The following is a 57,671-nucleotide window of genomic DNA, read 5'->3' on the forward strand; positions in this document are numbered from 1 at the left end:
GGGAGCGTTCAGCGTATTTAGGAGCGATGAGGATGCCAAGGAGTTCATTTGCAGATTTCTAAGTGATATGGCAGTCGTGTACCGGGAGTTAGTCAAGGAGGAATTTATAGACTTAACATATTGTAAGCAAGCTAAAGGCACTTAAATCACTACCACTGAGTACGGCCTATATATCCAGTGGAAATCACGGTTCAGGCTCTCGATTAATTAATCAATAAATAAATTATTTATTTAGTCCTGCAATTATACATATAGTATTTACATCGAGAGCTAGTGCGCGCGCTGGCACCCACTCACCCAGGGCATTATTTCAATTACACATAGAAGGAATACGCGCGTTACAGTGATTATTTTCATGTTTATGCCTTTTGCAGTGCCATTAATGTCTAACTATTAATGAGAAAAGGTTATAAATAGTATGATTTTAATTTCGTTCGTGCTTAAGCCTTATGTTTATATACTTATTGCCCTAATAATTATTGCCGCGGTGATTATTTATTTAAGCCCATTAATTATTAACTGTAAGGCTTCACAATATCAAGTCATTATTTCCGTTATTAGTCCGTATAGGTTGGTAGTAAAGCCCGTACTATACACCTATACGGCGAGAATTAATAGCATTGCATTCTTCCTGAATTTAACGAATCCAAATAATAGGCCTATGAATGTGACGATCAACGTATATTTTGGATACAAATCCTTTGTACCTAATACTTTAGTTCTTTTACCACCCAATACCTCTGTCTTATTTCCTGTGATGCTTGCATTATTTGACTCCTCACATATATATTATGCAAGCTACGGCATGGGCAACTTCCCATCCACCGGCACTTATTCCATGCGCGAGTTTACGCATATGAATGTTACACTCACAATGACCGTCAATGGACTCACTAACACTACATACGGTACCTCAATAATTAAGGCGGAACCCATGAAGAAGCCCATGGGTTTTGCACTGCACTGGCAAGGCTTATTCTTTGATTTAATTCTCGAGAATCCTTTGCCTACTGCCCTAACCATTAATGGTTATGTACTGTACTCCCACAATGGTTCATTGCTAGCTTCATGTATATTAAGTAGCCCATTAATTGTTAATTCAACAAGTATAATAATGGCATTATTACCAACAGGAAATTATAGTCTGTCTATACCGTGGACGTACATCATCATGTCATTAAGCTTCTCTCAAGAGTCGCAGATACCGTCATCTTCGATAGCCTGCGCCATGAACTATACATTCCCATTCTCAATCGCTAAATTACCCTATGGATATGTCGTATTAATAACGAATATCGGAAACATAACAATACCATTAGTACCTGGTGAACTGTGGTGGCGCAGCTAATACAAACAAAGGGTAATACCTTAAGCCGTTCCTCATTATTACGTAACACGTAAACCACGATAGACAAATAGATACTATAATCATTAATGACAATGACTATGTCGCTAGGCTAACGATGCTTAAAAAGGTAATAATCGGTGCTGCATTACTAACTACTAAGATTAGGCGCCCATGATTATTGCCCTTGCCCTGTCATGCCCTCTGGCGTTATTATCTTTATACCCATCCTCTCGGCCATTACCTTGACGTAGTCCGGATTCTTATCGCTTATGAATGGTGTTATCGCCAGTACCTTATCGATGGGTCTTCCCGTGACCCTGGCATAGAGTTCGGCTTTGCAGTGTATGGCGATTATGTCAGTCCTCCTTATTGTCGATGCAATCTCCACGATCATGGTAATGCCGTCCTTAACAACTATGTCCAGCTCAATCTCGCTTGGGTATCCATAGACGTAGCCATAAGCATCATAGTACAACCACCTCTCCACTGTGTAGCCCGTATTCCTGAGGATCTCCCTAACACAATCCCTAAAGGCATCCTCGGTGACCACGCCCTAACGAGCGCCCAATGCGTCTAACTTGATTGATAGGAGCTTGATCTCTCTATCGACGTATTTCCTTAATTCCTCGACATCCCTCCTCAGGTCTTCGACGTCCCTGCCAACTATATATTCAGCACCACTTAATTTAAATCTATGGCTTAACCCAAACCGCAAATTATTCAGTCAGGTCGCACTTAATCCTGATCAACTCCACATTACCTAACCCATCAATCATTATTGCCGTATCTGTGGCATTCACAAACCTATCTATCCAGGAACCAGTATTGACAATGCGTAACCCCCTATTTATACCAGGTACATGTGTATGCCCAATCACGATCCAGTCAATGGCCTTTGCGCCGGTCTTTACACTGACTGTGAACCTAACTAGCTTATCGTATGTTCCGTTAAGTAGTTTATTCATTAACGATGCAATTAACCCATTCTTAACTACGTAATCACCGTGTAAAAACCAGTAAGTGTTATTACCCATGACTACCCTCAATACTCCATGAACCGCCCTGATATTCACGCCGTCAATTTCATAACGAACCTCACCATAATTAACCCTTGGGTCGTGGTCGTACATTGCCATTACATAAATCACCTCTCTCAAACTACCTATACTAGTTAGGTTCAGGCGATGTATTAATTCATGTATATGTGATTGACTTAGTGACTGCCCATGCGCTCTGTCGAATAGGTCTCCGTTGATTATTAAGTAAATATTACTATCTTGATTAAGACTCCTTAGATAATTGCTAATGCAGCTGAGGTCTCTCGTATTAGATTCTAGGTGGAGATCCGAGACGGTTATTATTAGCGAGTCATCGTTTAACTTTACTGTCGCTACATATGCGTTATCGTATATGAATGGCATCTCGTAAATTGCAAGTATAATGATCAATCCTAGTATTAATGACGCTGCGATTATTGCCTGATTCATGACGCGTCGCCTTAGCGTGTATTGTTAAGGTATTTAAGTGGTTCAGTACTCCGCCGTTTGTCGTCATCGTTCATAGCTCTTGAACCTCATCACCATTAATTGTTTAAAGGAGCCCTGGTTTTAAGGTTTTAGTGATGAGATCCTAGCCGTCGGATTTGATGATGTGGATCACTTGGCTGACATATCCATATTATCTATAGCCAACGCAATGCTTATAAATAGGTGTTGTGGCCTGGTCTATTGGGTGGTTTTATTGCCAGGTACGCAATAATAGGGCTTGGTAAAATAGGCACTGCCATAGCCAAGTCCCTGATAAAGTCTGGTGTTGATCCTGGCAGTATAAGCGGTAGTGTTAGGAGAGTTGAGAGTGTTAATAGGGTTAGGCGTGAATTGCCCGGTGTCTTTGTCTCTACGAATAATGCGGAGGTTGTTAAGGATGCTGATGTCGTGATACTTGCCGTTAAGCCTTACCAAGTTCTCGATGCGTTGATGCCGATACGTAATATCCTCGGTAATGAGCAGCTCCTCATTTCTGTTGTGGCTGGTGTGACTACGGGAATTATTGAGGAGCTTGTGCCGTCAAAGGTCATTAGGGCTATGCCCAATATTGGCATTGTGATAGAGAGGGGTGTGACGGCAATAGCGCCTGGCTCTAGGGTTTCTGAGGATGATGTTAGGAGGGCTTGCAATATATTTGGTTCAATGGGTAGGTGCGTCGTTGTTAATGAGCGATATATGGATGCCATAACAGCCATCAGTGGCTCTGGCCCTGCCTTTATGGCTTTGATACTTGAGGCTATTTGGGAGGCTGGGTTGTTGCTTGGCATACCGACCGATATTTCCTGGGAGTTGGCCGTAGGAACTCTGGAGACTAGTGCTGAGTTGCTTAGGTTTAAGAGACCGTGGGAGGTTGTTGAGGAGGTTACGACGCCTGGAGGGGTCACGATTAGAGGTATTAAGGTTGCTGAGGAGGGTAGTTTGAGGGGTTTGATAATGAGGATGATTGAGGAGACGGCCAGGAGGGGTCGCGAGATTAGTCAGGAGATTGAGGCTAGCATTAGGTCAAAAGTCAGTGGTTAGGGACGCAATACTTAACTACTAGCCTTAAAACCATGGGTTTCGTGGGTAAGGGCACGAAGAGTGTGCGTGGTGGTGTTAGGCATACTAGTGATGATATTGGTTCTGTGATTGAGCCCATATACCAAACGGCATTGTTTGATTTTAGGGAGCCCGAGAGGAAGCCGTCACTGCACGATGTCGTTCCACTTAAGTACTCTAGGGAGGATAATCCGACGGTTCATTCCGTTGAGAGTAAGATGGCTGAGCTCGAGCATGGTGCTGATGCCGTGGGTACCTCAAGCGGTATGGCTGCCATAACGACGTTGCTGATGGCGTTGCTTAAACCCGGCATGCAGGTCTTGATACCGCTGGATGTCTACGGCTCCACACTGGTGCTGCTTGAGAGGTTGAGTAAGTTTGGGGTTAGGGTTGTAATTACGGATCCAGGTAATGATGGTGTGATTAAATCGCTCGTTAAGGGTATTGACCTGGTCTTCATAGAGTCTGTGTCAAACCCACTGCTTCGGGTTTACAACATACCTGAGATTGTGAAGCTTGCCCGTGATGTTGGTGCTAAGGTCATTGTTGATAATACGTTGGCTACACCTATTGGTATCACGCCAATTGAGTATGGGGCCGACTTCGTAATTCACAGCGCCACTAAGTACCTAAGTGGCCATAATGATGTCGTTGCTGGCTTCGTGATTGGCAGTGACGCTGAGACTATGAAGAGTGTTTGGGAGTGGAGGAGGTTCATTGGCACCGTGATGGAGCCATTCACGGCATTCCTAGTAGATAGGGGATTAAAGACCCTTCACATTAGGATGAGGAAGCACGAGGAGAATGCAAGGGCTGTTGCTGAGTTCCTGATGGATCATCCGAAGGTTGAGAGGGTTTATTATCCGTGCCTAGATGGCCATGAGTCGTACGAGCTGGCTAAGAAGCTCCTTAATAACTGTGGTGGAATTGTGAGCTTCGAGGTTAAGGGCGGTTTAAGGGAGACCTTGGCTGTTTATAAGCATGTGAAGATGATAATCCCGAGCGTGAGCTTTGGTGGTACCGAGAGTATAATAACCCATCCGGCCAGTACGACACACGTTCATTGGAGCCCTGAGGATAGGGCTAGGGCTGGCATTAGGGATAACCTACTTAGGCTTAGTGTTGGTCTTGAGGATGTCGAGGACATAATCAGCGACCTTGACCAAGCACTTAATTACGCCTAGGTATGCTGAATTGCTTAAAAGCTAATCAATGCATTATCATTAATGCAGGCGCAGAGACTGCAGAGGCTTTCAGACAATGTATATGTAGTACCTGGTAGGACAAATGCTGGCGTGTTGGTGATAGATAATAATGAGTGCGTGATAGTTGATACGGGAATCGATGAGGACTCGGGACGTAGAATACTCAATGCCATTAAGCCCCTAAACCTGATGGTTCGGGCCATAATCAATACGCACCACCACGCAGACCACATCGGTGGTAATGCACTAATTATGAAGAGGAGCGGTGCCGCCGTCTACGCAACACCTGAGGATAAAACCTTCATAGAGAGACCCGTGCTTGAGCCACTCTACCTCTTCGGTTCGTTCCCACCCAAGTTACTTAGGACTAAGCTTCTTGAGGCCGAGGGCGTGCCGGTTAGGGATTTGGATGACCTACGTAGGGAGGTGGGATTTGAGGTAATGCCGCTGCCGGGACATACAATGGGCATGGTCGGTATATCCTACGGTAATGTATTGTTCACGGCTGACTCGTTCTTCCCAGTAGACGTTATTCGAAAGTACGGAGCGCCATACCACTTAAATGCAGGGCTTGCGCTTGAAAGTCTTAGGAAGCTCTCTGAGGGTGTGAGTAGGTATGGGTATGTCGTGCCTGCCCACGGCAATATACTGAAACCTCCGGATTCCATTAACGTTATTAACGAGAATATGAACGCAATAAATAGGCTTAGGGATTTTGTGCTTAATAACATTAATGATTCCATAGTACTTGAGGAGTTGGTCATGAAAATCCTCTCATCACTTGGCATAAGCATTGATTCACCGCATAATTACCTATTGAATCGCTCGGCCCTTCTATCATACATTACCTGGCTCTCCGATGATGGTCTATTAACAATAAATGCCGTGGGCAATAAACTGCTTATCTCTAGGTTAAAGGCATGAATGAATTGAATGAAGTATTATCAGCTTCTCAGTATCATTAATGATCTTAGGGCCTCCATTAAGTCTCCTACCTTTCTTAACGTTAACCCCTTCAATCCTTAAGACTCACTTTCCCATAAACGGCGTTTAGCATTGAGAATACTATTACGCCCGTTATCATCGCTAGCAATAAAGCCTCAGGTGCACCTATGGCGGTGCCTATGAAGGCCCAGACAATAGCGCTCAAAACCTGTACTGCCGTGAACACTATGAACATTGATGAATAGACAATGCCGAACTCCTCACGTGGTGCTACGTAAATAAACGCACTCTGCATGCCTGTGAAGAACATGGTATTAAATAGGTTATATGCTAAGCTTAATGCGAAGAGTATTGGCACGGCTATTGCCATACCCCTAATAGTTATGGGAATTACACCAAAGCCAAGGCCAATAATTAGGGCCATGACCATGAAGGTATTAACAATACCTAACCTATTGACACTGAACTTGGGTGTAAGTATGGAACCAATCGCTGCACCAATGTAATCAAACACACTTCCTATACCGGCGAGTAGGGCGACGTTGTAATACATCGAGAGTATACTGTACCAAAATACGTCAAGTGAAACGATGATTAGGTAAGTAACCACCATTATTACGATCACAGCCCTAAAACCATCATTACTCCTAAATAACTCACTGAACCTGGCCAATCCCTTCTTAACAGCCTGGACATTAGGCTTATCAACAACTCTGCCCTCATGCTTAATTAGAATCAGCGGGATTATTGATGCAATTGAAAGTAATGCAGAAACCAGGAATAGGTACTTGGCGATCCCAATACTTAGGTATAGCAAGTAGCCAGAGACTACGGTTGAGAGTAGGGAAACGATCGATATTAACGTATTATTAAGTGATGTGTATAGTGTTATCTTTTCATCATCATTACTGAGTAACTCCTTAACCAGGACGTTCTTAACAACATTAATGGCTGAGAACATACCTAAAGCGGTCATAACGATTATAAGTACTATGACCAGGCCCAGGCTATTAGCACCAATCACGGCCAATACCAGGAATGCGGCCATAAAGAGCGATGCTATTAGAGCACTACCCATTATTAATGCCCGTCTTTCACGACCAAGTATGTCAATTAACGCACCACTGAATAACCTCATTACCGACGATAATGCTAAGGTCACATAGACCAGGGCAACGCCAAAGATCCTCATGGTGTCGAAGCCCAGGATAAATGGAACAAACAGTTCATCATCTCTCAACATATCAGCGAATTTCTTAAGCAGAGACTTAACGCTCTCCATATTATCCCTGTGCAGGTGAATCCTAATAACCATTTCAAAGTCTAGGCTAGAGTTATGTGCATTAATTACGTTATTCCATATCGTCTCAAAGGTCGGTAACCCCTTTATCCTGATCCTCACCTTATCGTGAAAATCCTTATCACCGTCAAACGTAACTTGGTAATACTTAACCTTTAATTTCGCTAGCTCTCTTAACCTATCAATTGTTAATAAATAACCATTAGTAGTGACCTCACCCTCAATTATTAAGTCAGGGTTAGCTTTTTGCGAGTAATCATTCACGAATTTCATAACATCAACAATAATATTGTATGCTATTAGAGGCTCACCACCAAACCAGCCAATTTTCAGTCTCTTCAACTCCCCAATCCTGACTGCCAAGAAACGCTTAATTGCCTCAACAATGCCCTGGCCCATCAAACCTGGCCTAAACTTCTCATAACAATATATGCACTTAAAATTACAAGCCTCAGTAGGCAAAATTATTAAATATAAAAACTTATTAGAGAGATATGGATAAAACTTAGGATTAATTTTAAAATAAAAATTCATAATTAACCCTTTGTTAGCAACCTAACCCGCAAATGATATTCTTTGGCCCCATAGTTTCTGTAGATTCAAAGGATAATTCTTCTACTAGCGTTATTCTTATCCTTCCATAACTCATCTATTATTGCTCTTCTCATCTCCATACCAAGAGTTATCGCTGCATTTAACTTAAACATTGTTGTCTATTATTAAGCAAAAATAATGATAAATAATCCTAAATATTACCATCTCAATAAAATATTGCCACTAATATTTTTATACCGAATATTGACATTGAGGCGTTTTGCATCGTTATTTTAACCATAATCAGGTTCACTAAACCCATGATTTTAAGTACAGCCTTTTGTAATTTAAATGAACTAGGCACCCCTTTCTAAATGCCATTGACTTAAAGTTTTGCTTTATATTCACGTGGCTTAGCCATGCCTTGATGGGTATGACTCGTAAAAAGGTGGTTATAATTGGTGGTGGGGTTGCTGGGTTGACGGTAGCTAATACACTGATTGAGAGAGCTAAGGACTTGGTAGAGGTTACGGTGATAACGAGGGATAGGCATTATGTTGGTGGTCCTACGAGACCGTTGTTATTAACTAATGAGGAGGAGTATGGCAGGATTATTAGGGGTTATGAGGAGGTTGGTTTGAAGGGCGTTAATGTGGTTACCGGTAACGTGGTCAGTATAGATCCAGGTAACAGAGTTGTTAATTACACCGAGACCTTGCTCGGGAATAACGTGAAGAGCCTAAACTATGACTACCTGGTACTTGCGCCTGGTGTGGTCTTTGACGGTTCATCAATAAACGGCTATGAGAAGTACTGGTACATGAACGCGAACGTTTACGACCCAGGCAGAGTTCATGTGCTCAAGAATAGGGTGTGGAGCATGAATGAGGGCACTGTAGTTGTGTATGCACCAAAGGCGCCTTACAGATGTGCCCCTGCACCAACCGAGACAGCACTGCTTATTCATACAATCCTTAAGTATAGGGGTGTTAGGGATAAGGTCAGTGTAATACACATAGACGCAAATGATAAGACGCAGCCGCCCGTAATTGCTGATGTTGTTAAGACGATTTATGATAAGGCGGGCATCGAATTAGTCACGAACCAGGAAATAATTGAAATGAACGATAGGGAAGTCATTACGAAGAGTGGTGAGAGGTATAGGTACGACCTACTGGCAATGCTTGAACCTAACAGGGTTCCGTCATTCATTAGGGATGCTGGCCTAGGCACTGATTGGGTTGAGATTAGGTCACCAACAGACCTGAGAAGTCCTAAGTTTGATGATGTACTTGCCGCCGGCGATACGGCGAAACTGCCATATCCAAAGAACCAGGAGATCGCCCTAGAGAGCGCATTATTCGCCACCAATAAGATCCTAGAGGACCTCGGCAGCAATGAGAGGGTGTCTGTGCAGTATGCATTCGTTGGTTGGGCTTATGTCGGTAATATTGAGGGTAAGTTGGAGACCATAAGTGTTCAATTCGGCTTTGACTACACACAACAGCCACCAAAACCGAGTAAGGACCCTGAGCCAAAGAGGGATTACACGGTGCAGAAGGATCGTTGGATGCAGACGTACTTAAGAAGATTGTTTGGCTACTGAGCAGCATTTACTTATTAATGCCTTAAATTTATCATTCTCGAGCATCATCAAGTAAGCATCCTCACCGTCATTGTAATAGCTCCTTAATACGTCACGCACGTCGAAGCCAAGCTTCCTGTAAAGGGTTATGGCCGGTGTGTTTGATACCCTAACCTCGAGTATCACGTGATCAATGCCCTTCTCAGCCATTGAGCATATTGACTGGCACATTAATGTGTTACCGATGCCCATCCTCCTATAGTTCCTGAGGACTCCAACGGATATCACGTGACCCCTACCAAGGCCCTCTATGCATGATATTATGTAGCCCACGGGCTTACCATCCATGAATGCTATGTAGGAGTAATTTGTGCAGTTTCTGCACAACCAATTAATGAAACCTAGGGTATACTGCTCACTTGGCTTGAATATCTCTCTCTCAAGACTTACTATTATGTCCATGTCATCGTCTGGATCACACCTCCGTAGTTCAAAGCCACCTTTCATTTAATCATAAACCTGGAAAAGTAATTTAATAATATGCTTTACCACCTATTAAATGGTCGCTAGGATACTCGCCACAGCAGACATTCACTCGCCAAAGTACTTCCCAAGGTTTAGGGAGTCTATTAAGGATATTGGCAGGTTCGATGCCGTGCTCATAGCAGGTGACCTAATGGAGGAGGGGAAGATTGAGGGATTGAAAATATTAATCAACGAACTAAAGAAACTAAGTGACACAATAATTGCTGTACCAGGCAATGAGGAATACGATGAGGTCATGCCGAAGGCCAGAGAACTCGGTGTCATTAAGTGGCTTGATGATGACGTGATTAAATTAACGATAAATGACGTGGCACTCAGGATAATCGGTTCAAAGGGATCCCTGGAGAGACCAACAACGTGGCAATTAAAGCACATACCTCACATAGCGGATACGTATAGGCGCAGGGTTGAGTGGCTTAAGAAAACCATTAACTCATCGAGGGAATTAACAATCCTACTAATACACTATGCACCAACGTTTAAGACCCTCCAGGGTGAGGACCCAAGGATTTGGCCGAGTCTTGGGGTTAGAGATTTAGAGAATGCAATCTTTAGTAATAATGTTATTGCAATACATGGTCATGCCCACAACTCAGTGACTAGGTGCGTTAAGTCCGGTAATTCCTATATAATTAATGCCGCGTTCACAAACATTTGGAAGCCAATAATACTCGAGGTTAGTAATGAGGGGTTAAGTTCGATAAGCATTAATTGCCAGGAGATTAAGCATGAGAGGGGCGGTGGACCATCAATACTTGATTTCATGAAGTAATTACTTAATAATTCCTTAACCATGACCTCAGTAAATGCGGAGACCAGTCAGTGCTAGTGGCCTGGTGGTTTACCTCGGTATAGCGGTATATATCGTGCTGATGTCATACTATACATTATTGAAATACCTAACTTTCCATACCCATGCCGCAGACCTTGGCATCTTCGCCCAGGCATTGGCGTCAACGTTGTACTACCATAGGCTGCTTTATGAGAGCGTTGACGTGGCGATAATACCGAGGCCAGGGCCAATAGGCTATAGCTTCCTGGACGTCCACTTCTCACCAACGCTATTCCTATTCCTGCCCATATACGCGGTATACCCAAGCCCAGCCACGTTACTTGTGGCTCAAACAATACTCATAGCCCTCGGCGCACTGCCGATTTACTGGTTAGGTAAATACTTGGGTAGGGATTGGTTAGGCGCCTTCTTTGCAATCATCTACCTAGTGAACCCATTGGTCCAGGGTGTAAACTCCTTCGATTTCCACATGGAGGCCATATTCATGCCCCTGGCCCTATACTCAACATACCTCCTAATAACGAGGAGGTGGAGAATTTACTACCCAATGTTACTACTTACGCTTGGTACCATCGAGTTTGCACCAATACCCATGGCACTGCTTGGCCTGTACTACGTAATTATTAATGCCAGGAGAAGACGTGAATTAATTCATGGTGTATTAACAATCGCGATATCAATGGTCGTCCTCCTAATCGCCCTATGGATGAAGACTGTTCTCAATCCACTCGGGCCAACAACGGCATCCCCACTCTCGGGCCTACCTGAGCAATACGCCTCATCATTTAGCTTCGGCATCCTTATTTCAGTCATTAAGGACCCATTATTGATACCGAGACTGTACTCAATGCATGGCACTGAGAAGTTCCTATACTTCCTAGAGCTCTACGCGCCAACGGCATTCACATCCTTCCTAGACCCGCTGGTCCTCCCATCGCTTACGTGGCCACTGGCATCCTTCTTAACGAACGATGTCATTTACTACAGCCCATTCTTCCAGTATAGTTCATTCTCAATACCGTTCATAATATTGTCGTCACTAATTGCCGTGTCGAAAACACACACCGAGCAGCAGAGGAAGTTAATGGCGTTAATACTGATCTCAACGTTAATAGTGCTCCTCGGCGTTAGCCCACTAATTCACTTTCAATATCAATTGACTAGGGTTGATTACGAAATTTGGAATGCATTGAGATTAATACCGAATAACGCCACAGTACTTGCCCAGAATAATTTATACCCACCATTCTCAAACAACATAAACGCCTACACACAGTGGTACCCATGGTTAAGGCCCGAGTACATAGTGGCTCAGCCGAACAGCCCCTGGTTCACTTGGTGGGGCACGCCGTATAATGAGTATGTGAATGCGGCATTAATGGAGGGCTATGGAGTATACATGGTGCTTGGAAACTCATTATTGGTCCTAAGGGCGAATTACACAGGCAAACCAGTAATATGCGAACCAGTCGCCCTAAACATAACGCCAAGTACAGTCTCACCAATCAATGGGCAGACAATTAATGGCAAGATAGCCCATACATCCAATGAGCCGCCTGGGACTTGGTTCATGGTAAATGTGACATTACCACCAGGTCAGTATGACATAGTAATACAGTACTCATGGGTGGGTCCCGAATACTTAAGGCTGTTAAACATAACATTAGCATACATAAAAGTTAATGGGTATACAATAGACCTAACGATAGATAATAACGAATCATTAATCACAATATACAATAAGTATTACGGGAGTATTGCGATAACTGTGTATGCCAATTATGTGGTTAACACGACCATATACATAGAGAGGTTTATAATTAATGGGCCAGTTTGCAATTAGGAGAGTCTGAAGGGCTTTATGTCTATTATCTCGATTTCATCGCCAGGTCTTATCCCGTAGGCCTCCCTAACCTCCCTAGGAATAGTAAACTGCCTAGAGTCCGTGTGCCTAGTCCTCAGTAACTTAACGCCCTTAACAGTAATTAGGATCCCATTGTATGATACAGTAATGACCGCATACTTAAGCCCAGAAATACCTAAAACCCTAACTAAATTCGCTGGTATCAAGACCTGGTTATTCAGGTAAACCCTAACCCTATATGGTAACTTAGTAACCCTATAACCCGGCGCACCACGCCTCTGCCTCAATTCTTGACCATCCATTACAAAACCAAACCCCAGGGAAGTATAAAAAATTAATGTTTAATAGAAAGAGAAAACCAGCCGAGAAGCAGTCATGACTTGCAACTCAATGCATGATCGTAATAACCCGATACATTAACCACGAATCCAAAGGTTGGGATATTGAAAATCCCAGACACATTAACCAGGGTTACAAACCAAGTAACCCTATTGGTATTATTTATGGGAACTGTAATTGTCAACCCAATGAGCGTCCATAGAAATGGGCCCACCACAATGCTGGAGTTCAACCCATTAACTAAGCTAAATTCATTAACACCTATTGAAGCTAAGTCATAACTAAGTTGAGTTGGGTTAACACCATACATCAATTAAAAAGTTAATTTAGTGATAATACATGTTACTGTAATTGATAACTAATGATAACTAATTAAACAGTCAGTAACTCCACCCAGGCCACAAAATCAAATGAAGAACAAATGCCTTAAATGGAGCCCCGGCCGGGATTCGAACCCGGGACCTCTCGCTATTTGGGTTAACATACCAAGCGAGCGCTCTACCAGGCTGAGCTACCGGGGCGAGTTTGTGTTTTTATTGGGGATTTAAGTTTTTTCGGTTGTTAGGGTTTAGATCTTTGTGATGGGTAGTTCATTAGTTCTGCCGCGAATGCTAAAGCCCAGATTAGGTTTGGGTATACTATCATTCTTTCCATCCCACCGGGGCCTAGGCCCAGGTACATATTCAGTATGTATAGTATTAGGGCGATTAGGCCCACGGTACCCAGTATTGGCCATAGTACCCTGCCTGGACTTCTCGATATCCTTATTGTTGGGTATGACGATATTGATGCGAATAGGAAGGCTATTAATGCGAAGATTAGGTGGAATGGATGTATGGTCTCTGGGAATATGCCAACGCCCATTGCACCAATGCCCGTTAGGGCTATTGTTATTGCGAAGATCCTGCTGAGTCCCCATGCGAGGACTGCAGCAATTATTAGTAGGAGACCCATGATTATTATTGAGGAGTTGAATATAACTGCCGTCGACCCAACACCCAAGTCGCTAATGTAATTCCGGGAGACGGAGTATCCTGGGTAAAGCGCCTCAGCAATGAGCATTAGTAGTAGGAATTCAGCCACGCCAATGAATATTAGGAGCCCTGCCACGCTCAATTTGCTAATGCTCATCCCATTAACTAATTATTATCGCCTATTAATTACTGTGGCTATTTAGGTTATGTATATTATTTGGTTAAACGTTTATTAAGGGGACCTTGGTAATGATGCTGGTCATTAACGTGATTAAGGTACCTCATGTACCAACAAGTGAGGAGCTGTGGAATGCCGTGATTGGTGTCTACTTTAGCCTTCAGGCTAGGAATCCGAGTGTTGAACCTGGCATTGATAGGTTGAGGAGGCTTGAGTTGAGGAGGGTTAGGGAAGTTAGGAGGTACTTAAGTGATGCCTTTCGTGATGTGGCCCTTGGAATGCCCTTCCTAGACTCCCTGCATCCATTCTATAGGGAGTTGATTGAGTTAATGATTGATAGGACCATGTATAAGCACTCCCTGGCAAAGGTTGGTCATGCCACGAAAGCCCTCTCATCAATTTATAAGGATACTGTCTTATCCATTAAATCAGCAACGACGAGTAATGACATAACCAGGGCGAGGAGGAACTTCTTAGCCAGGATAAGGAACCTACTCATGGATTTGAAGCCAGAACTTGATTTCCTAAAGAACACAGCAACAAAACTCGATAAACTACCAAACATAGACCCAAATCTATTCACAATAGTTGTGTCTGGCATGCCTAATGTTGGGAAGAGTAGCTTCGTTAGGTGTGTGAGTAGTGGTAAGCCTAAGGTTGCTGAGTACCCATTCACTACTAAGGAGTTACATGTTGGTCACTTCACGGTACTCAACGATGTGAAGGTACAGGTAATAGATACACCCGGACTCCTTGATAGGCCGTTAAGTGAACGTAATAGGATCGAACTCCAGGCAATACTGGCACTTAAGTACTTGGCAAGAGTCATAGTCTTCATAGTAGACCCAACAAATCATAGTGGCTATTCACTAATAGAGCAGGTAAACCTGTTGAGAGAGATTAAAGACAATTTCAATGCGCCAACGCTTGTACTTATAAATAAGATTGATATAGCAATGGAAAGCGAGGTAGGCACGGCATTGAGTAATGTAGCCCTTATTGATAATTCAATACCCGTATTTAGAGTATCAACTATTAACTGTAATGGTTGTAGGGATGTTATTAATTACATAATTGATAATTACATAATACCGATGCTCAAGGAAGTACTAAGTAGCCGATGAGGGATTAAATATTATAAGTACTAGTCCAACGTAGTCATAATGCAGATAGCCATAGCAGCTCATTCTAGCCCTGTGGATCCGAAAAATGAAGCCATGGCTAGGGAATTCCTCAAGGAACTCCATTCCCAATGCCCATCAACCACATTATTACTTGGTGGCTATTGGGGATTCATGAAGTCCATAGTCGATGAAGCATTGAAGTTGAGCTTCAAAGTCGTTGTTATACTTCCCCTGGAGAGACATGATGTTGAGTTACCAAGTGATGCCATTAGGATTGACAGTGGGTGCGAGTTTAGGTGTAGGTCCGTCATAATGGTTAGGTCCAGCGATGCTCTTGTGGCGTTGGGCGGAGGCGCTGGCACAATTATTGAGGTATTACTTGCCTATGCAATGGGTAAGCCTGCATATGTTTTAACGGGAACAAACTTAAGCAGTGATAACCTGCCTAAGGCATTTCCTGAGTATATCGATGAGAGGAAAGTTATTAGGATTAGGTACTTTGACGACCCAGTCAAACTCGCCAGGGAGATTTGCCGTGAGAGGATTACGCCTGTGAAGGCGGCGTTTGGTTAGCCACAAGTAAGGATTTAAAAACCCATTAATTAATCATGATACGATGTCATCATTACTAGATAAGATTAAGCCCATGAGTATTGGGCAAGAGAGGTTCCTGAACGCACTCAAGGACTCGAGGAACGAGATAGTGGGTGTTTTTGGACCAACAGGTACTGGCAAGAGCCTAATATCATGTGTGTATGGCATATCCTCAGTACTTGCAGGGACCTATAAGCGATTTATAATTGCTAGGCCCGTGGTTGATGTGAGTACGGGCAGGTCATTAACGCCTGAGGAACTCGGTGATCTATACTACAGAATTGCCTCGACTTATCTTGAGGACATTCTCGAGGGTTTAATGGATAGGGAGGAGATAACAAAGCTTCTCCAGGATGGTAGGGTTATGGTCACTGACGTATCCTACCTAAGGGGTAGGACTTTTGATGATTCATTAATATTCCTAGATGATGCCCAAAGCACCCAGCCTGAGAACGCGGCTGAGATTCTCATGAGGATTGGTAGGAATTCACGATTGATAATTGCGGGTGACCCAGTACTTCAGAGACCACTTGGTGTTGATAAGGACGGCGCGACATTACTTAGGGAGGTACTTCTTAATGAAGAAAATGCCGTTGTCATCGACCTTGGACTCAAGGACATAGTTAGACCAGGCGCGAAGAGGGGTGTTAAGGTGTCCTTTGAGTTAAGGATGAGAAGGAGGGAGTTAAGCAATGTGGAGAGACAAATACTTGACTTAATAAGAGTTCATGCACCTGATGCTGATGTGGTTACTGTTATCGAGTTCAAGCAGGATAAGGAAAATCTCGGCATTAAGAGTGAGAACGTACCTGACGCATTAATAATAGCTAAGGAGGGTCACCTTGGTAGGGTGGTTGGTAAGGGTGGTGAGAGGATTAAGGCGATTGAGGGTGAGAGCAACCTGAGGGTTAGGACCGTGGAGATGAACCTTAACTTCAAGGAGTGGATTAGGGCATTGCACCCGGTTGGCTGGATTGGTAAGCACATTGTCGATGTTGATTTTGCAGGTCCTGAACTCATGATTATTGTTAGGAGAAATGCCTTCGGAGCCTTCGTTGGCCAGAAGGGAGTTTATGTTAGACTGATTGATAGAGTATTTAAGCGCTTGGTAAATGTTGGTATTAGGGCTATGGAAAGCGAGGAGGAGTCAAGATAATAAAGAAGAATATAATAATTAATAATTTTAGGGTACCTCAATATTTGCATGTCTCATCCTTATCTCATCCTCCGTCTTTTTAAGCCTATACATTAACTCTGCGATTACTGCATCTAAGAGAACCATGGTTGTGTCCTCAAATAACGTTCCCAAGGGCGCCAGTGGTTCATGAAGACCAAGTATTTGCCTAGCGAAGTAATCATCCATCTTGGCTACCTTCGTCCTACCGGGCACCTGAACAACTAAATCTGCATAACTAGCCAGTGGTGAGTCTCTATAACTCGTTATTGCAATAATCATGGCCTTCATTCTCTTAGCTGCTTCAGCTGCGGCTACAACCATCGTCGTCGTACCACTACCTGAAATAGCAACCACGAGATCACCCTCGCCAACACTGGGTGTTATGGTCTCACCAAGTACGTAGGACCTAAAACCCAGGTGCATGAGCCTCATTGCGAATGCCCTACCCACAAGACCTGATCTACCAGCGCCGACGACGAGCACCTTCCTATCATTCTTATAAACATTTATTAGGGCGTTTATGAAGGACTCGACATCCTTAATATTAATGGCATTAAGGGCATTCAGAATAAAATTTCCAATTTCTACATACGCATTCTTAAAATAATTAAGCTCTTCCATTCAGCAAATAAATTACACTTGAAGTATTTAACACTTATCCCCAATAGAGTAGGCCGTGAGAACATAATGCATCACGAATTTCACTGATAATACCATTGACTTTTAGGGGGATATGTTTATATAGGGGTTGGGTACGCCTTATTCAAAAAACGTTCAATATAGGGGGAGATGACAGCCCAAACCTTAATAGAGTTGGGGGGTAGGGAAAGGAATGCATTGGTGTATGGAGTACACGTATATGGAAATCTATATGGCTGCAATAGAGAATTACTTAAGGATGAGATGTATTTACTAAAAATCGTTAGAGAGGCTGCAGATATTGCAGGTGCATTAGTAGTATCAACATTTTATTATAAATTTGGGGTTAATGGTGGAATTTCCGTAGTCGCCATTGTTGCCGAGAGCCATATATCAATCCATACCTGGCCTGAGCATGCCTATGCAACGGTTGACGTATACACCTGTGGTAATCATACAAATCCAATGGCCGCCTTTGAACATATAGCCAAGAACTTAAATGCCAAAAAGGTTGAGGTTTTTGTATCTGATCGGTCATATTACTTGAACAATAATGACAATAATGAACTTAATGGTGATGAAATGAGTTGAATATTACCCACTACGTACTCCCCCTCAAAATTACTCATTAGTTTTCTCCATTATTAATTCCCTAGGAACATAAAGCTGAGACACCCTAATAGACCTAGGCTCGCCCTGGTGCAAAACTAAAGCCCTATATTGCCCACTCAATAACCATAGTGTGTCATCATTGTCCATGCCATTAATACTTGACGCTACATGAGAAACGTATTGCGAGTTCCCTGATAGAATAACTGTAGTACCTACATTCCCTAAAATACCCTCATTAAGGACATTGAGTGGCGGCTGCATCAATGCGAATAACGCTACACCGAATTTCCTCAACTCCCTAAACATTCTCTCTACAGGATCATCAACACCAAGCATCCTATATTCACTCGGTAACTTAAGCACATTATGAGCCTCATCAATAATTACTAAGTATTTCAATGGGCATGGTGGATTACGGCATTCAGAAACCGCTCTTCTAGTAACTGAAAGTAGTATGAGCATTGTTAAATACCTCAATAATTCATCGCTCAATATTGATTTCATTATGAAAATAATGTCATCATTAAGCAGATCATGTATATTAAGTAACATATTTCTACCAAAGTCATTGTAATAATTGATAATGGGCGCCAACGCATTATACAGGTTATAATATGCCTCCTTCAATATTATATTATTTGACAATTCCTCAAGCCGTTTCAGCAATTCATTAATGCTCGAAATTCCATCACCACCAATACCTGCCATACGTAATAATGCACCTTCGGTGCCTATTGAAAGCAGTGGATTTGACATTCGTATTGATTCAATTAATGCAGATAATTCATTTGTCACAACCCTGCTCTTACCTAAATCGATAATCCTTATACTAATCAACCTATTAAGGATGTTAGCATGCCCATGAGGGTCAATTATTATTAATCTAACATTACTCCCTAACCTCCGCTTGACCTGATAGGCAATACTCATGGCCAATGTGGTCTTTCCCGCGCCAGTCGGTCCTATTATCAAGGTGTGAGGACTCAACCCACTGAATGACCAATAAATATCTCTACCGTTAACGTCCTTACCAATTATGGCTAAACCGCGTTTCTCATTAATTAATTGAAGTGAGAATGGTGTGAGTGTTGCTAGGTTCAATTCCATGGACCATGCACGGCTATAATTAGCATTAAGAACCTTTGATATCGGCAATGATGGCACCCACCTCCACTTAAATGAGGAGTCAAACCTAGCGGTGCTAGCTAGATAGAGCGAGTATACATCCTCACCCTGCTGAATCCTTCTCAATGTAACCTCAAAATCCTTATAACTAAGGAAGTACCTAACGTGCCTAAGCATTAAGAATTTACTGTACACCCTACTAGCGGTGCTCTTAACCCAGTCCCTTAACTCATCATTACTCGATATCACTAGTAAAATACTTGCATGAGCATGGAAAACCCTGCTCCTAAAGCTTAATGCCTCAGCCTTGATCATCGTACTATCCATGACCATCGTAGCCCTTAGATCGCGAATAACCTCATTGTTAAATTCTGCATTAATTACAAATTTCCTCCTCGATAAATCACCAATGGAGTAAATAGTATACAATATGGGAAATATAAGAAATACATAAGCCGAAACTGTAATTAGGAGTGGAATGAATAGGAGGAGGAGCGGAAGCCTAACTAATGACCTGCGCCTAACACGCAGCCTCAAAGCATTAGCCAACTCAAAACCATTAATTCTAACAACCTTAATATTTAATCGTTCAAGCTCAGTAAATAATTCCTGATAAGTATCCTTATCAATACCAATAATGTAATCACCACTCGACGACACTAGAATGATAATCCTATACTTTGAAAATAAGCGAATCAATGCACGAGCCCTAGCCAGTGCCTCCTCGAACGCAGAATCAAAGGTATAGGTCACACCCAATACCCTAAGACCCACCAACTCCCTGCCATTCACCATAATACCCGCCAGACTAATTCTCACAGATTCGATGGGATCACCATCATTAATAAACAACCTAACCTGCTCCCTAAATCCAACTAAGTCCTTAATCAAGATGAGGGGTATTAACGTGTTAATAATAATCAGGTAAACCCTATGGTCAATAAGGTAAGTAGTAACAGCGGCAATAATGACGATTATTAATTTACTCCTCACCAGTAATCACCCTAGAAAGCAGCCTGAAGTACTCGGGGTCCTTCTTAGCCGCCAATTGAATAATGGATTTGACATCATAACCCAACCTCCTGCCCAGCTCAATGACTTGGGGAATCAATACAGGACTTAATGAACGCCCAAATTTCTTAATCATGGAATTAACATAATCCTGGTCATTAACGTTCTCAAGCAACCTCCTATAAATAATGCCTGAAGCAACTAAGTAGTTAATCCCTGGATTACCCATTATATATGCCTTAACGGTAATGTCATTACTATGGTAATAAAACTCGAGAGACTTCAATTTAATAACAATGTCCTTATCAATACCCAGCAAATCCGCAGCCTCAACTGCAGACTTACCATTCAATTTAAAGACCACGTAATGGCCGACAATGTCAAGCACATTCCTCTTAACATCAAGTGGATTCTGAGTCACGAGAACGAGCGTAGTGCTATCATGCCTACCCTCCCTAATCAACCTCTCAATAATCGACTCACCAACCACATACCTATTGAGAATTCTATGAGCTTCATCAATAACAATGAGGGAATTATTGAGCATACCACTGAGCACCTCGAGGAATGTTAGTGTAAATATTATCGCGGTAATCTGAGATACGAAGTAAAGTGGCGCCATGTTTATGACTAATAACCTGGACTGAATAGCACTCGTGCTTAGCACATTCCTCATGAGCGCAGTTACCATCACCTTCCTCAACCTACGCCTCACTGCAGAGATCGCGTTCAAATAATCATTCCTCCTCAACTCTTGCTCAAGATCATTCAACGCAATGTATAGATCCCTCAGGGTATTTCTATCGCCAAGTCTCTCAAAGGCCTTTTCAAGAACCTCTAACTGAATGAATGAGAATCCGCCATTATCGTTCTCGCCATACAGGAACGCAGCCGCTTGAATGGCCATTGCAAGTAGTTCACTAGCTCTATGCCGTGGTAGCGTCAGTGGATTAACCGCTATGTCTATGCCGGGTATGGCCACGTAACCGCGACCCATTAAGTATAGCGAGTATTCACCTGTTGGATCGAAGATTACGATCTTATTAAACATGCCTTTTTGGAGGGCATTGTTTATTAGTATTTTCACGAGCGTGGTTTTTCCCGAGCCTGTGGCGCCAAGCACTATCAAGTGTCTCGTGAGGTCTATATCTATTGGGTAGTGTTTTGTCATGAACATATGCCCTGGCTTTGGTGACGGTTTGAGGGCTAGGTCTATGTTATCCCTGAGCTGCGGTAGAAATGCCTTATTATTGCATGAGAGTATGTCAGTTTTTCCATGGGTGCTTCCTCTTAGGAATAATGAGTACCTCACTTGGTTATCGCCTAGCTTGCACATTGTTATTATAGTGGGTGTGGATACCTGAACCTCTGGTATTGCCTTGACCTTAACCTCCGAGAAACTCATCGATACATTGTCGATTACGCTAAGTGTTATTCCTGATGGTAGTGGTTCCACGTAATCAACCCACTTATTAAGTAAATGCCCTATCCTATCTCTATGTATACCAGTGAACAATGGGATGTGGGTTGGTGTATGTAGTATTATGGAGCTCACCTCATCCTTTATTACGGTAATCCTCAAACCATTGAGCACCTGCACTAGGTCCCAAGCATCAAGTTCCTTCTTGATGCGTAGGCCGATGATTAACTTATTGCTTACCTTCAGTAGGTTCAAGCTCGAGCTCGACATCAATCGTCACCTCTTCCATATTTTGTTTCAATGATTTTACACTGGTAGTTGCCGTGTTACTTTTTTCATTCCTACTAATACTTAATAGTAGTAACCAACTTAGGACCTTAATACCCATAGGATTTTGTATCTTCACAATTATTTTTGTTAAACTGCCCGTGTAATGATGATGCGCCTAATTTAGTGTTTAATGAGGAATATTAACCCTGAATATGAGGAAATGTGGTTTAAAATAATTGAGAGGAAAAATTACGTATTTTTCAACGGAAACTATAAAACCCAGAGATTTAAAATTAATAAAGTTCTAAGGTGAGGAATCTAATGTATTTAATTGATGAGCAGTATGAGATTCAGAGGAGTGTAGATAGGAAGGGTACTTCGTCATATTATACAAGCCGTGATGGCTTAGCCGTAGTTAGGAATTTTCTTAAGGAATTAAGTGAAGATTACAGAAAAAATATAATTGTTATGGATCCGTTCGCAGGCTCTGGTGCCACTCTCTCAGCTATTAATGACCTTATTAAGCCTAAGAAGGTAATAGCAATAGAGATCAACAAAGGACCTTGTGAGTTAACTCGCAAAATTTTATCCTCACTGTATGATAATGTCGAAGTAGTATGTGGCGATACCTTTAAGATTGCATGGAGTTATAGGGCTGACCTCATTATTACGAACCCGCCCTTCGTTAGGTGGCACTTAGTTCGTGATAGAGATGAATTAATAAGGTTGATGGACTCAATGGGTTATGGTAAGCTTATTGTGAGAAGGGACCCTGGCCTTCACGTCCTTTCCTTCTTCTTGATAGACTATATACTTAAGGATGGTGGTTATGTAATCCTCGTGATGCCTGCATCCACGTTCTATACAGAGCAGGGTAAAGGTGTTAAGAAATTACTAAAGTCGAGGTATGACGTGATTGGACTTGTGGAGAATAGGATTACTCCGTCATTTAGTGATGGTAGTGGCTTTAAGGAATTGATAATATTTGCCAGGAAGAAAAGCGGATTAATAGGCTTTATTGATGGCTCAAACGTAGAGACAGAGATTTACTATTATGAAGGAAAGTTAAGGAAAGCTGGTACAATAAATCTGCAAAAGCTGCCTGCTTTTGCAGATAGGAATTGGCTCAGCCTATTTAATTATGAAAGAGCGAGCATGCTTATCTCAATTATAGAGAGAGCATTGAATAATGGCTTATTACGTTATTTAAATAAACATGAAATTGCCAGAGGCGTTGAGATGTATGGCCCGGACTTCTTCTTCATTCCTAATGCCCACTGGGCTATTGTGAGAGAGGATGAGTCATCAATTATTATAAGCAATAGGAGTAATGGTACAAAACTTGTAATACCCAGGAAATACTTGGTTAAGTGCTTAAGGAAGCCTGAGTATTACAATGATAATATTTATGTAAGTGACCCTGAATATTACGTCTTAGCAATAACCGAGGAACCCAAGGGTGACTTAGGGAAATACGTAGAATGGGGCGAGGGCTTAAACATACCGGCTTTGAAGTTTGGGAGTAGGTGGTATCAGCATGTTTGGAGACAACTTCAGGTTAAGAAACCCCATGGATATATATTTATTCACGATAAGATAGATCTAGAGAGAAATAAGGTCATTGCCAATTATTCAGAAAGACCTTTATGTGCATCAAAGAACTTCTACGTAATAAAGACTAATAATCCATTAATTGCTGCTTGGTATAACTCATCAATATTTAAAGAAACAATAAAAGTATTTGGTAGGAGAATCTCAGAGACTTGGACAAGGCTGTTAGAAGATGACTACTTAGCTATTCCAGTGCCATCAAAGATTATGAATATAGATTTACGAAATGTAAACAATATTGATGAAGTAATAAATAAGTACTTAGGATTATAGAATTTAAACGATCTCAATCTTAAAGCAACAGCATTTAATAATGTTATCTTTACAAATAATTTTCATGAATTCCTTTGGTTTGAATTTAAATTGTAATTGATTACCTGGATGAGCAGGGGGTCAGTCTTAGGTTTCTTTATATGCTTTCCATTACCTCCTTTTCTCTGAATACTCATGAAACTACCTATCTTAATAATTCCCTCATTAGAGAACTTTATTTCCTGGTTACTTAAAAATCGTATTACTTCATCATATATTGAATAGACAAGCGTTATTTTCCTTTCTATCCCATATTGCTAGAATCCTTAAGTCGTTTTCATCGTTAATGAATACCTGTTTTTATAATAGTATATAAATTAGACTTAAAATATTCCGAAATAATCTGTTGATCTTTAGGTAAAATAAATTGAGCATGAGGATTCTGTGCCTTTCGTAATATTGCATTCCGAAGAATGTTATAGATTTCATTAGACATATGCAATATACTTTTCCACTCATCCAGCCATCTTCTATCTAATTGATGAAAACTTGCACTAGTTATTGTCTTTAAAGAAATACATAATGAAAAATATCTCCATGAATAATAATATCACACTTTTTTCTATCCCTAGGTTTTTCAATTACATAATTATTTGATGGCAGCTGAATATCTAGCTTGTTAAGACAATCATTAAGAATGTTTTTATGATTATTTAAATAATTAATAAATTCCATTTCCGCTCTAATTCCCTGTTTAGCCTCCTTGGGTCCTCCTATAAATTTAACATAAGGCATAATAATTACTTTAATTATAATTTTTATGAATAAAATGCAAAATTATCCTTAGATGAATATTTCATAATTTCCTTAAGTGATTTCACGTTTAATTATTACGTATCTGACTCATGCGATATCCTTTTACCCTAGGTATAACCTGTCTAATATAAGCAATCCTTTCGTACAATCATCACCGGAAGATATGTCGCCATAATTAACGAAGGCCTAATGAACCAAACTTTAATCTAAAATATTAAATTAATAAAGTATATAAAATAAATTAATAAATTAATGTAGAATACAAAATAATATAAAATAAAAGGTATATTTTTATATTATGCGGTCAGCGTAGTATTAATTGTAGTTTTGCCATGCATCTTTGGCAGAATCCTGGGCCTTTCCTATCTGTGTCTTCTATTGTGTTGCTGAAGTACATGACGCACCTTGGGTCTGTGCAGTGGTCTAGTCCGAAGGAGTGCCCTAGTTCGTGGAGTACTTCCTTAAGTATTCTCAGTTGATAAAGTGATTGTTCTCCACGTAATCTCTTCGTGAATACCAGGGCTAGTGCTCCGCCTATCTTTGCGACCCCAAATACGAAGTTTAGTCCCTCCACATAACCATTGTCGTTGATCACAAGTACTATCTTGTCGAATCTCTCGTAATTCCTGACCCTGGGCTCCAGGTAATCAAGGAGCGCGTCGGCCCTTATTTGGCCCCTCCTGACGTCTCTGAACTGTGACTTCAATCCCTCAAAGTCCGTCCTCCTCATCTCAACCCGGACTAGGTCACTGAGATAATGCTCAACTTGCCTTGGGAAGTCACTTGGGAGTTCAACCTCCGTTAACACTAGTATCCTCTTCATAATTGAATTACCACTTTGTACCAATACTTTAATACATAACCTTAATGATTTAAGTCAGTATGGGCGCAAGTTCGTCATATCATTATCCGCCACGCTCGTGCTTCATCACTAGTAATTAGTCCATGGTGTCTCCTATTAAACGTTTAGCTCAAAGTTTGTTCCTACTGCCTTCATTGCTTTCAATCCTTCACGTACAACATCCCCAATTACTATTACTGAGGGGTTCTCAGCACTGACTTGTCCCGTGGCTAATTTAGTCACTGTCGTTATTATGATCTTGCTATTCTCCATGAAGGCTCTCGTTATTATTGCCACGTATGTATTAGGATTAATACCACCCTCGATTAACTCCCTGGCTATTTCATTAATTCTTGATGCACCCATTAAAACTACTATGGTATTCACAGCCTTGGCTAATTCCCTGAAGTTCACGAATGACCTGCCCTTTCTGGGATCCTCCACACCCGTCACTATGGCTACGGAGCTTGAGACACCACGTAATACGGGTGGTATTAAGTACGCCTCTGGCACTGCTATTGCTGATGCCACACCAGGAATGACCTCGCAGGGTATACCTTCATTTAATACGGCAGTGCATTCTTCAAATCCTCGACCAAATAGGAATGCATCACCACCGTGAAGCCTAAGCACGATCTTACCATTACTTCCTTCATTTATCATAATCCTTATTATCTCGTCCTCCTCCATAACATGTCTTCCTGGCTCCTTACCTGCATAAATGAGCCTAGCATCTGAACGTGCATACCTCAGTGCAGACTTAGGTATTAACCTATCATATATAATAACATCTGCCATCTTTAATGCCTCAATGCACCTTAACGTGAGTAAACCCTCATCACCAGGTCCACCTCCGGCAATTATGACCTTACCAACCATCTTAGGTTAATTTATGGGGAAATGCATTTTTATGTGTATTATTGCTAGTACTGTGGTTGAGACTACCTGCCTATCCATGAGGTTCATGTTCTCTGGAGCTCATAGGGTTAGGTTTAGTGGTGTTTATGGTGGTATCCATGGGCATAACTATGACATAACCATAAGACTATGTGTGAACGGTAGAAGAACACTGATTATGGATATTGATAAGGTTAGGCATGAGATTCAGGGCATAATTAGCGCCTTTGACGGTAAATACATTAAGTCAATGAATGAGGAGACTCGGGGATTAACACCCAACGAGTATGTCGAAATTCCCTGCATACCTGAGGGAGCTACTGGTGAATGCCTTGCTTGGTATCTAATGGATAAAGTCTTGGACGTGTTAAGAAATATGGGCATTAGTGAAATTACCGAGACTCAAGTTGTCGTATGCGATTCACCTATTAATTGTTTCGAGAGTTCGAGTCTACTTAGTACTTAATTACCAGTATTAATAATTCCCACAAAGCACCAGTAAAAGGGACTAAATCTTCTTAATTGTATGGGATAGGCTTTCGCTCGTTAATTCCTGGATCTTTATTGTGTCTACATTCTCTTCAATAATACTATTTTCACCGCCAATTAATAATGCTTTAACCGACTTAAATACTGATTTAGCCCTGTTAAATACTGTTGGGTCGACATTATCGTCCTCACCATCAGTTATCACAACAAGTTTATATTCTCTCAATGATGGCTTATCCAATGCATCCTGAACGGATACCCTCACGGCATTCGATATGTCAGTACCACCTAGTGGTATTAATGACAGCAGCATCCTTATGACATCCTTCTTATTAGTCAATATTGGGTATGCCTGTTGATCAAAGAACCTAACTGCCAGGCTTCCACCCTTCATTGCCAGTATTACGGCTAGGGCTGTTGCCCATGTTATTTTACTAATGGCACCAACCTCGAATATATTCACGTTAACTGTATAAAACATTGAACCACTCTTATCAATAAGCATATATATCTTGGGCTTCTTGATGGCTCTTCTTTCCCTGACTAGTACGTTGCCCATGGCTAGTCTATACGCAAAGACTGGTTTGGCGAATTTCATAAGCATTCTCTCGCTTGGTATCATGTCCTTAAGTTCCGAGGCCTTCATCATCCGCTTAACACCGCCAATGGTACCAACACGCTCAGCATCAGTATCATCAACAGTATCCACAGTATATTTTGTATCCACGATTAACTTAATTAATGAGTTTAGCATTGAGATCAGTCTAAGCCTGTACGGGTCTATATCCGTACTTAGTAATATGTCCGCTATTTCATGGCCTACGGAATCCCCAAAGAGCATCTTAACCTTATTAACGGTCTCACTAACCTTCTTCATACTACCGACGTAGAAGTTTATTAATGATCGAACCTCCCGCTCTAGGTTCATCCTACTCTCCCTGGAGGATGAATTCCTCCGATCCATTGCGGACTCGACCATTTGCCTAAAGGCCTCATTTCTATCCATCTTACTTAGTATGCTATTATACACCTTGAGTAGCTTTATTGCCATAACCCTGGATAACCTACCATTTAGCCTAGTTATTCTGGATACGTCATTATACGTCTCACTTCTTATGTACGTGGAGACCACGAACCTCCATAGCGATGCCTCCATATCCTCATTCTCAACCAGCATTCTCATTATTGGCTGTCTATAGTGCACATAAAATGAGTCGGCAAGCACCTCCTGCTTCATCTTATCTATGTAACTTATTGACCGTTTACGTGCCTCAATAAGCACCTCCCTTATCCTATACCTAGTGAGCGGTTCCTCATAATCAACGTTAGCCAGTATGCCGGGCACTGATTAATGTATCGTTAGGTTATTAATAAAACTTATTTGTCAACTTACTAATAATGATTACCTATATATTATATAAATTCAGCATCAATTGCTCAAGTAATCCTCGTAATGTGTTGAAAGTTCTTTCATAACCCATATCAAGTACTAGGTAAGCAACTTTGTTAAGCATAACCATGGAGTAAATAGAGAAAAACCAATTTAGGAGCCTAACTCCTCTCATCAGCACTTGAATACTTAGTAACTTATTACCCCTATGAATAACCTTAGCGATAATGTCACTATCCGATGAGTGATACGCAATCCTGGATGATGATAAATCCCTAAAGACAGGGATTAACTCATTCCTTGTTAAACCTATGGACAGAAAGGACCAATCCCTAGAGAAACCAAGTTCCAGGCGAGGCATTAGAGGCAATGAATCTATGATATCCAGGTCCTTCAATGCTAATAACTTGCCCATCATGATTAATTGATAATCCCTATTAACGACATAGTCAGCACCACTTAAGGAATCTCTCATGGTGAATCCTTTACCGATGAATCGATTGTCCTCATTAATGGTATCTATTACGGGCTTAACAACCTCATAATTGGTAGTTAAACATACCTTGGTCTCACCAGCCCTATTAATTGGTATGGATTTGATGAGGTCATCATCCATTGCCAATGGTGAATTCGTAACTGCATACCCACCTAAATCAGCCATGAATAATAATATCTCAGTGTTTTTGCCAATGTCATTACCATTAACTAAGTAATAACCCTGTGAAAGAACGGTTCTATAAATACTTACACAATTACCTGGCTCCTTTATTGATAACTCAGAGCCTATCACTACCCTATCATACCTATCCTTATGGTATTGTCCATCTAATGAACTTGCTAGTAATACATTGTTTCCCTTAATCATTACTGACTGAAGTCGTGTATTCACAACACTTATTCCAAGTAAATCCTCGAGATACTTCCTAGTGAATAACTTAATGGACTCCTTATTAACTATATCCAATAGCGCATGTGGTAGTAGGTCCATCACCTCAACATCACCCCTATTCTCAGTAAATACTGTTATCTCATGACCATTCTTGGCAAGGTACTGCGCATAAATGGCGGTTCCCGTATTTAAACCCACAATTGCTATTCTCATTAATTAAAGCATTAATTTTAATTTACTTAAACTGTACTTTCCTAAATGCGTAGACTAAGCATTAAGTCCTTAATAGCATTAGTGGATCAGGAATTAATTCCAATTAAGGATGCTGTTATCGATATATCTGATGATGAGGTGATTGGTATTGGGAAAATACCAGGTAGTAATAACGTTGTTGATTTGGGCAACGTAATACTAATGCCCCAATTAACCAATGCTCATATTCACGTACTTGATTACTTCTTAATGGACTTATTCAATAAGTATTATATTGATGATGTGGTGGGCGCACCATATGGCTTAAAGTATTATTATTTACGTAAGGCCAAGCCTGAGTCGTTAAGAAATGGTTTAGCTATGGTCTTTCGTAGAATTAGGAGTTACGGTATTGGATGTCTATTGTCAATTATTGAATACGGTAAGTCATTTACTGATGTCGTTATTGAAGAGGCAAGGAGGGCGGGGTTATGTATCGTGCCCTTAGCCGAGCCCAGTGTATTTAGGACTTATGTTAGACCTAATGAGGAGGAGGATGTTAATGAGAAGTTTGAGGATGAAATAAAGTACTTTGTTGATAGAGGTTTTGGTATATCATTAATATCACCACTTAATTATACGATGGCTGAATTGAAAATAGCCTCAAAATTAGGTGGCTCACGCGGATTGCCCATAAGTACGCATGTATCTGAGACTGAGGATACATATTCTGATGGTGATTTAGATAGGGCATTATCCACATTAATGATTGGTAATACTGTATTTGTTCATTTAACGCAGTTGAATGATGGAGACATAATGAGGTTGCCCATGTTACCCGTGGTTACATGCCCAAGATCAAACATGGAGTTCACGGGAAAAATACCAAAAATAAGTACCATGATAAGGAGGGGCTTAAGACCACTGATTGGCACTGATAATGTAGCCTTGGTAGAGCCTGATCCTTGGGAAGAAATTAAATTAGTACGATTGCTAATGAGGGGTGAGGAATTACACTCTATAAATATTCTCAAGATGCTTACTTCATGGGCTTGGTCATGGGGCTTTGGCTATATTATAAGGGAGGGGGAATTAATGCGGGGCTTGGCTCTTCAAGTTGGTTATGAGGGTGTGGATATTAATTACGTGCATGATTATGTGATCACCAGGATTTCTAGCATGGATGTAGCATACATAATTAATGGATCTGAGATTATTAAAGTTACAACTTAAAGCCTCGCCCTTTAGGGTGGGGAGGAGGTCATATAGCCTTACGTGTTATCTTAATTACCTTCATTATTGGTGTTCTTGTTTTTGGTGTTAATAATGATAGGTTTATGTTATTAAAACCATTAATCCTTATTGATTCTGAGAAGCCGGCCTTGACCTTAATATTATGTTCCATATACGTTTCCGGTAATTCAATACCCACTATTAAATTCGCATCCTTAATCCACCTGTTGTTAATTATAATCTCTATTTGATTGTTTCCTTGGCTAAACCTTATTACTAAGGCGTTGAGCGCATTCTCGACTCTACTTATTACGGAATAAGCCCACTCGCCAATATGGTTGATATTTATGAACTCAGCCCAATAATAATCACTATCTAATGTCATTGCAAGGGACATTCTTAATTCCTCATCATCACCAAAAACCTCCTCATATACTTTCCATTTATCAATTGCGACTTGAGCCATGGACCAAAGCCTTGACTGCATATCTGCCCTCTCACTAATCCACTTAGTCGGTGAGCCTAACCATGACGTTGTTGGTATCTCCTTAATCTCGTCATGGAATTCCTTAATAATTGACGGTCTAACGGGCATTATATAACCATCTAGCTTAGACTGTGATAGGTACATCATTATTCTTTCAAGAAGTAGTGCTGCATATGGATTTGGTGTTGGCAGTATCATCCAGTTCTCTCCATCTAATGCCATTGTTAGTACTCCATCCTTTACATAGTTAATCCTCATCATTAATTCCATGATTAATCTTCTTGCATTGACATCAGCCTCTTGAGCATTACTAGCCTTATTCAATTGAAAACTCAATAAGTCACTTAGTGCGGTATCCCTAAATAGTACTGTTAGACAATCATGCCTATAAATCCTATATAATGAGCTCTTATCCCTAATGGACTCGCCTAGATGATAAACACCATCAAGCACCGTATACTCAATACCCTCCTCGCACAATATGTTTTTCAACTTCTCAGAGAAATACAGCTCAGGCAGCCACATACCAACTGCCTTCACACCCAATACCTTCTCAGTAACCTCCTTACCTCTCCTCAATTCCCATCGTAATAAATCATCAATATCAAACCTCTCAATTAAGTAACCAGCTATTGGATGCGCAAGGAAGCTTGTTAAGATCTCTATAACACCATCATTAGCCAACTTAGAATATGTATTAATGGCCTCCTTAATTAGTGCTATTCTCGAGTCCCAGGTACCAATATACTCAATGAAATCCTTATTCTCAATGAAAGTACCATTACTTAATAAGTCATCCCACTGCCATAGTAGGCTTGGGCTTAGGTTATACGTTATGGATACCCTATACTTACTCGCAAACCTTGCATGTACTAGGTAGGGCCCCACGTTATACATTGGGTAAAACTCCGGCGCCCAAGTGTGTTGGAATGCCCAGGGACCGTGGTAAATACCGTTTGGGTATTTATGAATTGGTTGATGATTATGAAACACCAAGACGAACCTAATGGGTGTTTCTGGCTTCTCCATCACCATTATTGGAACCTTGCTTTCGGAACCACAACATTTAACGCCTATTTCATAAGTACCCTCAACACTTATCTTTATGTGATCCATAATTTCCGACTCAGGTGGTATTGCCTGCAATATGCGCTTAATTACTTCCTGCGAGTCCTTAATTACAGTTAATTCTACATCCTCCTTACTAGTTAATCCCCTTACTATTATATTAATGATTATATCCTCGTCAGGTTCGTAAAGCACCTTATTCGTTGTTAGCTCTATAGACACCGTTTTCACTGCGAGCTAATAATTATATAAGTACTTTTATATTTTCAATCCTTAATTCACGGACTAAGGATAGAGAAATTTATTAATAAGGAAATTGATTAACAACACTCTGTGGAAGCTAGTTATGAATCAAAGATAAGGAATATAATGCAGGTCCTTCATTCCCTAGCTGCCATTGATAAGGAAAGAGCTGTTAAACTCGAGGATTTAGCGAGAATAGTTGGTTTGAGAATTGATGAGGTTCGGAGTATTGTTGATAAACTTAAGGTGCTTGGTTACGTAAATACAATTAACGACTCGGTCCATCTAACATCAACTGCAATAATTAAATTAAGTAGTATTTACTGCTGAATAATGTGGTTAAGGTACTGCATATAAGTACAGAATACCCACCGTATAGGGTCATTGGAACATTAGCCTTCCAAATAAGAGATTTAGTCACTCAATTGTCTAATAAGTACGAAATATACCTAGTACACCCGGCTAATTTTGATGGTAGTTATATGGATGGTAATGTACATATATATACAGTGAGAGATAGTTGGTTTAGTGATGTCATTGCATACATGCACTTCCTACTCGTTGAAATACTATCCAGGATACCCTATGTAATACCCAGGGACCTAGATCTCGTACATGCGCATGAATGGATCGCGTCAGTAATAGCTAAGATCATTTCTCAAAGGCTTAGGGTACCCTACATAGTTAGTGCGTATTCTACAGAATCAATTAGGTCAGGTGGCGCCATGAGCCTACTAAGCCTAACGATAAGGGACTGGGAGAAATACGCCTTCTCATCGGCTAATTACGTAATTGCCCATAATAAGCCAACATTTGAATCCCTAAGGGATCATTACGGAATAAATGCCATAGAGATCAGGAACGTAAATGATCTTGATAAAATCTATGATGAGTTAGGTCATGCAAAAACAAAACCTAAATAAGTCTAGGTTTATTTATACAATGATTAATTGACATTTAGTTAAACCGAACAACTAAAGAACAAAGGTAAATTATACACGATCTTCATTAAATACTCAGAACCAACGCGTTCATCAATTATGTCAGACCGTCGTCAGATCATCACACTAAACACCTACCTTTATCCAATATAAAAGTACTCTCTTGACCTGGTGTTTATTGAGATTAATACTTATAATTGAGTAAGGTTATGTACTAAATAGTGATTGATAATGAGTGAGCATCAATGCAATACTGAGGATATTAAAAAGGCCGCTGACATATTAATTAATGCAAGGCATGCAATAGTCTTCACAGGCGCTGGTATATCCACCGAGTCAGGAATACCTGATTTTAGGGGCCCTCAGGGATTATGGAAACAATATAATCCTGAGATCGCATCAATTGATTATTTCCTGCAAAATCCAAAGGACTTTTGGTTGTTTTACAGGATGAGGATGAGCACGTTATTTGTGGCAAAACCAAACACTGCGCATTACGCGGTGGCTGAGCTTGAGAGGATGGGGATTATAAAGGCCATTATTACGCAAAATGTTGATGGACTTCATCAGGTGGCTGGTTCTAGGAATGTGATAGAGCTTCACGGCACCATGAAGAGGGCCGTATGCATTGCGTGTGGCCGCACCTATCCAATGGAAGTTGCTATTAGGAAGATAGATAGTGGGCAAATACCACCGCTTTGCGATGAGTGCGGTGGTATTCTTAAGCCTGACACCGTATTATTTGGAGAGCCTGTTAAGGATTTTGATAAGGCTAGGGAGTTAGCCCTAATGAGCGATGCCGTTTTGGTAGTTGGTTCTTCATTATCTGTTTATCCGGCCGCCTATATACCAATATTCGTTAAGGAGATGGGTGGTAAGGTGATAATTATAAATATGGAATCCACGGATCTTGATTATATTGCTGACGTAATTATACGGTGTAAGGCAGGAGATGCCATGGCACTATTACTTAAGGAGATTAAGGAAAAATCGGGAATACAATAATAATACTCTAATAATATTAATTAGCGCATTAATATGTGTACGTAAAGTTTACGTATACTGTAATACACTAATATTATAAAGGTATTATTGCAGACCATACACCATTAGTCATTAAGTTGCTCAATGAATCCCTGAAATGATCCTCAAGCCCCTTATTGAATCCCTCAATGTCATGATTCCCCAGCTTTAATTCCATATAACTCATGGACTCCGCCATTTGGGTTGGCCTACGTAAGTAATCACTTATTAGGTATTTAAGGTAGTTCATACGCTTATTTAAGTAGTGTTCATCCCTGAAGACATCATTAATATTTAATAAGGCATTGGTTAATTCCTCTTTCACAATGTCAATACTTCCCTCATTAACTGCCGATATTACTAATTGATAGTAATACGTACCTGGTAAGTAATCCCTATCCATATCAATTGTGTATGTTAAGCCCTTATTCCTGAACCTAGACATTAAGTATGAGCTGAGTCCATTTACTAAATGAAATTCCAGTAATGATGATTTAATTGAGAGTAGGGACGGGTCCTCATTAACTACATTATATTGCCAGGAGTATGATAAGTAAGCCGATTCGATGGGCTTCCTAATAGTTATGGGTCCTCCCTTACCCATTGTTGGGACTTTCTTACGGCTTGATTTACCATCCCACTTATTGAATAGTTCCATTATTTCATTGGTTGGCATGTTTATGGAGCCAACAATGCTTATTACCATATTATCCGGTGTATAGTATGATCCCAGGAAATCCTCAAGGTCCTTAGTTGTCATTGATGAAATACTCTCCTCAGAACCAATGATGGGATACCCATAATCACTATCTCCAAACAATGCCCTGGGTCCTAGATCGTATATTAATGTACCTGGGTCATCATTCCTCATTTTTATCTCCGAGAGTATGACTTGTCTTTCCCTCTCGAAGTCCTCACTATTTACCTTCCTATTACTAAACATTTTATAAATAAGCCTTAGTAAATTCCTTAACTCACTTGGTATTACCTCGAATAGGTATATTGTGAGTGTTCGTTCAGTATATGCATCTGAAACGCCGCCTAACCCCTCTATCTCCAGGTCAATGTTTGGGTACGCCCTGTAAATAATGTGTTCAGCAAAGTGGCTTATGCCACGTAAATGTTCATTTTCGTAAATCGAACCTATGCCAACACCAATAGCTATGCCTATTGTTGGTAATTCAATCCTATTTATCAATAGCCTAAGTCCATTATCTAGCATGTAATACTCTATATTCACCGTTATCGATTTTAGCCTAGGAATTTTAAACAATACACCTCTAGCAAACTCTCTTGCCTATTTGTTCATCCTGTGGCTTATCGATTGTTATTATTGTTGGATTCTTCTCATCACATGATGCTAGTATCATTCCCTGACTCTCATAACCAAAGATCTTCCTACTCTCTAAATTCGTTATTACTACGACGTACTTATTAATTAAATCCTCGGGTTTATAGAACTCAGCAAGGCCCGTAATTATTTGTCTCCTTTCATCGCCAACATCCACAATAAGTCTCAACAACTTCCTTGAACCCTGAACCTTCTCTGCATGTATGACCTTACCAACCTTAAGCACGATCCTTTCGAACTCAGCCCTTGTTATTATTTCTGAAGACACATTACTTATGTTAAATACTTGCTATTAAATATTGAGTTACGTACTAAATACTTATTAATGAGCCTTGCAAATAATTACTGTGGTTAAGAGGTACTTTCTTAGTAATAAGGATATTAAGGAATTGAGCAATGCAGTTGGTGAGTTGGGGCCAATTTTCAGAAATGCTAAGAAGGTCGAGGTTTACGAATTAAATGAAACAACCACAGTATATTTAATAGATGATAAACCCCTAGTGGCAAAGTTAACAGTGAAAATAGACTCAGGCCAGAGGGAGTACGTAATCCCATTATTAACATACTTCTACCTTAATCCAACGTATATACCTAATTACCCAACAATAACCGTTGATGATGGCGCAGTACCACACATAGTTAATGGAGCTGATGTAATGAGACCAGGAATAAAGGATATAAGTGGTGAGTTCGGCATTGGTGATTTACTAATGATTAAGGATCTCAAGGGCAGATATGTAGGCATTGGAATATCACTAATGACCTCGGATGAAATGAAGAGTACTACGAAGGGTAAGGTCATTAAAGTAATACATCATCTTGGCGACAAGCTATGGAATTTATCCCAAGAGTTACTTAAGACTAAGTAACCTGAGTAATTGAATGAAGTCAGCATCACTTCTCGTGGATTTATACCTCCTAATTGTTTCACGTAATTCATAGAAATTAATGCTTATGCCCGTAACTGACCGTATACGATCCTGAACAAAGCCCCTACCCATTATTAATGCATTTAGTAATTGAGCAACATTACTAACCCTACTATTCAGACTGGCACTTTCGAAGTCAATTATGAAGGCCTTACCGCCACTAATGACTATGTGGTCCTGGGGCCTACTTAGCTCATTATGCGCTAGTCCTATGGAGTCCAGCCTACGGCATTGCCAAAGAAGATCCTTAAGAACTTCCTTCAACTCCATTGGATCTGCTATAATTACGTACTTCTGTATTGGTGCACCATTTATCAATTCCATGATTAATACATTACTTGCATACCCAATTAACCTTGGTCCAACACCTATGGAATTAGCAAGTCTTAGGTAATTACCCTCATTCAGTAGATTTGGCCTTGATGAATCAAAACGCCTAATCTTACAGGCGTAGTAATCATTACCAACACGGCACTTAAACACAAGGCTATTCTGGCCCTTACCCAATAGCCTAAAGCCCATGAACTCAACAGTACCATCACTAAGGACCTCCGTCACACCTAGTCTCGATAATTCACTTAGTACTGAACCTACGTAACTCCTTGGGCAATTAATGCGTTCACATATCTTAATAAAGGTCTCGTAATTGCTCATCAAAAATAACTTAATTAATGCATTAATATAAACAAACCTGGTTGATGAAGAAACAGGCCTCTGAGGTAGTAATGATGAGGAACTCGGGTATTCCTGAATGATAATTCCTTATATAGCAATGAGTGTTAATAGTATTAATAATGGGTTTGATGATCTTTGCCCCCAGTATTGAGGCATCAATCCCCATGCTTAAAAGCATACTCCCAATAGTTATTAAACGCTTTAGACGCTTATCATTACCACTACCCCAGGAATATTGTAGATTAGCTATAATGAACCCTAACGATGCAGTTAGACTTCTTATGGAGTTCGGTGATTCATTTGTTAGACTTTGGGGTTGGGTATCTGACTTCCTAAGGGTAATAATGGTCTTTGAACCATCAGCAGTAATTCATTGCTATGAAAATATCGACAGACTTAAAAGAACTATGAATATCAGTATTGATATTGCTAGATTAATAATTAAGTATAGGCTTAGTGATAAAATTAACTATGATGAATGGCTAAGATTATCTAGAAATTTAGTTAGGGTTAGTTCCTCGGTTCTTCACCAACAGTCCGTTATCGTGTTTGACAATTATGTTCAATTTATAGAGAACTTACCTAATTCAGCTGACATAATATTACTGGGCCCCTTAATACCAACACCCATTGACCTACTAGCTCTCATATCAAGCGGAAAACTGGGTAATGATTACCTACCTAGAACCGTGGATTACATCATTAAGTATATTGGAGATTACATCGTCACGAGTAGGGATTTAACAGAGGCGTTCTTACGTCTTATTAATGATAATGAGTATATAAATTTCGTAAAATCAACAGGTCTACCTATGATATTGAGTTAGGATTGGATTGGTATTACCTTAATTGCTGAGTATGGGCAATTATTTTGGCAGGAAAAGCATCCTGAACATAATGACTCATTTAGTACAGAGGCTCTTTCTCTTAACTTACCGGTCAAAACGCCCTTGGGGCATATGGTCCAGCATATTCCACAGCCAATGCAATTACTTAGTACCTCAATCTTTAATCTAAATGTCATTAGGGCTTTATCACGTATTAGTTTAAATAGTTAAATATTATGCAGCATTCTCAAGAACACAATGTTTTTAAGACCTTACTTAAACAGCAACGGGGGATCTTTATTGCCAAGCTACAACTCATCAAGCCTGGAGAGAAGAGACCTAGAGAGAAGTGGAAGGACTTTACTGACTGGTTTAACTGGGTCATAATGGAGACAGAACTTTATGATTATAGATACCCAGTAAAGGGCGCGTATGTTTGGAGACCATATGGCATGAAGATCAGGAGATTGGTAGAGACTTACGTTAGATTCCTACACGATGAGACAGGGCATCAGGAGGTATTATTCCCTGTATTCATACCTTATGAATTTCTCGCAAAGGAGAGCGAACACATTAGGGGCTTTGAAAGCGAGGTCTTCTGGGTCAGTAAAGGTGGTGCTAATGAGGAGAGACTCGTGTTAAGACCGACAAGTGAGACGGCAATGATGCCCATGTTTAAACTATGGATTAAGGACCACACAGACCTGCCCTTCAGGGTTTACCAAATAGTAAGTGTGTTCAGGGCTGAGACGAAGGCCACTAGACCCATGATTAGGCTTAGGGAGATATCGATGTTTAAGGAGGCTCACACAGCACATGCAGACAGGGAGGATGCAGAAAGACAGGTTAGGGAAGCCGTGGAGATCTATAAGAAGATATTTGATTACCTCGGTATACCATACCTAATTAATCAAAGGCCTGAGTGGGATAAATTCGCGGGTGCTGTTTATACCATGGCATTTGATACCGTGATGCCTGATGGAAAGACAATGCAAATAGGCACTGTTCATTATTTGGGCACGAACTTCTCTAAGGTCTTTGATGTTAAATATCTAACGCCAAATGGTGATTGGGACTATGTCCACACCACGAGTTATGGGATTTCCGAGAGAGTTATTGCAGCTATGATTGCTATGCACGGTGATGATAAGGGTCTTGTACTACCGCCAAACGTAGCGCCTATACAGGTTATTATAATTCCCATAATGTACAAGGGAACAGAGGAAATAATCCTAAGGGAGACCAGGTCCATACAGGAGGAACTCAGTAATGTGGGCATTAGGGTTAAGATAGATGATAGGACTGATAGAACGCCGGGTTGGAAGTACAATTATTGGGAAATGATGGGTGTACCGCTCAGGATAGAGATTGGGCCTAAGGATATCGAGAATAGGCAAGTGGTACTGGCTAGGAGGGATACACTGGAGAAGTATGTTGCTCCACGTGATGGTATCGTTGACACGGTAAGGGAATTATTGAACACAATAAATGATAATCTGAGGAGTACGGCATGGGAGTTCCTTAGGTCCATGACTACCAAGGTTACTACAGTGGATGAGGCTAGGAAGTGGCTTGACAGGGGTGGTGTTGTTGAGGTTCCCTGGAGTGGTGACAATGATTGCGGAATGAAGATTCAGCAATTACTTGATGCTGATGCATTGGGTGTGCCTTTGGATAAGGATGCGAGTAGGGATATTAATGGCTTAAGGGATTTAGCATGTAGTGATAAGCAGGCGAACTACTGGTTGAGAATCGCAAGGAGATATTAAATCAAAACCTTTAATAAATTAAGCAACATTAATGATATGATGAAAACCACGTTATTAATTGCAGTTATGATTGCGGCGGTAGTAATCATAGGCGCAACTACGTATCTTGCGTTATCAATGAGAAGTAGTCCTGAATCAGCCATTTTAAGTACTAGGGAGTTATTATCGAGAAATGTATCGTTAACCTACAATATAGTAGTAAGTCCCGCATTTATTATAAATAATGAGCTACCAGGTATTTCGGGTATTCCATTTCAGTCAGGGCAATTAATGGGTGTCATTACGATATCCAGAACGCCAATAAATGATGCAACCGTAATAAATGGCACATTATCATTTGGACACCTTGTAAAGACGGGCAATAATTTCGACCTTGCTTTCTGGAGGTATGATGATGAGCTTTGCTACGCCATGGAGCTCAATTTCCTAGGTCAACAAACAATAACTCATTGCGCTCCTTACATGAACGTAACCAGGTATGTAACAACAGTGCTTAACGAAAGTAAGTACATAGGTACTGGTATGTGGAATAGTAAAACCACTTATTGTTTTACGGCCACAATCACAATAACACCAACTCAGGGTGGAGTACAGGAATTACCATTAATAATTAATGTGACAGAACTATGTATTTTAAGTAATGGTATTCCGACTAACATATCAATATATGCATATCCTGAACATCAGATAGGATTTAGTAATATGTTCATGAACATAAATATGACCCTCCTGAGTTATTCATTTACGTTTAATCAATACGAATTCGCGCAAGTAACGAGAGGGCTCATACCATAGTTACTTAAATTGGTATACTTAACGATAGGATCCTAAATAGAATTATGCCTATCTGGGAATTCATTGAATTGTGTAAATATACCTCTTAACTTAACCTTGATTGAATCTATTACTTATAGCCTTAAGTATCCTTGTAGTGCTACATAGTGGGCAATCAACATAGTCATTAAATCTAACGACCTCGATATTGCCCAATTCCCTCTTCATCAATTCCTCTCTTAACGAATTCTCATTAAATGGTTGATTAGGACCAAGTAATATTATGTTTGGTCTTTCCTCCTCAACTACCCTGAACATGTCATCCTCATAGCCAAGTCTAGCCTTATGAACATAAACAATATTACTAACAACCTCCAGTCTCTGTTTCTCGGGTATGATAACGTCCCTATTCTTAATTCTTCTAACCGTTGAGTCACGGGCAATCACTGCAACGACTCGGCCAAGAGTCCAAGCATGCCTTAGGTAGGCTATGTGCCCTGGATGAATTATTTCAAATGTACCAGCAACAAACACCTTATTCTGAGCCCTCCTGATTAAGTCATCCGTCTTACTCCAGTTAAAGTGGGCAATTCCAAGTAGCCTTAATGCGTCGAGTAGGCCCTCGGCGTATGCAATCGTTGCTAATGCATTGAATTGATCACCCCTTGACAGGTAATATATCGAATCCTTTAGATATGCCCTTGCTATCTCAACTATATCATTCTTAACACCCTCCCTCTCTATTTGATCAAGTGCATTAGCCACATTCCTTATGTACGCGTCTATCCTAGTTTCAGGATTTGCAGCCTCCATGGCTCTTACGTGAATGCATAATCCCTATATAGTTAATAAACCTTCCAGCGTGGTAATAGTAAAATTATATCGTAGTATTTTGATTAAAGGATTAATTGAAGGTGGCACTCACTCCCTAAGTGTCTCTAGGGATATGAAGGTCTTTGTATCCTCAATACCCTCCATCATGCTTAATACACGCAATATATCATTTACATTAACCTCCCTTGTTATTAGTATTACATCATAATCACCAGACACCCTATAGGCCTTCTCAATGGGTAGCTCTTTAATCTTCTCGTAAATTATCGTTCTATACCTAGGCTGCACCTTAACGAGTATTATCGCCTCATTAGAACTCATTCTTAATACCCTAAGCGCCTTATCCGTTACATCAACGAATTCACGGCCGGTCCTTATTAACCCAAAGTCCTTAAGCTTCTTAAGGTGAACACTAAGTGCCTGCCTAGTCATCCCCAGTTCCCTGGCCAGCTCATCCTGATCCGCATATACCGTGTACACCTTAAGCGGGACAGCCTTTTTAAGTAGGTATTGAAGAACCTGGAGTTGTCTTTCGGTTAGTTGCCTCTCGATTTCAGCCGGTGTCGCCTCTCCACTTGATGTGGTTATGGAAGCCATAGTAATCTACCAAAATATGCATCTTAGTCTAGTATAAAAAGGTTATTCCTAAATATTATATATGAACCATTAGATAATCTACCGTAAAAAATAAAGACCATTAATTACATACAGGTAATAAACAAATTATTCACTTAGTATAAGGTATAAAATCGATAGTTAGTGTGGATTTTCCTCATTAAATAAATAATGATACAAGGAGTACTCTAACAATCAAGAATATTAAGATAATTACTAATACTATAATAACCGAGACATCAAATAACCTAAGAGCTGATTTCAACCTAATTATATCAGGACCAGGCATATTACTATTAATCCTATATGCACCGACCTTCTCAAGCATAGTTCCCAATGCCCCAGCGAAGGATGCCATAGGCCAACCAGAATTAATACTTCTTACATTATCATGTTCACGAACCGCAATCCTAATGCTATTCCTCCAGTCCAACCCTATCAATGCAGATGCTACTAATATTACTATAGATGATAGTCTTGCGGGTATGTAATTCAATATTGTGTCAATCTTGGCGGAAAACCAACCAACATCCTCGTAGGGCCACCCTCTATAACCGACCATGGAATCCATGGTATTGGATAATCTTTGGAGTAAGGCTCCTGGCAATCCAAACAATGCGAAGTAAAATAAGGGCGAAAGAAGACCATCAACAAGGGATTCAGCTAAACTTTCAATCACAGCCGACATTAAATGGGCAGCATCTAGCTCCCAAACATTCCTTCTAACGATTTCTTGTGTGAAAGTACGTGCATTATTTAAATCCCCCGACTCAATACTCCTCATTATTTTCTTAGCGTAGTCTCTCATTAGCTTTATAGAAAATGTTAACTTCAAAAAATATGCATAAACGATAATGCCTATCACGATATTAATTACGATTAGAACACGTGGTATTAAGTAATAAATAATTGCTATTGGAACTACGGAAGCGAACCACAGGAATACACCGTAATGTTTACCACCTGGTTTAAATAATTTATATGCTATCTTCCCACAAAGAACAACAGGATGAATGTTTATGAAAATACCCTTAGGTTCACCAAGTATCAAATCTAATATTACTGATGCTATTAGAATAGTCACGTAATATAGTATTAATAGTTCAATTATCATAATTACCCTATAGGCCTTGTATTCTTTATCAACCAAGGCAATACATCCTTAAAGTAATTTATGAATGAGTCGAGCTCAAACAATGGATTTAGCACCTCTGTTTTTGAACATGACGAGTTCACAGTATTTACTATCTCTTTGTAAATTACGCCACGAGTTAAAACCACAGGTATTACCCTATCTGGGCAATGATTACTTACGTACTCCTCTAATGTTTGTTTAATCTTAAGAAACGCAACGTCATGCAAGCCTAATTTACCAACGTCATTTATAAACCTGGGATTTGTATCCCCATGAAATACGTATAAGCCAGGCCCCATACTTAGTAAAAATTCCTTAATTCTTGGCCATCTCAGTAGTGGTGGTGTCCTAAAACCCGTCATAAGCACAGCCTTTTCATAATCCTTACCGTATCCAACAAATAACGGCATATATAAATCACCAATAGTATCACTTACTAGTGGTTTGGTGTATGAAATAAACGCGTAATTAACACCAACCCTACTCGCAAAGTACCTTACACTACTTACGTAATCGCTATCCTGTGATCCATGAAGCACGATTATTATTTTCACATTAATGCCAAGTGTCACGTTAATGTAATACATATTAAAGCTTAATATTTTCATGAAATTAGGAAGATTTATGAGAGTTAGGGCATCGGCATTAGTGCTTTATTACCCTACCGTGCTCATCATAGTGGCAATAAGTACGGTAATAGCCCTATTAACGCCTAGCTATTATGCCTTAATCCCTGAATTCATATTATCCCTAGTATTTATCTATGTGCTTGCCAAGTTGCATAGGGGATTAGGTATTGGTTACTCCTACGTATTCGTAATAACATTAATAGTGTTAATTAGTTATGCCTCTGTATTTTTAATAAGACCCGAATTAATCTTAAATAAGGCACTTATCGAAATGAAGCAAAACATAGCTAGGGGATTTCTTTACATTATTATTTACTTATTTGTTTCATTATTACCCGATAGCGCCACGGATTTAGTTGGTACATTACCCACATTCATTCTTGCAACGGCAGTCGCAGTACTGGAGATTAGACTTAGGTATTACTTACTAGCGGGTATTTTAACTGGCATAGTTGGTATTGGGGTATCTACTGTATTTCTATCCCTAATGTATAACAGGATTATAGTAACGTATGGATTATCCGCAATGACCATGGGATTATTAGGAGTTGTCTTAATGGCTTCATTAATAAATGTAGTAAAGAAGCCCGGTAAACCAGTACACGTGTTTAACTTCTTAATAATACTATATACGATTTATGAATCAATATGGTTATTGATACCACTACCACCTGTGCTTGTGATAGATGGTTTTGGGATTAATAGGTTAGGTCACTTCATAAGTATGCTTGCTGGGATTATTATTGCAATATTTATAACCTAAAGGTAGTGATTATTCATTAATGAGTAAGGCACAGGGAGTTAGGGCTTGGCATGTACTCCTTAGCATAAGCCTGTTGCTATACTTAGCTAATGCCAGTATACTTATTTATTTTCAATTTGAGTATTATGAGAACACCAGCTTCATAGAGTCAATAATGTCCTCGTTACCCTCAATCTACATATCAGCGCAAATCAATGAGACCCTTCAGCAGGGTTTTATTGGGTTATTGGGTACGATATCAATAATCCTAGTATTAATAATGATGTACTTAATAACCAGCACGTTTCAGGATAAGTCTCATGAAATAGGTAGATCAATGAGAGTTGTGCTACTTATCCTACTCTTGATTCAAATATTTCTAGGTAATACGGGGCTTTTACTCGGTTTAATAATTGGCTTAGTTGGTTTAGCATTAATGAGGTGATTAGTAATGAGGGTTTTAATAACTGGTGGTGCTGGTTTTATTGGTTCATTCCTAACGGAAAAACTTGTAGAGTCTGGGTTTGATGTGATTGTGATTGACAATCTAAGCTCTGGAGACCTAGGAAGGCTTAGTGATGTAATAGACAGGATAAGATTTGTTAAGGATGACCTAAAGAACCCTAGTGATCCCGAGGCTTTCCAAAACGTTGATACTGTATTTCACCTTGCTGCGAACCCCGAGGTTAGGATATCGGTAACTGAACCAAGGACGCACTTTGATGAGAACATATTGGTTACATTTAACGTACTTGAACTTTCCCGTAAATATGGCATTAAGAATATTGTCTATGCATCATCTAGTACGGTGTATGGTGACGCTAGGGTCATACCAACACCTGAGGATCACCCAATACAACCCATTAGTATCTACGGAGCTGCTAAGGCAGCTGGTGAGGTAATGTGCGGAACCTACGCTAGGCTTTATGGAATGAATTGCGTGGCTCTTAGGTATGCGAATATTGTTGGGCCTAGGCTCAGGCATGGTGTGATTTATGACTTACTAATGAAGCTTAGGAAGAACCCAGAGGAGCTTGAGGTTCTTGGTGATGGAACTCAGGAGAAGTCATACCTATACATAACTGATACGATAAACGCCACATTAATGGCTTGGGAATATGCTGTGAAGAATAGCGGTGTTTATGTGTATAATGTGGGTAATTGGGATTTAATAAACGTTAGGGAGATAGTCAATATTATTGTTAAAGTATCAGGTTTTAATCCGAGGATTACGTACAGACCAGCGACACCAGATGGCAGAGGATGGCCGGGAGATGTTAAACGAATGTTATTATCCATAGATAAGATAGTGAGGGAAGTTGGTTGGAAACCAAGTATGAGCAGTAAGGATGCTATTGAGACAACGGCTAAGGCTTTATCACAGGAACTTGGTGTTGGCGAATGGTTAAAGTCCTGATTCTTAGGGCGTCAGGAAAGATAAGGCCAATTTCGATAAATGGCGTTGATATTATACAAATACCTGTCATTAAAATCACGCCTAATGAGGATGTGATTAATAAGATATCCCTTGAGGATGCTAATTATATAATCATAATGAGCACGACAGTGGTAAAGTACCTAGGGAACGCCTTAGGGAAGTTGGGTGGTAGCGTAAGGGTCATTGGCGTGGGACCACAAACATGCAATGAGGTGGAGAAGTTGGGTGTCAAGTGCGAGATGCCCAGTGAATTCTCAAGCTATGGCATTATTGAAATAATGAAGAAATTACCACGAGGAAAGGTGGTGATACTGAGGTCATTAAGGGGCAATGACTATGTGAAAAATGAGCTTCAGCGAATTGGTTATGACGCAGTTGAATATGGTATTTATGACTTAACACCCGATCCAATCAGTGTTGATATTGCATGTAGGCTTATTAATTACGTCGACTACGTGGTCTTCATGAGCTCCATGACTTATGAAGCAATGAAGGATTGCACTAAGAACGTGCTTAAGGGCAAGACTGCAGTAGCCATTGGCAGGGTTACGGCAAATCGAATGAAGAACGATGGCATAAATGCATTAATACCAAGTGAATACACGCTTAACGGTATTTTGAGGGTGCTAATTAATCACTTAATGATTAGTAGTGAATCGCTTGATTGAATTACGAAATCATTACCTGGATTAAGAATAACCTCATTACCCCTAACTACACCAATGACTAAATAATTTAACTTCGACTTAATCATTTGCATGACATCTATGAAGCGTGATCCAACATACTCATCGGCCTTAATTAGGCCCAGGTTACCCTTATTAATTATGTTCATTAGTACTGATGATAAACCACGATCAAAGACTTCATTAGCTATCATAATGGTCGTGAAGGAGCCCAGGGAAATCACAGAATTAGCACCGGCCCTTAATACATAATCCCTATTAACTTCATTAAGAACCTCAGCAATCACATAAGCGTCAGTATTCAACTTCCTAACACTCATGATTAATAATATAACCTTCGCATCGGCTGTCTTAGTATCAGGGTCATTAAATGGAAGTATCACTACCGTAGAGGCCTTATCAACACCAGCCCTTAACAAGTCATTAGTATTGAATGGATCCCCGTGAATGAACTCAACATCGGCAGGTAATGACGACGGCTTATCACCATTATTCAGGTAAAGAATATCAACGACCTTACCCTTTCTATTCATTAAGTCGATAATGACATTAATAACCCTTAAGGCTCTATCAACATCACCAATCACAATAATATGCTTACCCTTTGAGGTTGTGTGTTGGCCCATGCTCCTCATTATCGCAACATTAGTTAATTCAGTGGCTATTGAGGCTGTCAGTAGGCTTATTACGGCAATACCCACGGGCATAATAATCATGTCAACCACCTTACCAAGGAATGTGTTAGGTACAATGTCGCCATAACCAACGGTTGTTATAGTCTCCATCACGAACCAAACAGCATTAAAATAATTGTTAAATCCAGGGTTCTTACTATACTCAATCAAATACATAATAAGGGCGCCAATGAATAAAATAGCCAAGAACAAAATTAATGAGTAAAATATAACGCTTCGGGCAATCCTACGAAGCCTTTTCAAAATCCTCAAAGCAGTAATAGGTATAACCATAAACAATTACCATGAGTTAACGACCTATTAAAAGATTACTTAATTCCTAGTATGTCATTATTTGTTATTCGCAATTTGCAATGAATATATAGTCATTATATTAAAATCACTATATCTAACTATTCTTTTTCCTTACCAAAGTAATCTTTATATTGTTCTCTAAGCACTTTCTTATCGAATTTTCCAGTGCTCGTCTTTGGTATTGACTCAACAAATAATATCTCTGGCAGCTGCCATTTTACAAACCTACTTGACAAGTGATCTAGCAACTCCTTCCTTAAGGCATCCTTATTCTTATCCTTATACTCAGGTTTTAAGACCACGAAAGCCAATGGTCTCTCACCCCACCTTGGATGCGGTACTCCAATTACTGTAGCCTCATAAACTACTGGGTGCGCCATTAGGTAATTCTCCATATCAACACTTGATACCCATTCACCACCGCTTTTTATTAAATCCTTGAGCCTATCTACGATCTTCATATACCCATCCTCATCAATAACAACTGCATTACCACTTTTCCACCAAATATTAAATCCCTCTCCATAGAATGAATCAAACGTCCTCTTATCGTTAAAGTATTCTCTAATGGCCCAGGGACCCCTCTCAAGTAACTCGCCAGGTGTCTTTCCATCCCAAGGAACATCATGTCCGTATTCATTAATAACCTTATGCTCCATGGGAAATATGGGCAAGCCCTGCTTAGCCCTATGTGACCAATACTCATCATTCCTCATTTTACTAAGTACCTTAGGCTTAATCACGTAGATATGGGTAAGCGGAGAGGTCTCTGTGGATCCATACGCATGTATAACCTCAATACCAAATTCACTTAAGCCACGCATCATAGCCACTGGTGGCTCTGAGCCGCCGCTCACGACCTTCATATTAAAATGCGGTTTAGGATCCATAGTTCTTAAGTAATTAAGGATTGATATCCATACGCTGGGGACACCGTTTGATCGCGTGATCTTCTCGTTAATCATTAAATCAATAATGGGTTTAGGATCATTGGTGCTCCATATGCCAGGAAAGACCAGTTTTGCACCAACCATTGTAGCCGCAAAGGGCATGCCCCAACCATTGACGTGATATAACGGAACAAGTTGTAACAATGAGTCACTTGGGCTCATGGAAAATACCTGGTGAATAGCCATGGTATGTAACACGAAGGATCTATGGGAATAATAAACACCCTTCGGCATACCCGTAGTACCTGATGTGTAGCATGCACAGCATGCAGATCTTTCATCAATAAACGGGAAATCGTACTTATCACCACTCCTTATTAAGTCCTCATAGTCATAAACCCTTAATTCACCTAGTTCAAAGGACCCATTAGTTTTACCCATTACTACTACTTTCTCAATATGCCCAAACTGTGGAATAATACCCTTAAATTGAGCCAGTAGTGGAGCATCTATAAAGAGCACCTTAACCCTTGAGTGATTGGCAACATGCACTATTTCAACAGGTGATAACCTAAAATTCATCTCAACGAAAACTGCACCAATTCCTGATACGGCATAGTATAACTCATAATACCTATGAGTATTAACACCAAGGGCACCAACCCTATCACCAGGCCCTATACTAAGCTCATTTTCAAGTACATAAGACATCCTCTGAACTCTATCATAAACATTACGATACGTTAACCTAACAATATTACCATCAACGTCCCTAGACACAACCTCATTCTCACCAAAGTATAAAGCAGCATGCCTTATTATTGCATGAACATTTAACGGATAATCATCCATCATGGTCGACGGAAAACCCCTAATAAAACGCATAGTTATTATTTATTTAATTATTTATAAATTTTATCTTATAGATCTGAATTTAGAGCATTACACATGTAAAAGATAAATAAAATTAAAATCTAAGTAAAATGACTTATTTTAAATAATTCACAATAATATTAGAATAATGATAGAATTGGTGGGCCCGCCGGGACTTGAACCCGGGATCTCCCGCGTTCTTAGATATGGTCCTCGTCAGGCTTAGGCGGGGCTTCATGCCCCTGGGCATCCTACCAGGCTAGACTACGGGCCCTCGATCCTTTCCTAACTGTGTTGTTTTTAAGGTTTTAGTTTCATTTAATATGTTAGAGTAATTCCTTAATAATGCATGGTTGTTGCGGTTTTAATGCCTGAGGTTGTGGCTTTAGGTGAGCCTCTGGTTCAGTTTAATGCCGTGACCGATGGACCGCTTAGGCACGTTACCTACTTTGAGAAGCATGCAACTGGTACCGAGGCTAACGTCTGTGTTGCCCTGGTCAGACTTGATGTTAGTTGCGGGTTAATAACGAGGCTTGGTGCTGATGAGTTTGGCTTGTTCATTTATAATTGGCTTAGGGGTGAGGGCGTCGATGTTAGTCACGTTAAGTTTGATCCCGAGAGGCCCACGGGTATTTACTTCGTTCAGAGAAATTACCCAATACCAGGTGTTAGTGATGTGCTCTATTACAGGAGAGGTTCTGCGGCCTCTGCTCTAGGCCCTGATGATGTGGACCCAGACTACGTTAGTGGCGCTAGGGTTTTTCACACGACGGGTATAACCATGGCCATTAGCGATACTGCCAGGTCAGCTGCGTTTAAGTGTTTAGAGGTTGCTCGTAGTAAGGGCGTCACTACGTCGTTTGATGTTAATTATAGGAGGAAGCTGTGGGCTAACGTTGATGATGCAATTAATGTATTGTCTAAGGCCCTTAATTTTGCAGATATTGTGTTTCTCGATGAGGACGAGGCTAATCTACTGCTCGGTATATCCGCCATTGATGATGTGTTTAGGGAATTACGCTCAAAGTTTGGTATTAATAGAGCCGTGCTTAAGCTTGGCCTTAAGGGCTCAGTGGCATATTGGGAGGGTAGGATTGTTAAGGTTGATGCCTTTAGGGTCCCTGTTAAGGATCCGATTGGCGCTGGTGATGCCTATGCAGGTGTTTTCCTTGCATCAATACTTAGGGGTCATGATGTGGAGAAAGCAATGAGAAGAGCTTCAGCTGCGGCTGCCATGGTCGTGATGGTTAGGGGCGATGAGGAGAACCTGCCTAGGGAGGGTGACCTGAGGAGGTTTCTCGAGGGTTATGGTAGGCAGGTGGACCTTAGGTAAATCGGTTTTTAAATACTGAACTGCCTAATGCGTGTGCGTAAGGCATTGGTAGTTGGGATAAATGACATTAGCATTGTAGTTGCTAGGCTATTGGTTAGTAATGGTTATGATGTAAGTATGATTGCAAGTAATGAGAATGAGGCAAAACTGGGTAGGGGTGTCCCTGCCTATGTCTATATTGGCAATTCAAGGAATGAATCCATTCTTAGGAATGCTGGGATTGATGAAAGCGAGGTTGTGGTTCTATCCATGGACGATGAATCCAACCTAGAGGTTGCCAGGATTGCTAAGTCGAGGGGTGTGCCGACAATAATAGCATTGGTTGGTAATAAGGAAAAGTACCTCGATGCGTTCATTGAGTTAGGTGTCTATGCAATACCTATTGTTGATGCTGTACTGTCGAAGATTGCTCATTACTTAAAGTTACCGTTTAAACAATTGCTCTATTCAGATGATAAGGTGCAGGCATATTACGTCGTGATTAGTTCGGAGTCGCCATACATAAATCAGGAGGTGAGGGATGTGGCAAGGAGGTGCGGTGTTGCAATACCACTGATTATAAGGGGTGAGGATGTGATAATTAGTGATGAGGAGCTTAGGATTGAGTCTGGCGATAAATTATTTATTGTTGGTGCCTCGGACTTCGTGGTTAAGTGCGTCGAGAAGATCTATTAAGTAGGTACAGTAATATGCCTATGGATAACCATGACAGCACCACTAACACATACACCGACTTAATTAGGATTATGAGAGCAATTGAGAATGTGTATATGGCGATACCAATAATCGACACAATAGGTATTTCTATCCGTTTTATGACTATGCTAGGCATCCTGAGGTAACGCACTAGGTGAGACTCCTTATTTCTGAATATTATTAGTGCGATCATGGTCATTAAATACACTATAGTCGAAGCTATTGCGTAGGAGTCCGCGATAAGCTCAACACTGCCTGGTATCACGAATAGCATTGCTATTAATGATGAAATTATTATTGCTAAATGGGGCGTTCTATACCTACCATGGACACTACTTAACCTGCCTGGCAATAAGCCATCTTCGCTCATTACGTAGATGCTCCTTGAAAAGTCCACAATACCAGCATTTACAGATATTAGAAGCACTATTGCTATTGATATTGAGATATAGGTAGACAAATACGTATTATGGAGCAAGTACCTTGCCAGGGCGCCTATGGGATCACCAACATTACTGGAAACTATCGTTAACGCGCCCGATAATATTGTCAATAATGATATTAGCAATGCCACAGTTGTTGATAATACGGAGACGCCAATTATCGCCCTTGGTACCGATATGTAGGGAGTCATGGCCTCCCCCGTTGATTGCGCAATAACATCAATACCCGTGTAACCCCTAAATGAGTATGTTAATCCATGAATTAAATAGTCATAATTGAATGATAACCTGGGTATAACAATCCCGTGACTAATTACCAGGTAATAACCGAATACCAATAATGTCATTATTCCAAGTAAATCAATTGTCAGTAGGGTTAGGTTAAAACGTGCGGAGGTCTTTATCCCAAGTATATTTATCACCATTATCATTATTATGACTAGGATTGACAATACAGAGTCCATAGGCCATCGCGAGACAGAGGGAATTATTACGCTGAGGTAATTAATCGTGCCCAGGGCGCCATATGCAATCATTAGTATTTGGTCAAAGCTCAATAACCAACCTGCAATGAAGCCCCAGGTACTACCCAGTTCGCGGTGGATGTAATAATAGGCGCCGCCGGTCCTTGGTATTGAACTTCCAAATTCCGCGTATGCCAGTCCAACGAGCCATAGGGATAGGGATCCTAGGAGCATCGTTATTGGTAGTAAGGGTCCTGAATTAAGTGCGACTATGCCTAGCGTGAAGTAGTAGGTTGATGATACGTCCGAGTACCCAAGAGCCAGTAACTCTAGCGTGCTTAAGTCCCTCTTTAACCATGTAATTCTTTCAGTCATTAGGGTTAAAGCTCACCTGGTTTCAATGGTTTAAAAATAATGAGTGGGGCTTTTTCATGGAAATTTCGCGGTGGTTTCTTCAACATACTTTTTAAGTAATATTGCCATGATGCAGTTGGGTGGTTCAAGTGAAGGGTTGGGTTATAGGTGCTATAGTGGTTGTAATAGTAATAATAGGAGTGGTTGCCTATCTAATGCTTGGTGGGCATGGCATAGGCATAATACTTAGCGGAACTACTAACCCAATAAGCCAGGTATACGTCTATTTATCTGATAAACCCGTTAAGGTTGATCACCTATATGTAACAATAAATGAAATTGCCTTTCATAAGGAGGGTGGTGGCAACGATACTTGGGTAACCTGTAGCCTAACGCAAACAACCTTTGATCTGGTGCAGCTAGTTAATACTAGTCAACTCGTTGCTCAGTGTTCGTTGACTAATGGTACGTACAACATAATACGATTATACGTTACTAGCGTCCAAGCATACGTTAACGGGCAGGTCTATAACTGCACGTTACCGAGTGGTAAGTTCGAAATACCCCTTGAACCAAGTCCTATAGTCGTTAATGGTACTAACTATGATGTTAGTATCGATTTTGGCGCAGTGAATAATGTTGCCATCACTGGTAATGGTAAGTGTGTAGTAATACCAATAATTCATGCATCAACTGAGAAGCATTCGTAAAATCTCTCCACAACCATCAAAATCATTCAAAATCATTATCGCATTTTACTAAAGGTTGCAATAAGGTTGCCGTTTAGTTGCCTGTGCGCCTTTACGATATGGTTAAAGACTGTTGCAGAGCTAACTTTCTTGATGTATAGGAAGAGACCAAGGACTAGGGTTGAGATATACTCGGATATAATACTGTCCCTCGATAAGATGGGTAATTGCGATAGGTTAAGTAGGCTTGCCTTGATGGTTGGTGTGCCCTACGATAGGTTAATACGTTACTTAAATGAACTGAAGAACCTAGGTCTGATTAGGTGGGAGCCATACTCAGGGGTTTACCTTACTAAGAAGGGTTTGGAGGCACTAATCAATGCCCAGGGTAATAGGGATAACTTAGTCCTTATTCTTACTGAGCTTGTCCAGGGTGTTAAGACCATTATGTAAAATCAAAACATTAGTAACACCAGCCCTCCTTCTTTCAATAATTCCCTTAGCCTCAAGTCTCTTCACAAGTCTTGACACTTGATACTTACTTAGCCCTAACTCACGCCCTAATTCCGCCTGGGTCATCATACCACCCCTCTTACGTATTGATTGCAAGGCCTTTCTTTCTAAACTTGATAGTGCAATACCGCTTATGGCATCGATACTATTGTCGTGATTATCGATATTCACCATTAAATTACCTCGATACCTCACATTATCCCTATATTTACTGTTTAATACTAGTGAGGAGTAAATAAGTATTGAGGCTATGGATGATAATATAGCCGTTAATATAATGCTCATTATTATATCATACGCCAATACAGGGCTTGTGAATGGTTGTATCGACCCGATTACCTTTAATGCGCCATCAGGGCCAACAGCCACTATAGGTACTTTAAGGCTTAGGAACAAGCTATCGTATAACTTAATTATTAGATATATTGATAATCCCATAAGCGCCATACCAATCCACAGTTTATAATTCCTCATGGTTGTCCACTCAGTCATATCAATATCACTATTAATAATTTCATGAAGGTACTTAAATTTTCTCCTCTTCATAGATAACCTCCTCCCCGCCCTTCAAGAGATTGAGTTTCTACCTTAGGGTCTTGGGTGTTAGTCCCTGATGGGGCTTAATGGTTTCACACCGTTAATCGTTACATGATGACCCAATATTCTACGCCTTAGTCTCACTTCGACGCACTTAAAGCCTCACCTTTTAGGGTTGGGGTGAATCGTCTTTAAATATTATCATGCATATCTTTCTTTTCTCTTAATTCCTTTGGTTTTTCGTTATTTCCCACGTATATTGCAGTGCTGGCAATAGCTTTGATGAAAACCTTAATGGGTTTAATTAGAATTGCACCAATGAGCATTGCAAGGAAGATCGATTAGATGGTAAGGATTATTTTACCCTACATTATTAGTCTCTCAGTGAATGTATTCATAGTATCCACAATGAGTGATTCAGGAAAGACAGTGATAGTTAGTGCATTATTAAGGATTCTCAGCACCAGGGGTTTTCACGTATCACCATTTAAAGCCCAGAACATGTCGCTCAATAGCTACCCATCCATTGAAGGCGGTGAAATAGCGCTGGCTCAGGCCATGCAGGCCTATGTGGCTGGTGTAAAACCCAGTATTTACCATAACCCAGTCCTAATAAAACCCATGTCGAGTACCAAGGCAGAGTATATAATACTTGGTAAATCAAGGGCTCAATTGCTCTTTAATGAGTACCTCAATAATGGTGCGATTCGACGTCTCGCAATTAACGCTGTTAAGGCGAGTATACGTAAGTTGACCGAGGATTTTGACCTAGTGATTGGTGAGGGTGCTGGATCAGCCTATGAACCTAACCTGGTTAGTAGGGATATAGCCAATTTCAGACCTGCCGAGTGGCTTAGGGCCAACGTATTTGTTGTCCTAGACATTGATAGGGGTGGTTCATTCATTCAAGGCCTTGGCTTAATGAGTTCATTACCACCAAGGTGGAGGAAACTGGTTAAGGGCTTTATCATTAATAAGTTCAGGGGGGATGAGAAATTACTGGGTACAGCTATAAAGTGGCTTGAGAAGAAGACGGGTAAGCCCGTCCTTGGGGTTTTGCCTTATGTTGATGATTTATGGTTATGGCCTGAGGACTCCATGGATCTAAGACCGATTGGTAACGGGCCACTGGATATTGCGTTGATTGCCTATCCATACGTTTCAAATTTCAATGATATTTACTCATTAATTCTTGAGGATGACGTCACTGTCAGGATTGTTAGAAGCCCTAGGGAATTAGGTGAGCCTCACCTCATTATATTACCTGGCTCTAAGAATGTGGTTGCGAGCCTTGAGTGGATGAGGAGGGTTGGCTTGGACAAGGCATTGATGAAGTTCAAGGGTTCAGCCGTTATTTTAGGTATATGTGGTGGTTTTCAGGCCATGGGCAAGGTACTGAGTGATCCATATGGGCTTGAGGCTGGTACTCCTGGTAATTATGATGGGCTTGGTCTCATTAATGTTAATACAATCTATGGCGCTGATAAGATAGTATCATTGTCAAGAGCAGTTGGCCTGAGGGGTGAGATAGAGGGTGTCGAGATCAGTGGTTATGAAATACATAGAGGTGTTCCTCAATATGTAGGTGATGATCCATTAATAGTAATAAGGGAGAGGAACGGGAGAGATGTAGAGCAAAAAGATGGGGTATTTAGGGAGGAGGATTTAATGATTGGAATAACGCTGCATGATTCGTTAGGTGATCCGATCTTTAGGAACTTCGTGCTTAATATGGCCAGGGAGGTTGCTGGATTACCTAGACGTAATTCACTTGAATTATCGAGTATTGAATTATTGTTGAGACAAATTGACAAGTTTTCCTCGATAATTAAGAATACATTAGATATAGATTCTATGATTAATGATGGGTAATACGTTGATATTTACGCGGTAATTATTGTTATTTTTTAGGGTATGTTTAAAAGCGATTTAGTTCTGGGAATTGCTATATGGAGAAGTGGCCTGAAAGGAAGGAGCCTTACTTCCACCCTGCCGTTCTGGAATTTGAGAAGTTTGTTAATGATCAGGGAAAGTACTTGGAATTCCTTAGGGAGTGGCTCGTGCACTCATGGAGGTGGGCTAGAGAGGATAAGTATAAACTCGTCTTCAAGGTTCAGGCCGAAATAATTGATGCCCTAAGGGACTTCCTCAATTCGAGAGGTTTTACTGAGGTCCTGGCACCAATAATTGGCCCAGTAACTGACCCAGGGATTAGAGGCGCTAAGCAGGCTACCGTGGACTTCTACGGCATGGAGTACAAGGTAATGTCGAGCGCCATACTCTATAAGCAATACATGACTGCTTCGCTCGGTAAAATCTACTTCCTAAGCCCAAACATTAGGTTTGAACCCAATGACAGTGTATTCACCGGTAGGCACCTAGTCGAGTTTTACCAATTGGACCTCGAGGTTTATGGCGCCACTTACGACCAAGTGATTGACCTTGCCGAGGACATGATAATATACGTTATTAAGAGAGTTAAGGATAACTACGGTAAAGAACTCGAGATAAGACTCAATAGGCAACTTCCAGACTTCAAAAAGCCATTTAAGAGGTATACGCATAAGGAGGCTGTGGAACTTGTTAATGAGCTAGGCTGTAAGAACCCACCAAATACTGAGATAAGGTGGGAATGCGAGAAATTCCTTTCGGCTTATCATGAAAATCCACTCTTTATTATTGACTATCCAAAGGGAGCTAGGGGGTTTTATGACAGAGAAGATCCACAGAGACCCGGCATACTCAGGGACTTCGACATGCTTTATCCAGAGGGCTTCGGCGAGGCAATTAGTGGTGCTGAGCGTGAATATGAACCCATAAAGGTCATTGCCAGGATGAGGGAGGGTGGCGAGGATCCAAATAAATATAGGTGGTATCTAGAAATGCTTAAGGAGTCATACCCATTAAAGACCGCTGGATTTGGTATAGGCATAGAGAGACTTACTA

59 protein-coding genes and 2 tRNA genes (1 of these 61 running past the window's edge) are annotated in these 57,671 nt (G+C 40.6%); 31 read left to right on the top strand and 30 right to left on the bottom strand.

Going from position 1 to position 57,671, the window contains the following annotated elements; translation table 11 throughout:
• The first annotated feature begins 436 nt into the window (after positions 1-436).
• Entirely contained in the window at positions 437-1,348 is a 912-nt protein-coding gene (locus ACP5L5_RS05280; RefSeq protein ID WP_428762148.1) for a hypothetical protein, read from the top strand.
• A 175-nt stretch (positions 1,349-1,523) separates the two neighbouring features.
• Here the strand turns inward: ACP5L5_RS05280 and ACP5L5_RS05285 are convergent, their stop codons facing one another.
• Genes ACP5L5_RS05285 through ACP5L5_RS05295 form a run of 3 tightly spaced genes read right to left on the bottom strand, consistent with a single transcriptional unit; the run spans position 1,524 to position 2,835 of the window.
• On the bottom strand, positions 1,524-1,898 hold the full coding sequence (locus ACP5L5_RS05285; protein WP_428762150.1) for a DUF3782 domain-containing protein: 375 nt from the start codon (positions 1,896-1,898) through the stop codon (positions 1,524-1,526).
• Between the two features lie 3 nt (positions 1,899-1,901).
• Positions 1,902-2,063, bottom strand: coding sequence for a hypothetical protein (locus ACP5L5_RS05290; RefSeq protein ID WP_428762151.1), 162 nt, complete (start codon positions 2,061-2,063; stop codon positions 1,902-1,904).
• Position 2,064: 1 nt separating this feature from the next.
• Entirely contained in the window at positions 2,065-2,835 is a 771-nt protein-coding gene (locus ACP5L5_RS05295; RefSeq protein ID WP_428762153.1) for a hypothetical protein, read from the bottom strand.
• Between the two features lie 240 nt (positions 2,836-3,075).
• Between ACP5L5_RS05295 and proC the strand changes: the two genes are divergently transcribed.
• The 3 genes from proC to ACP5L5_RS05310 are packed head-to-tail and all read left to right on the top strand — an operon-like array spanning position 3,076 to position 6,062.
• Entirely contained in the window at positions 3,076-3,915 is an 840-nt protein-coding gene (gene proC, locus ACP5L5_RS05300) for a pyrroline-5-carboxylate reductase (RefSeq protein WP_428762155.1), read from the top strand.
• A 32-nt stretch (positions 3,916-3,947) separates the two neighbouring features.
• Positions 3,948-5,117, top strand: a complete 1,170-nt coding sequence (locus tag ACP5L5_RS05305; protein ID WP_428762156.1) for a trans-sulfuration enzyme family protein — start codon at positions 3,948-3,950, stop codon at positions 5,115-5,117.
• A gap of 42 nt (positions 5,118-5,159) precedes the next feature.
• Positions 5,160-6,062: an MBL fold metallo-hydrolase gene (locus ACP5L5_RS05310; RefSeq protein ID WP_428762158.1), complete on the top strand. Its 903-nt coding sequence runs from the start codon at positions 5,160-5,162 to the stop codon at positions 6,060-6,062.
• Between the two features lie 91 nt (positions 6,063-6,153).
• Here ACP5L5_RS05310 and ACP5L5_RS05315 read toward each other — a convergent pair whose 3' ends face one another.
• On the bottom strand, positions 6,154-7,917 hold the full coding sequence (locus ACP5L5_RS05315; RefSeq protein WP_428762160.1) for an MFS transporter: 1,764 nt from the start codon (positions 7,915-7,917) through the stop codon (positions 6,154-6,156).
• A 427-nt stretch (positions 7,918-8,344) separates the two neighbouring features.
• Here ACP5L5_RS05315 and ACP5L5_RS05320 point away from each other — a divergent pair, with 427 nt between their 5' ends.
• Positions 8,345-9,523, top strand: a complete 1,179-nt coding sequence (locus tag ACP5L5_RS05320; RefSeq protein ID WP_428762162.1) for an FAD-dependent oxidoreductase — start codon at positions 8,345-8,347, stop codon at positions 9,521-9,523.
• On the opposite strand, the gene rimI is transcribed toward ACP5L5_RS05320, so the two are convergent.
• The gene (rimI, locus tag ACP5L5_RS05325; protein WP_428762163.1) at positions 9,500-10,009 is read right to left on the bottom strand and encodes a ribosomal protein S18-alanine N-acetyltransferase; all 510 of its coding nucleotides are present in this window, start codon (positions 10,007-10,009) and stop codon (positions 9,500-9,502) included. The genes ACP5L5_RS05320 and rimI overlap by 24 nt on opposite strands.
• Positions 10,010-10,061: 52 nt before the next feature.
• Here rimI and ACP5L5_RS05330 point away from each other — a divergent pair, with 52 nt between their 5' ends.
• Entirely contained in the window at positions 10,062-10,820 is a 759-nt protein-coding gene (locus ACP5L5_RS05330) for a metallophosphoesterase family protein (RefSeq protein ID WP_428762165.1), read from the top strand.
• Between the two features lie 34 nt (positions 10,821-10,854).
• The gene (locus ACP5L5_RS05335) at positions 10,855-12,684 is read left to right on the top strand and encodes a DUF2079 domain-containing protein (RefSeq protein WP_428762167.1); all 1,830 of its coding nucleotides are present in this window, start codon (positions 10,855-10,857) and stop codon (positions 12,682-12,684) included.
• Here ACP5L5_RS05335 and ACP5L5_RS05340 read toward each other — a convergent pair.
• The 4 genes from ACP5L5_RS05340 to ACP5L5_RS05355 all read right to left on the bottom strand — a co-directional run bounded on the left by ACP5L5_RS05340 (position 12,681) and on the right by ACP5L5_RS05355 (position 14,175).
• Complete coding sequence (locus tag ACP5L5_RS05340; protein ID WP_013605236.1) at positions 12,681-13,007, bottom strand: AbrB/MazE/SpoVT family DNA-binding domain-containing protein; 327 nt, start codon at positions 13,005-13,007, stop codon at positions 12,681-12,683. The two genes, ACP5L5_RS05335 and ACP5L5_RS05340, sit on opposite strands and share 4 nt — an antisense overlap.
• Positions 13,008-13,078: 71 nt before the next feature.
• Positions 13,079-13,354, bottom strand: a complete 276-nt coding sequence (locus tag ACP5L5_RS05345) for a hypothetical protein (RefSeq protein ID WP_428762169.1) — start codon at positions 13,352-13,354, stop codon at positions 13,079-13,081.
• A gap of 121 nt (positions 13,355-13,475) precedes the next feature.
• Positions 13,476-13,565, bottom strand: a tRNA-Thr gene (locus tag ACP5L5_RS05350).
• A gap of 40 nt (positions 13,566-13,605) precedes the next feature.
• A complete protein-coding gene (locus ACP5L5_RS05355; protein WP_013605235.1) occupies positions 13,606-14,175 on the bottom strand; it encodes a DUF998 domain-containing protein in 570 nt (189 codons plus the stop codon).
• A 92-nt stretch (positions 14,176-14,267) separates the two neighbouring features.
• Here ACP5L5_RS05355 and ACP5L5_RS05360 point away from each other — a divergent pair, with 92 nt between their 5' ends.
• Genes ACP5L5_RS05360 through ACP5L5_RS05370 form a run of 3 tightly spaced genes read left to right on the top strand, consistent with a single transcriptional unit; the run spans position 14,268 to position 17,070 of the window.
• On the top strand, positions 14,268-15,320 hold the full coding sequence (locus ACP5L5_RS05360) for an NOG1 family protein (protein WP_428762171.1): 1,053 nt from the start codon (positions 14,268-14,270) through the stop codon (positions 15,318-15,320).
• Between the two features lie 39 nt (positions 15,321-15,359).
• Positions 15,360-15,893 (top strand): LOG family protein, encoded by a 534-nt coding sequence (locus tag ACP5L5_RS05365; RefSeq protein ID WP_428762172.1) that lies wholly within the window; start codon positions 15,360-15,362, stop codon positions 15,891-15,893.
• A gap of 43 nt (positions 15,894-15,936) precedes the next feature.
• A complete protein-coding gene (locus tag ACP5L5_RS05370; RefSeq protein ID WP_273304253.1) occupies positions 15,937-17,070 on the top strand; it encodes a PhoH family protein in 1,134 nt (377 codons plus the stop codon).
• Between the two features lie 27 nt (positions 17,071-17,097).
• Here ACP5L5_RS05370 and hxlB read toward each other — a convergent pair whose 3' ends face one another.
• Complete coding sequence (gene hxlB, locus ACP5L5_RS05375; protein WP_013605231.1) at positions 17,098-17,712, bottom strand: 6-phospho-3-hexuloisomerase; 615 nt, start codon at positions 17,710-17,712, stop codon at positions 17,098-17,100.
• Positions 17,713-17,880: 168 nt separating this feature from the next.
• Between hxlB and speD the strand changes: the two genes are divergently transcribed.
• Positions 17,881-18,321, top strand: a complete 441-nt coding sequence (speD, locus tag ACP5L5_RS05380) for an adenosylmethionine decarboxylase (RefSeq protein ID WP_013605230.1) — start codon at positions 17,881-17,883, stop codon at positions 18,319-18,321.
• A 30-nt stretch (positions 18,322-18,351) separates the two neighbouring features.
• Here speD and ACP5L5_RS05385 read toward each other — a convergent pair whose 3' ends face one another.
• Both ACP5L5_RS05385 and ACP5L5_RS05390 read right to left on the bottom strand, forming a co-directional pair.
• On the bottom strand, positions 18,352-20,460 hold the full coding sequence (locus ACP5L5_RS05385; protein WP_428762173.1) for an ATP-binding protein: 2,109 nt from the start codon (positions 20,458-20,460) through the stop codon (positions 18,352-18,354).
• Complete coding sequence (locus tag ACP5L5_RS05390; protein ID WP_428762175.1) at positions 20,450-22,168, bottom strand: ATP-binding protein; 1,719 nt, start codon at positions 22,166-22,168, stop codon at positions 20,450-20,452. The genes ACP5L5_RS05385 and ACP5L5_RS05390 overlap by 11 nt, the downstream gene beginning before the upstream one ends.
• Positions 22,169-22,489: 321 nt before the next feature.
• Here ACP5L5_RS05390 and ACP5L5_RS05395 point away from each other — a divergent pair, with 321 nt between their 5' ends.
• Positions 22,490-24,052, top strand: coding sequence for an N-6 DNA methylase (locus ACP5L5_RS05395; RefSeq protein ID WP_428762176.1), 1,563 nt, complete (start codon positions 22,490-22,492; stop codon positions 24,050-24,052).
• 1,099 nt (positions 24,053-25,151) lie between these two features.
• On the opposite strand, the gene ACP5L5_RS05400 is transcribed toward ACP5L5_RS05395, so the two are convergent.
• Positions 25,152-25,670: an archaemetzincin family Zn-dependent metalloprotease gene (locus ACP5L5_RS05400; RefSeq protein WP_428762177.1), complete on the bottom strand. Its 519-nt coding sequence runs from the start codon at positions 25,668-25,670 to the stop codon at positions 25,152-25,154.
• 135 nt (positions 25,671-25,805) lie between these two features.
• Entirely contained in the window at positions 25,806-26,567 is a 762-nt protein-coding gene (gene cobA / locus ACP5L5_RS05405; protein ID WP_428762179.1) for a uroporphyrinogen-III C-methyltransferase, read from the bottom strand.
• A 31-nt stretch (positions 26,568-26,598) separates the two neighbouring features.
• Between cobA and ACP5L5_RS05410 the strand changes: the two genes are divergently transcribed.
• Positions 26,599-27,051, top strand: a complete 453-nt coding sequence (locus ACP5L5_RS05410; RefSeq protein ID WP_428762181.1) for a 6-pyruvoyl trahydropterin synthase family protein — start codon at positions 26,599-26,601, stop codon at positions 27,049-27,051.
• Positions 27,052-27,093: 42 nt separating this feature from the next.
• Here ACP5L5_RS05410 and ACP5L5_RS05415 read toward each other — a convergent pair whose 3' ends face one another.
• Both ACP5L5_RS05415 and ACP5L5_RS05420 read right to left on the bottom strand, forming a co-directional pair.
• Entirely contained in the window at positions 27,094-28,419 is a 1,326-nt protein-coding gene (locus tag ACP5L5_RS05415) for a vWA domain-containing protein (RefSeq protein WP_428762183.1), read from the bottom strand.
• A 61-nt stretch (positions 28,420-28,480) separates the two neighbouring features.
• Positions 28,481-29,566 (bottom strand): hypothetical protein, encoded by a 1,086-nt coding sequence (locus ACP5L5_RS05420; RefSeq protein WP_428762185.1) that lies wholly within the window; start codon positions 29,564-29,566, stop codon positions 28,481-28,483.
• Positions 29,567-29,611: 45 nt separating this feature from the next.
• Between ACP5L5_RS05420 and ACP5L5_RS05425 the strand changes: the two genes are divergently transcribed.
• Positions 29,612-30,778: an amidohydrolase family protein gene (locus tag ACP5L5_RS05425; RefSeq protein WP_428762187.1), complete on the top strand. Its 1,167-nt coding sequence runs from the start codon at positions 29,612-29,614 to the stop codon at positions 30,776-30,778.
• Between the two features lie 28 nt (positions 30,779-30,806).
• Here the strand turns inward: ACP5L5_RS05425 and ACP5L5_RS05430 are convergent, their stop codons facing one another.
• On the bottom strand, positions 30,807-32,555 hold the full coding sequence (locus ACP5L5_RS05430) for a glycoside hydrolase family 57 protein (RefSeq protein ID WP_013605220.1): 1,749 nt from the start codon (positions 32,553-32,555) through the stop codon (positions 30,807-30,809).
• A 111-nt stretch (positions 32,556-32,666) separates the two neighbouring features.
• Here ACP5L5_RS05430 and ACP5L5_RS05435 point away from each other — a divergent pair, with 111 nt between their 5' ends.
• The 3 genes from ACP5L5_RS05435 (at position 32,667) to cobB (ending at position 34,522) form a co-directional block, all read left to right on the top strand.
• A complete protein-coding gene (locus ACP5L5_RS05435) occupies positions 32,667-32,906 on the top strand; it encodes a hypothetical protein (RefSeq protein ID WP_013605219.1) in 240 nt (79 codons plus the stop codon).
• Between the two features lie 5 nt (positions 32,907-32,911).
• On the top strand, positions 32,912-33,499 hold the full coding sequence (locus ACP5L5_RS05440) for a glycosyltransferase (protein ID WP_428762189.1): 588 nt from the start codon (positions 32,912-32,914) through the stop codon (positions 33,497-33,499).
• 249 nt (positions 33,500-33,748) lie between these two features.
• Complete coding sequence (cobB, locus tag ACP5L5_RS05445; protein WP_048057277.1) at positions 33,749-34,522, top strand: NAD-dependent protein deacetylase; 774 nt, start codon at positions 33,749-33,751, stop codon at positions 34,520-34,522.
• A gap of 73 nt (positions 34,523-34,595) precedes the next feature.
• Here the strand turns inward: cobB and ACP5L5_RS05450 are convergent, their stop codons facing one another.
• On the bottom strand, positions 34,596-35,780 hold the full coding sequence (locus ACP5L5_RS05450) for a M16 family metallopeptidase (RefSeq protein WP_428762191.1): 1,185 nt from the start codon (positions 35,778-35,780) through the stop codon (positions 34,596-34,598).
• Positions 35,781-35,820: 40 nt separating this feature from the next.
• Positions 35,821-36,159: a methionine--tRNA ligase subunit beta gene (gene metG / locus ACP5L5_RS05455; protein ID WP_013605215.1), complete on the bottom strand. Its 339-nt coding sequence runs from the start codon at positions 36,157-36,159 to the stop codon at positions 35,821-35,823.
• 79 nt (positions 36,160-36,238) lie between these two features.
• Between metG and ACP5L5_RS05460 the strand changes: the two genes are divergently transcribed.
• Positions 36,239-36,760: a DUF1947 domain-containing protein gene (locus ACP5L5_RS05460; protein ID WP_428762193.1), complete on the top strand. Its 522-nt coding sequence runs from the start codon at positions 36,239-36,241 to the stop codon at positions 36,758-36,760.
• Here ACP5L5_RS05460 and ACP5L5_RS05465 read toward each other — a convergent pair.
• Complete coding sequence (locus ACP5L5_RS05465) at positions 36,743-37,474, bottom strand: RIO1 family regulatory kinase/ATPase (protein WP_273304223.1); 732 nt, start codon at positions 37,472-37,474, stop codon at positions 36,743-36,745. The genes ACP5L5_RS05460 and ACP5L5_RS05465 overlap by 18 nt on opposite strands.
• Positions 37,475-37,614: 140 nt before the next feature.
• On the opposite strand from ACP5L5_RS05465, the gene ACP5L5_RS05470 reads away from it, so the two are divergent.
• Positions 37,615-38,322 (top strand): hypothetical protein, encoded by a 708-nt coding sequence (locus tag ACP5L5_RS05470; RefSeq protein ID WP_428762195.1) that lies wholly within the window; start codon positions 37,615-37,617, stop codon positions 38,320-38,322.
• Here the strand turns inward: ACP5L5_RS05470 and ACP5L5_RS05475 are convergent.
• Positions 38,319-38,519, bottom strand: coding sequence for a 4Fe-4S dicluster domain-containing protein (locus ACP5L5_RS05475; protein WP_428762196.1), 201 nt, complete (start codon positions 38,517-38,519; stop codon positions 38,319-38,321). The genes ACP5L5_RS05470 and ACP5L5_RS05475 overlap by 4 nt on opposite strands.
• Before the next feature lie 39 nt (positions 38,520-38,558).
• On the opposite strand from ACP5L5_RS05475, the gene proS reads away from it, so the two are divergent.
• Together proS and ACP5L5_RS05485 are read left to right on the top strand one after the other, a co-directional pair.
• Positions 38,559-40,091, top strand: a complete 1,533-nt coding sequence (gene proS, locus ACP5L5_RS05480) for a proline--tRNA ligase (RefSeq protein WP_428762198.1) — start codon at positions 38,559-38,561, stop codon at positions 40,089-40,091.
• 39 nt (positions 40,092-40,130) lie between these two features.
• The gene (locus ACP5L5_RS05485; RefSeq protein ID WP_428762200.1) at positions 40,131-40,886 is read left to right on the top strand and encodes a hypothetical protein; all 756 of its coding nucleotides are present in this window, start codon (positions 40,131-40,133) and stop codon (positions 40,884-40,886) included.
• A gap of 90 nt (positions 40,887-40,976) precedes the next feature.
• Here the strand turns inward: ACP5L5_RS05485 and ACP5L5_RS05490 are convergent, their stop codons facing one another.
• The 4 genes from ACP5L5_RS05490 to ACP5L5_RS05505 all read right to left on the bottom strand — a co-directional run bounded on the left by ACP5L5_RS05490 (position 40,977) and on the right by ACP5L5_RS05505 (position 44,021).
• The gene (locus tag ACP5L5_RS05490) at positions 40,977-41,678 is read right to left on the bottom strand and encodes a DUF357 domain-containing protein (RefSeq protein WP_428762202.1); all 702 of its coding nucleotides are present in this window, start codon (positions 41,676-41,678) and stop codon (positions 40,977-40,979) included.
• A 108-nt stretch (positions 41,679-41,786) separates the two neighbouring features.
• The gene (locus ACP5L5_RS05495; protein ID WP_273304214.1) at positions 41,787-42,296 is read right to left on the bottom strand and encodes an Lrp/AsnC ligand binding domain-containing protein; all 510 of its coding nucleotides are present in this window, start codon (positions 42,294-42,296) and stop codon (positions 41,787-41,789) included.
• Between the two features lie 178 nt (positions 42,297-42,474).
• Positions 42,475-43,464, bottom strand: a complete 990-nt coding sequence (locus tag ACP5L5_RS05500) for a cobalamin biosynthesis protein (protein WP_428762204.1) — start codon at positions 43,462-43,464, stop codon at positions 42,475-42,477.
• Entirely contained in the window at positions 43,431-44,021 is a 591-nt protein-coding gene (locus ACP5L5_RS05505; RefSeq protein WP_237699639.1) for a sirohydrochlorin chelatase, read from the bottom strand. Before ACP5L5_RS05505 ends, ACP5L5_RS05500 begins: the two co-directional genes overlap by 34 nt.
• A 52-nt stretch (positions 44,022-44,073) precedes the next feature.
• Here ACP5L5_RS05505 and ACP5L5_RS05510 point away from each other — a divergent pair, with 52 nt between their 5' ends.
• The 4 genes from ACP5L5_RS05510 to ACP5L5_RS05525 are packed head-to-tail and all read left to right on the top strand — an operon-like array spanning position 44,074 to position 46,926.
• Entirely contained in the window at positions 44,074-44,841 is a 768-nt protein-coding gene (locus ACP5L5_RS05510; RefSeq protein WP_013605205.1) for a hypothetical protein, read from the top strand.
• 19 nt (positions 44,842-44,860) lie between these two features.
• Positions 44,861-45,265: a hypothetical protein gene (locus tag ACP5L5_RS05515; protein WP_428762206.1), complete on the top strand. Its 405-nt coding sequence runs from the start codon at positions 44,861-44,863 to the stop codon at positions 45,263-45,265.
• A 6-nt stretch (positions 45,266-45,271) separates the two neighbouring features.
• Positions 45,272-46,237: an NAD-dependent epimerase/dehydratase family protein gene (locus ACP5L5_RS05520; RefSeq protein ID WP_273304205.1), complete on the top strand. Its 966-nt coding sequence runs from the start codon at positions 45,272-45,274 to the stop codon at positions 46,235-46,237.
• Entirely contained in the window at positions 46,222-46,926 is a 705-nt protein-coding gene (locus tag ACP5L5_RS05525) for a uroporphyrinogen-III synthase (RefSeq protein ID WP_428762208.1), read from the top strand. The genes ACP5L5_RS05520 and ACP5L5_RS05525 overlap by 16 nt, the downstream gene beginning before the upstream one ends.
• On the opposite strand, the gene ACP5L5_RS05530 is transcribed toward ACP5L5_RS05525, so the two are convergent.
• The 3 genes from ACP5L5_RS05530 to ACP5L5_RS05540 all read right to left on the bottom strand — a co-directional run bounded on the left by ACP5L5_RS05530 (position 46,893) and on the right by ACP5L5_RS05540 (position 49,970).
• Positions 46,893-47,912 carry a potassium channel family protein gene (locus tag ACP5L5_RS05530; protein WP_428762209.1) on the bottom strand — a complete coding sequence of 340 codons (1,020 nt, stop codon included), beginning with the start codon at positions 47,910-47,912 and terminating at the stop codon, positions 46,893-46,895. The two genes, ACP5L5_RS05525 and ACP5L5_RS05530, sit on opposite strands and share 34 nt — an antisense overlap.
• A 119-nt stretch (positions 47,913-48,031) precedes the next feature.
• Positions 48,032-49,708 carry a long-chain-fatty-acid--CoA ligase gene (locus ACP5L5_RS05535; protein ID WP_428762211.1) on the bottom strand — a complete coding sequence of 559 codons (1,677 nt, stop codon included), beginning with the start codon at positions 49,706-49,708 and terminating at the stop codon, positions 48,032-48,034.
• A gap of 146 nt (positions 49,709-49,854) precedes the next feature.
• Positions 49,855-49,970: transfer RNA gene (locus ACP5L5_RS05540), tRNA-Val, on the bottom strand.
• Between the two features lie 75 nt (positions 49,971-50,045).
• Here ACP5L5_RS05540 and kdgK point away from each other — a divergent pair.
• Positions 50,046-51,029: a bifunctional 2-dehydro-3-deoxygluconokinase/2-dehydro-3-deoxygalactonokinase gene (gene kdgK / locus ACP5L5_RS05545; protein WP_428762213.1), complete on the top strand. Its 984-nt coding sequence runs from the start codon at positions 50,046-50,048 to the stop codon at positions 51,027-51,029.
• A gap of 33 nt (positions 51,030-51,062) precedes the next feature.
• Complete coding sequence (locus ACP5L5_RS05550) at positions 51,063-51,704, top strand: potassium channel family protein (RefSeq protein ID WP_428762215.1); 642 nt, start codon at positions 51,063-51,065, stop codon at positions 51,702-51,704.
• Here ACP5L5_RS05550 and ACP5L5_RS05555 read toward each other — a convergent pair.
• Complete coding sequence (locus tag ACP5L5_RS05555; RefSeq protein ID WP_428762216.1) at positions 51,679-53,007, bottom strand: APC family permease; 1,329 nt, start codon at positions 53,005-53,007, stop codon at positions 51,679-51,681. The two genes, ACP5L5_RS05550 and ACP5L5_RS05555, sit on opposite strands and share 26 nt — an antisense overlap.
• Positions 53,008-53,135: 128 nt before the next feature.
• Between ACP5L5_RS05555 and ACP5L5_RS05560 the strand changes: the two genes are divergently transcribed.
• Together ACP5L5_RS05560 and ACP5L5_RS05565 are read left to right on the top strand one after the other, a co-directional pair.
• Positions 53,136-53,696, top strand: coding sequence for a DUF4382 domain-containing protein (locus ACP5L5_RS05560; protein ID WP_428762218.1), 561 nt, complete (start codon positions 53,136-53,138; stop codon positions 53,694-53,696).
• A gap of 132 nt (positions 53,697-53,828) precedes the next feature.
• Positions 53,829-54,128, top strand: coding sequence for a winged helix-turn-helix domain-containing protein (locus ACP5L5_RS05565; RefSeq protein ID WP_428762220.1), 300 nt, complete (start codon positions 53,829-53,831; stop codon positions 54,126-54,128).
• On the opposite strand, the gene ACP5L5_RS05570 is transcribed toward ACP5L5_RS05565, so the two are convergent.
• A complete protein-coding gene (locus tag ACP5L5_RS05570) occupies positions 54,078-54,734 on the bottom strand; it encodes a helix-turn-helix transcriptional regulator (RefSeq protein ID WP_428762222.1) in 657 nt (218 codons plus the stop codon). The genes ACP5L5_RS05565 and ACP5L5_RS05570 overlap by 51 nt on opposite strands.
• Before the next feature lie 375 nt (positions 54,735-55,109).
• Here ACP5L5_RS05570 and ACP5L5_RS05575 point away from each other — a divergent pair, with 375 nt between their 5' ends.
• Both ACP5L5_RS05575 and ACP5L5_RS05580 read left to right on the top strand, forming a co-directional pair.
• Positions 55,110-56,597, top strand: coding sequence for a cobyric acid synthase (locus ACP5L5_RS05575; RefSeq protein ID WP_428762224.1), 1,488 nt, complete (start codon positions 55,110-55,112; stop codon positions 56,595-56,597).
• A 77-nt stretch (positions 56,598-56,674) separates the two neighbouring features.
• Positions 56,675-57,671, top strand: partial view of an asparagine synthetase A gene (locus ACP5L5_RS05580; protein ID WP_428762225.1) — the 5' portion only. Its footprint extends 77 nt past the window's final position; only the first 997 of its 1,074 coding nucleotides appear in the window; it begins with the start codon at positions 56,675-56,677; its stop codon lies beyond the right edge, outside the window.

Source organism: Vulcanisaeta sp. (assembly GCF_049966235.1).
Classification (GTDB): Archaea; Thermoproteota; Thermoprotei; order Thermoproteales; family Thermocladiaceae; genus Vulcanisaeta; species Vulcanisaeta moutnovskia.

Excerpts from the sequence above, each read along its gene's own strand:
- ACP5L5_RS05530 (WP_428762209.1), bottom strand. The coding sequence starts at position 47,912 with ATGGTTATACCTATTACTGCTTTGAGGATTTTGAAAAGGCTTCGTAGG.
- ACP5L5_RS05410 (WP_428762181.1), top strand. The coding sequence starts at position 26,599 with ATGTGTATTATTGCTAGTACTGTGGTTGAGACTACCTGCCTATCCATG.
- ACP5L5_RS05365 (WP_428762172.1), top strand. The coding sequence starts at position 15,360 with ATGCAGATAGCCATAGCAGCTCATTCTAGCCCTGTGGATCCGAAAAAT.
- hxlB (WP_013605231.1), bottom strand. The coding sequence starts at position 17,712 with ATGGAAGAGCTTAATTATTTTAAGAATGCGTATGTAGAAATTGGAAAT.
- ACP5L5_RS05555 (WP_428762216.1), bottom strand. The coding sequence starts at position 53,007 with ATGACTGAAAGAATTACATGGTTAAAGAGGGACTTAAGCACGCTAGAG.
- ACP5L5_RS05305 (WP_428762156.1), top strand. The coding sequence starts at position 3,948 with ATGGGTTTCGTGGGTAAGGGCACGAAGAGTGTGCGTGGTGGTGTTAGG.
- ACP5L5_RS05475 (WP_428762196.1), bottom strand. The coding sequence starts at position 38,519 with ATGACATTTAGATTAAAGATTGAGGTACTAAGTAATTGCATTGGCTGT.
- ACP5L5_RS05465 (WP_273304223.1), bottom strand. The coding sequence starts at position 37,474 with ATGAGCAATTACGAGACCTTTATTAAGATATGTGAACGCATTAATTGC.
- ACP5L5_RS05510 (WP_013605205.1), top strand. The coding sequence starts at position 44,074 with ATGAGAGTTAGGGCATCGGCATTAGTGCTTTATTACCCTACCGTGCTC.
- rimI (WP_428762163.1), bottom strand. The coding sequence starts at position 10,009 with ATGAAAGGTGGCTTTGAACTACGGAGGTGTGATCCAGACGATGACATG.
- ACP5L5_RS05420 (WP_428762185.1), bottom strand. The coding sequence starts at position 29,566 with ATGAGAATAGCAATTGTGGGTTTAAATACGGGAACCGCCATTTATGCG.
- ACP5L5_RS05330 (WP_428762165.1), top strand. The coding sequence starts at position 10,062 with ATGGTCGCTAGGATACTCGCCACAGCAGACATTCACTCGCCAAAGTAC.
- ACP5L5_RS05570 (WP_428762222.1), bottom strand. The coding sequence starts at position 54,734 with ATGAAGAGGAGAAAATTTAAGTACCTTCATGAAATTATTAATAGTGAT.
- ACP5L5_RS05470 (WP_428762195.1), top strand. The coding sequence starts at position 37,615 with ATGGGTTTGATGATCTTTGCCCCCAGTATTGAGGCATCAATCCCCATG.
- cobB (WP_048057277.1), top strand. The coding sequence starts at position 33,749 with ATGAGTGAGCATCAATGCAATACTGAGGATATTAAAAAGGCCGCTGAC.
- ACP5L5_RS05515 (WP_428762206.1), top strand. The coding sequence starts at position 44,861 with ATGAGTAAGGCACAGGGAGTTAGGGCTTGGCATGTACTCCTTAGCATA.
- kdgK (WP_428762213.1), top strand. The coding sequence starts at position 50,046 with ATGGTTGTTGCGGTTTTAATGCCTGAGGTTGTGGCTTTAGGTGAGCCT.
- ACP5L5_RS05340 (WP_013605236.1), bottom strand. The coding sequence starts at position 13,007 with ATGGATGGTCAAGAATTGAGGCAGAGGCGTGGTGCGCCGGGTTATAGG.
- ACP5L5_RS05360 (WP_428762171.1), top strand. The coding sequence starts at position 14,268 with ATGATGCTGGTCATTAACGTGATTAAGGTACCTCATGTACCAACAAGT.
- ACP5L5_RS05395 (WP_428762176.1), top strand. The coding sequence starts at position 22,490 with ATGTATTTAATTGATGAGCAGTATGAGATTCAGAGGAGTGTAGATAGG.
- ACP5L5_RS05295 (WP_428762153.1), bottom strand. The coding sequence starts at position 2,835 with ATGAATCAGGCAATAATCGCAGCGTCATTAATACTAGGATTGATCATT.
- ACP5L5_RS05525 (WP_428762208.1), top strand. The coding sequence starts at position 46,222 with ATGGTTAAAGTCCTGATTCTTAGGGCGTCAGGAAAGATAAGGCCAATT.
- ACP5L5_RS05495 (WP_273304214.1), bottom strand. The coding sequence starts at position 42,296 with ATGGCTTCCATAACCACATCAAGTGGAGAGGCGACACCGGCTGAAATC.
- ACP5L5_RS05370 (WP_273304253.1), top strand. The coding sequence starts at position 15,937 with ATGTCATCATTACTAGATAAGATTAAGCCCATGAGTATTGGGCAAGAG.
- ACP5L5_RS05535 (WP_428762211.1), bottom strand. The coding sequence starts at position 49,708 with ATGCGTTTTATTAGGGGTTTTCCGTCGACCATGATGGATGATTATCCG.
- ACP5L5_RS05565 (WP_428762220.1), top strand. The coding sequence starts at position 53,829 with ATGTATAGGAAGAGACCAAGGACTAGGGTTGAGATATACTCGGATATA.
- proS (WP_428762198.1), top strand. The coding sequence starts at position 38,559 with ATGCAGCATTCTCAAGAACACAATGTTTTTAAGACCTTACTTAAACAG.
- speD (WP_013605230.1), top strand. The coding sequence starts at position 17,881 with ATGACAGCCCAAACCTTAATAGAGTTGGGGGGTAGGGAAAGGAATGCA.
- ACP5L5_RS05520 (WP_273304205.1), top strand. The coding sequence starts at position 45,272 with ATGAGGGTTTTAATAACTGGTGGTGCTGGTTTTATTGGTTCATTCCTA.
- ACP5L5_RS05425 (WP_428762187.1), top strand. The coding sequence starts at position 29,612 with ATGCGTAGACTAAGCATTAAGTCCTTAATAGCATTAGTGGATCAGGAA.
- ACP5L5_RS05355 (WP_013605235.1), bottom strand. The coding sequence starts at position 14,175 with ATGAGCATTAGCAAATTGAGCGTGGCAGGGCTCCTAATATTCATTGGC.
- ACP5L5_RS05310 (WP_428762158.1), top strand. The coding sequence starts at position 5,160 with ATGCAGGCGCAGAGACTGCAGAGGCTTTCAGACAATGTATATGTAGTA.
- ACP5L5_RS05345 (WP_428762169.1), bottom strand. The coding sequence starts at position 13,354 with ATGTATGGTGTTAACCCAACTCAACTTAGTTATGACTTAGCTTCAATA.
- ACP5L5_RS05490 (WP_428762202.1), bottom strand. The coding sequence starts at position 41,678 with ATGGAGGCTGCAAATCCTGAAACTAGGATAGACGCGTACATAAGGAAT.
- ACP5L5_RS05485 (WP_428762200.1), top strand. The coding sequence starts at position 40,131 with ATGAAAACCACGTTATTAATTGCAGTTATGATTGCGGCGGTAGTAATC.
- ACP5L5_RS05335 (WP_428762167.1), top strand. The coding sequence starts at position 10,855 with ATGCGGAGACCAGTCAGTGCTAGTGGCCTGGTGGTTTACCTCGGTATA.
- ACP5L5_RS05320 (WP_428762162.1), top strand. The coding sequence starts at position 8,345 with ATGGGTATGACTCGTAAAAAGGTGGTTATAATTGGTGGTGGGGTTGCT.
- cobA (WP_428762179.1), bottom strand. The coding sequence starts at position 26,567 with ATGGTTGGTAAGGTCATAATTGCCGGAGGTGGACCTGGTGATGAGGGT.
- ACP5L5_RS05315 (WP_428762160.1), bottom strand. The coding sequence starts at position 7,917 with ATGAATTTTTATTTTAAAATTAATCCTAAGTTTTATCCATATCTCTCT.
- ACP5L5_RS05390 (WP_428762175.1), bottom strand. The coding sequence starts at position 22,168 with ATGTCGAGCTCGAGCTTGAACCTACTGAAGGTAAGCAATAAGTTAATC.
- ACP5L5_RS05400 (WP_428762177.1), bottom strand. The coding sequence starts at position 25,670 with ATGAAGAGGATACTAGTGTTAACGGAGGTTGAACTCCCAAGTGACTTC.